The sequence below is a fragment of the Pseudomonas sp. SH10-3B genome (assembly GCF_019891415.1).
Taxonomy (GTDB): Bacteria; Pseudomonadota; Gammaproteobacteria; order Pseudomonadales; family Pseudomonadaceae; genus Aquipseudomonas.
This window is the reverse complement of the sequence record NZ_JAFLXD010000037.1, coordinates 1-55,160: the sequence shown is the minus strand read 5'-3', so window position 1 is coordinate 55,160 and position 55,160 is coordinate 1. Positions and strand designations below refer to the sequence as shown.

The following is a 55,160-nucleotide window of genomic DNA, read 5'->3' as shown; positions in this document are numbered from 1 at the left end:
ATAGAGTACTCGGCTACGAACCGAGCGGTCACAGGTTCGAATCCTGTCGAGTGCACCATTTAAGAGTTAGTTGCAGCAATGCAGGTGGCTCGGCTTCAACCAGTTGTGATCTGGTCTAAAAACACAATCTGCACTCGTAGCTCAGCTGGATAGAGTACTCGGCTACGAACCGAGCGGTCACAGGTTCGAATCCTGTCGAGTGCACCATACAAACAAAAAGCCCGCCTAGTGCGGGCTTTTTGCCGTCTGGGGTTTGTGTGGGTTTTTATCTTTTCTCTTCTCTGATGTGTTTTCCATTCGCGCGGCGGCGTCGCAGTTGATAGGTGCAGCCAATACTCAGCTTTGGCTCGCAAGCGCTTGTTCTTTCCAGTTTTTTGACGTTAAAAACACACGCAAGGTGTATCATTGCGCCCGTCAGCCCCGCCGGGGCTTATGGAATACCTCCATGGACTTACCCAGTAGTTACTCAGTACCCCGTTTTACCAATCATGAATTGACTGATTGATCCTTCCGGCGTGCCCCGCTGCTGGGAGTGGAGTTCGCCTATGACCGAAGTAGAAGTAAAGAAAACACAAGAAAGCCTGCAGGATCGCCTGGCGCAAGTTATCGAGCTGCTGCAGCGCCAGCGTGTGGTCGAAGATTTCACGCACCGCCAGGATGGTCCGAATAACGACCTCGTCGAAAACCTGGTCCACCGGCAAAACCTCGTCGAGTTGCAGCGCAAGCTTGATGACCTGCACTCCGCCGACGTGGCCTACATTCTCGAAGCCTTGCCGCTCGATGATCGACTGACCCTCTGGCAGTTGGTCAAGGCTGATCGCGACGGCGACATCCTGCTCGAAGTATCCGACTCGGTCCGTGAAACCCTGATCGCCGACATGGACGATCACGAACTCCTGGCTGCAGCCAGGGAGATGGACGCCGACGAACTGGCCGACCTCGCCCCTGAGCTGCCCCGTGATGTTGTTCATGAGCTGATGGAGGCCCTCGATGGCCAGCAGCGTGAGCGCGTGCGCTCCGCGTTGTCCTACGATGAGGATCAGGTCGGCGCGCTGATGGACTTTGAGATGGTCACCATCCGCGAAGACGTCAGTCTGGAAGTGGTATTGCGTTACCTGCGCCGGCTCAAAGAGCTGCCGGGTCATACCGACAAACTGTTCGTGGTTGACTACGAAGGCATTCTCAAGGGCGTGCTGCCGATCAAGCGCCTGCTGGTAAACGATCCGGAGAAAAAAGTTGCTGACCTGATGGCCAGCGATACCGTGAGCTTTCACCCTGACGAAGATGCCTACGACGCGGCCCAGGCCTTTGAACGTTATGACTTGATCTCCGCTCCGGTGGTCGACAAGAACGGCAAGCTGATCGGCCGTCTGACCATCGACGAAATCGTCGACCTGATTCGTGAAGAGAGTGAAACCGAAGTCCTCAACATGGCGGGTTTGCGTGAAGAGGAAGATATTTTTGCATCCGTCTGGCGCTCGCTGCATAACCGTTGGGCGTGGTTGGCGGTCAATCTGATTACCGCATTTATCGCTTCCCGTGTGATCGGGCTGTTCGAGGGTTCCATCGAGAAGCTGGTGGCCTTGGCGGCGTTGATGCCGATTGTGGCCGGCATTGGTGGCAACTCGGGTAACCAGACGATCACCATGATCGTGCGGGCCATGGCGCTGGATCAGGTGAGTACCGCCAACTCTTCGCGTCTGCTGCGCAAGGAGCTGGCGGTGGGCCTTATCAACGGCCTGGTGTGGGGTGGGGTGATTGGTGTGGTGGCGTACTTGCTGTACGGCAGCTGGTCCCTTGGGGTGGTCATGACCGCTGCCATGACGCTCAACCTGCTGCTGGCGGCCCTGATGGGGGTGCTGATCCCCATGACCCTGGCACGCCTTGGTCGCGACCCTGCCATGGGCGCCAGTGTGATGATCACGGCCATGACTGACAGTGGTGGCTTCTTCATCTTCCTCGGTCTGGCGACGATCTTCTTGCTTTGACCTCCTCTCTCAAGCCGGCTCCTCCGTAGGAGCTGGCTTGCCAGCGAAAATCGTCAACGATACCGCGCAAAACCCGACTACCCGCGGCGCTCCCAGGTTTCTCGCGAGCAAGCTTGCTCCTACAAACTCCAGGCAAAAAAAAGCCAGCACATGGCTGGCTTCGGCTTTCAGTGGCAGATTCAGTTGGCTTCTGCGGCCGCCTCGACGTCGTGCGCGATAAGCGAGACGAGGGCATTTTGCTGGCGGTGGGAGAGCTGACGAAAACGCTGCAGCAGTTCGCGTTCGTGCAGTGACAGCTCGGGGCTGTCCAGGCGCATGCTCAACTCGTCACCCAGCGCACCTTCCTGAATAAGGCTCTGTTCCAGGCGCGCGATGATTTCGGAGTTCATGCTGCGGTGATGATTGCGAGCCACCTCGGCAATGCGTTCCCGCATTCCGTCTGGCAGACGTACGACGAACTTGTCAGCCGTACGGCTGGAATAAATTGCCTGTTTCAATGGGCGCATATATTTAACCGGTTAGTTCAGGGGAGCGGTTATTGGAATTGGCCGCAAGATGAGTGTTAAGACAAGACTCACGACCAAAGTTCAACCCGAATTGCAAAGAGGCCGCATCATGCCTCAGATTTGCCAGTTCCTTGGCGTCAATTCTGTGACAAATATTGAACTGCCTAAAGGCTTTATGCCAGCACTCATTTGCATTTTTGCGGACTGGTTGGAAAACTTTTCTGCGAAGGGGGACGTCAGGCGATCCTCCCACAGGCACAGGCCGCAGCAGGGTTTAAGGCCGCACATCGTATAGCAAAGTGGCCTTTTGCCCTTATCTTTAAGACTAGTGGCAATCTGCCGATTTACTAGCTCATGCGACGTAAGGTAGGGCGGGAGAGGGGGGATGTGTCAGCGCAGAACCGGGTCGAATTTGATGCGACGCCCTACCACGAGGGTGAGCAGCAGACCGCAGGCGCAAACGCCGCTGGCAATAAGTGCGGTCGTTTGACCGTCTTGCGTGTCGGCACTCAGGCCGTACAGGCCAGTGACAGCGGTCAGGCACAGAAACAGCCAGCCAGATTTGGTCATCAGCGGATCCCTCAGAAAACCCAGTGTTCAGAGGCAGGTGCAGCCTGAGTGCCTTGAGTCAGGCGTACGGGCGCTTGTGCATTCGGTGTCATCACGGCCAGTTGCGGACGTTGTTGCAAGTGGTGAGGGACTGCCTGCTGGCTGATCTGCGCCGGGTCATTGCTGCCAGTCGATTGAAAGTGGAACATCAGCAGTGCAGCCAGGGCTAGGGTGTTGAGGGTTAACAGAATGGCACTGTTCATGGTCATGTTCTCCGCTTAACGCCGTGGCTGGCTGGATGGGTCTTGTCGGAGAAGTATTGCAGGTGTCGTGCCAAACTATTATTCCATTAAAATCAATGGTTTAAGTTTGCTTTAAGGCGTCTGAAGGTTGCAATTTGCAATGCTGGCATTTTGGGGGAGTGCATTTTGCACGATCCTGTCATGTGCCCGTATTTGCGGGGCGAAACCACGGTTGCTCCGGCAAGGATCGGCCTACACTCAAAAAGCCTACGGACGACATGACAAAACCCACCTCGGCCGTTAACATGCACGCCGTCCGTCGCAGTGCCCTTGGCCCGATGGCTGTCATTTGTCCCAGTAGCTCAATTGGATAGAGCATCCCCCTCCTAAGGGGAAGGTTGGCCGTTCGAACCGGCCCTGGGACACCAGATTCAAAGCCCCGCACAGCCTATTCTGTGCGGGGCTTTTTTGTGCGCGCTCGATCTTTTCAAACACCGGGCGAACCTTGGCGCTGATCAAGGTTCACAGCAGGTGCTGCCGGGTATTTTCTGAGGCGGTGTAACTTGAGCCTTACCCGACAGCGTCTGAGCTGTTCAAGCAAAATAATCCCCGGAAACAGCCCATACCGCCTGTCCGGAACCAACCACCCAGGACTATCATGCTGATAGCCCTGTCTCTCACCGCAAGGAGCCGCTCGGAACGCCGATGCGCCAAATCTGGAAATCTTTTCGAGCCCTTTATTTCGCCTCCTTGATGATGCTGATTGGCTCCGGCCTGCTCAGTACTTACCTGGCCTTGCGCCTGGCGGCCGACCATGTCGACAGTCTATGGGTCGGTGCGCTGATGGCAGCCAACTACTTCGGCCTGGTGCTGGGCGGCAAGATCGGGCACCGCCTGATCGCCCGAGTCGGGCATATCCGTGCTTACGCCACGTGTGCGGGGATTGTCGGTGCGGCGGTGCTGGGCCATGGCCTGATCGATTGGCTGCCGGCCTGGATCGTGCTGCGGGTGATCGTGGGCCTGGGCATGATGTGCCAGTACATGGTCATCGAAAGCTGGCTCAATGAGCAGGCAGATGCCAAGCAGCGTGGCGTGGTGTTCAGCGGTTATATGATCGCTTCCTACCTCGGCCTGGTATTAGGCCAGTTGATCCTGGTGATGCATCCCCAGCTTGGTCTTGAGCTGCTGATGCTGGTAGCACTGTGCTTCGCCCTGTGCCTGGTGCCGGTGGCCATGACTCGGCGCATTCACCCGGCGGCCTTGCATCCTGCGCCGATGGAGCCGCGCTTCTTTATCAAGCGCGTGCCGCAGTCGCTGAGCACGGTGTTGGGGGCGGGGTTGATCGTCGGTTCGTTCTACGGTCTGGCGCCGCTTTATGCTTCACAGCAAGGGCTGACCACCGAACAGGTAGGTCTGTTCATGGGTAGCTGCATTTTTGCCGGGCTGCTGGTGCAGTGGCCGTTGGGTTGGTTATCGGATCGCTATGATCGCGCGTTGCTGATCCGCTGCTTCGCCTTGTGCCTGGCGGTAGCTGCGCTGCCGTTGGCGATCATGACCCAAGTGCCGCTGGAAATGCTGTTTGTGGCAGGCTTCTTGTGTTCTCTCGTACAGTTTTGCCTGTATCCATTGGCGGTGGCGTTTTCCAACGACCATGTGGAGGGCGATCGCCGGGTATCGCTGACGGCCATGCTGTTGGTGACCTATGGTGTCGGCGCCAGCATCGGGCCGTTGCTGGCGGGTGTGGTGATGAAGCTGTTCGGCAGCCAGATGCTGTACGCATTTTTCAGCCTGTGCGCGCTGATCCTGGTGTGGCGCATCCGGCCTAAGGCAGTGACCAACCTGCATCAGGTGGAAGACGCCCCTCTGCATCACGTGGCAATGCCCGACAGTATGTCGAGTTCGCCGCTGGTGGCCGCGCTGGACCCGCGTGTCGATGAGCAGGTGGTGCAGGAGCAGATGCAAAATGCCCCCGATCCGGAGCCGCAGGTCGATCCTGTGCCGCCCGTGGATGAGCCAGCCTTCGAAGGGCCACCCGAGCCCTTGGGGCCGGACGAGCATCCTCATGAATTGAGCAGGGCGCGCCCCTGAATGCAAAAACGGGCAGATCCCCAAAGGATCTGCCCGTTTTTTTATCGCGATCTTTAAGGATTAAAAATCGTCGTCCTTGTCGAAGCGTCGCGCTTCACGCTGCAACTGGTACACAAAACGCTCGACCTGGCGCTGTACCAGGCCACTCATGTTGTGAAAGCGCACACCGGCGAAGGTGGTGTTGATCTTGTCTTCGAAGTGCAGGTAACGCAGCTCGACCGAGGTGGTCATGCTGCCAAACGGCAGTGCGGCGATAAATCGGTCGTAGACCTGGCCCAGTTGCAGGCGCTCGGAAATATCACCTTCAAAGCGCAATTTGCAGCCGGTGGCGGAAATATCCAGCAATTTGCCGTTGACCGGCGCCTTGAGTTTTTCGCCACCGAGTTCGATGTTCACCAGTTGCGCCAGCTTCAGTGCGGCGCGGAAGGCGTTGCGGCGCTGATGGTAGACCACCTCGTCCGGCAGGCTGCCGGTGTAGATACGGTGGCCGTCTTTTTCGCTGATGCTCAGGGTGCCTTTGCTTTCCCAGGCGACGCGTACGCCATCATGAAAACCTTCGATGCGAAAGGGTTCGCCGCTTTCGAGGTGGCGCTCGCCATCGCGGGGGATCATTTCGTCCAGCGCCAGCGTGTTGCCTTCGCGGTTGACGTCGACCAGATAACTCTGGAAGCGTTGGCTGCGTTCGTGGAAGGTGATGATCAGCGGATCATGGCTGTCTTGCAGCATCCGCAAGGTGCCGGCGATTTCCAGAGGCGTGGTGAGGACCTTGGGGGGCTGCGGGGCATCTTCCGCATTAAGGGCGTTGAACACGGTTCTTCCATCTCCAGACAAAATACGACTACACGCAAGAACCGGCATTTTGCCAGCATGTGGCGCGCCTTGGATAGGGCACGCGGTAAACCGGTGTCAGGCTTGGCTGCGGGTACTTGGCTTGACCAGGCGCGAGGTGGAGCCCTGGGCGTTATAAAGTGCCGGTGGCTCTCCGCCGTGGAGTATACGCAACTGGTTGGCGGTCGTAGCTTGCTGAAGCTGGATCGACTGACCGTTAAGCAGGTTGGCTTCCTGGCACTGGGCGAGCAATTGATTGAGTTCTTTACTCTGGGCCAGCAATTGATCGCCGACCGAGGAGTGGCTGGCCAACTGCGCCAGGCCGTCGTGGTCTGACGGCAGGCCAAGGCTGATGAGGATCTGGCTGCGTTTTTTGCCGTGCTGTTCCAGCAGGACAATCAACGACTGTTTGCGCGCCAGAATTTCTTCCAGCAGCGGCATATCCCGGCCATAGAGAGCCAGGGATTCTTCTTTAAGCAGCTCGAGCAGCTGTTGCGTCGGCGCTAGATCATCAATGATCAGTTGAAGCAAATGTTCGTCGTGATGCATGGCTGGCCTTGGGTTTTAAGCGTCCAAAAGCCCTGCGCAGGCCTTTGCCTAGCGCTCGGCTTCGAAGTTAAGCAGCTTGCTGGCTACACGGTTGCTGTCGACTTTATAGCTGCCATCGGCGATCGCCTGCTTCAATTCGGCCACGCGGGCTTTATTGACTACCGGTTGATCGCGCAGCGAGTCAGTGACCTTCTGCAACTGTTGAGCCTCATTGCTCAGGTGTACGGATTCCCCGCTTTGGCTGGCACTGGCCTGCTCTGCCTTGACGGGCAGCGCCGGCGCCTTGGCTTCTACGCTGTCCTTGGTGCTGGTGGTGCGCGTAGTGCCTGACGTAGTCGGGGTGTTATTTAAACGGCTGAAATCGATGACCATGATAAAAAACCTCTGGGTATTTGGACGCTTGCCATGTTTTCGGCCATACCCGGACAAACTTTAGGCGCAAATGACAATAAATCTCCGCACGGGACATCTCGTGCACAGTGTAGGAAAACCCAGCGTCCTGTACCAGTGATCTATAAAGCTACCTCGACTTGCCCGGGGGCCGTCACCCGCGCTTTGATCACGCGGTTGGAGTTGAGGTTCTTGACCCGAATCTGTTCGCTCATGCCGCCGTTGGACAGCGCTTCGCCCGGCATTTTCACCTGCAACCCGCCGCTGCTGGCGGAAATCACCACCTGATCACCCTTGCGAATGACCTCCGCCTGCTCCAGGTGTACCAGTGTAATCACCTGGTCGGTGACCACTGGTCGGGTCAGCTTTTGCCCGATGGCCTGGTCGAGGGAGGTCAGGTAGCCCTGGTTGATCATGCTGATGTCGCGTTCGCGCAGTGCCACATCCTCAAAGCCGATAATCCCGGTGCGTTTCAGCGGGCGGGTAACCACCACCACATCACGGAACAATTTGACCTGGGCCGGCACGAACACGGTCCAGGGCGAGGCGCCTTCGCAGCGTACCTTGACGGTCACACGCCCGATGGGTTGGGCCGGACTTTCCAGGGAGGCTGTCAATTCCTTGTCGCACATTGGCATGCGCAGGCGCGGGTCTAATTGGCTGACTTGGATTTCATAACGTCCCGGCGTCTGGGTGGTCGCCAGATAATCTTCTACAGTGAACTCAAGAAAGCCTTGAGTGACGCCGATAAGTAGATCAGGCAAGGTGACGTTATCTGCACGGGCCGTGGTGCCCAGGCTGAAAGCAAGCAGCGCCAACGTTACGCAGAGTGTTCTGCGATACGGTGTGAGGCCAAGGCGTCGGGAAACTGTCGTTTTAATATCCATAGCCATCAAATTAGCAAAGCTCGTGCCGTTTAGTGTTGGGTGCGCGCCGCCCTTGTAGGTATAGCCAAAGGTTTTAGCGTAGGAGTCATGGCATGGCAGGAGTAATGGATTCAGTAAACCAGCGCACACAGCTGGTAGGGCAGAATCGCCTGGAGTTGTTGCTTTTTCGCCTGGATGGCAAACAGCTGTATGGCATCAACGTGTTCAAGGTGCGGGAAGTGCTGCAATGCCCCAAGCTGACGATCATGCCCAAGTCCAGCCCGGTCGTGTGCGGCGTGGCGAATATTCGTGGCGCGACTATCCCGATCCTTGACCTGGCCCTGGCCACCGGTTCGGCTGGCCTGCAGGACCGCGAGAACCCGTTCGTGATCATCACCGAGTACAACACCAAGACCCAGGGTTTCCTGGTGCGCTCGGTGGAGCGCATCGTCAACATGAACTGGGAAGAGATCCATCCGCCGCCCAAGGGCACCGGCCGCGATCACTACCTCACGGCGGTGACGCGGGTCGATAACCAGTTGGTGGAAATCATCGACGTGGAGAAGATCCTCGCCGAAGTCGCACCCACCTCGGAATCGATTTCCGTGGGTGTGGTCGATGCCGAAACGGCGCACAAAGCCGTGTCGCTGCGCGTGCTCACGGTGGATGACTCCTCGGTGGCGCGCAAGCAGGTGACCCGCTGCCTGCAAACCGTCGGTGTCGAGGTGGTGGCGCTCAATGATGGTCGCCAGGCCCTGGATTACCTGCGCAAGCTGGTGGATGAAGGCAAGAAGCCGGAAGAAGAATTCTTGATGATGATCTCTGACATCGAGATGCCGGAAATGGACGGTTACACCCTCACGGCTGAGATACGCAGCGATCCACGCATGCAAAAACTGCATATCATCCTGCATACTTCGTTGTCGGGCGTATTCAATCAGGCGATGGTCAAGAAGGTCGGTGCCGATGACTTCCTGGCCAAATTCCGCCCTGATGACCTGGCATCCCGGGTAGTCGACCGGATCAAGGCAGCAGATCACAGCTAGGGGGCTTTCCCCCTGGCGGTCATACGATTTTAGAGGCGGTATCAGTGTCTACGGGTAATTTGGATTTTGAACAGTTCCGGGTCTTCCTGGAAAAAGCCTGTGGCATATTGCTCGGTGAGAACAAGCAATACCTGGTATCCAGCCGTCTTAACAAACTGATGGAGCAGCAGGGCATCAAGTCCCTGGGCGAGTTGGTTCAACGGATCCAGGGGCAGCCACGCAGTGGCCTCAAGGAAATGGTGGTCGATGCCATGACCACCAACGAAACCCTGTGGTTTCGCGATACTTACCCCTTTGAAGTGCTCAAGAGCAAAGTGCTGCCGGAGGCCATCAAGGCCAGCCCGGGTCAGCGCCTGCGTATCTGGTCGGCCGCCTGCTCCTCGGGGCAGGAACCGTACTCGATTTCCATGGCCATCGATGAGTTCGAGCGGACCAACATGGGCCAGTTGAAGGCCGGTGCGCAGATTGTCGCCACTGACCTGTCCGGCACCATGCTCACCAACTGCAAGACCGGCGAGTACGACAGCCTGGCCCTGGGTCGTGGCCTGTCCCAGGAACGCCTGCAGCGTTACTTCGACCCGAAAGGGGCAGGGCGTTGGGCGGTCAAGGCGCCGATCAAGAGTCGCGTGGAGTTTCGTTCGTTCAACCTGCTCGACAGCTACGCCAGCCTGGGCAAGTTCGACATGGTGTTCTGCCGCAACGTGCTGATCTACTTCTCGGCCGAGGTGAAGAAGGACATCCTGTTGCGCATCCACGGCACCCTCAAGCGTGGCGGTTACCTGTTCCTCGGTGCATCCGAGGCACTCAATGGCCTGCCGGATCATTTCCAGATGGTGCAGTGCAGCCCGGGAATCATCTACCAGGCCAAGTAATAAAGCGTACGCGGTCAAAAAAGTGGGAGGGGGCTTACCCCGATAGCGGTGGTTCAGTTGATGTATCTATCACTGATTCACCGCCATCGGGAGTAAGCCCCCTCCCACTTTTTTTCTGCGGCAAAGGTGTAGAAAGCGGCAACTGCCCATTGCCGCTTTACTGGCGCCACGCGGAAACCCGTTGCCGCTTTTCTGGCATTGTCGCCGGCAAGCTTCTCGCAACCCCTTGATTTACGGGGTTATCAGATATTGGCATGCGCCTTGCTATAACCCTGTTAACGAACAGCAGGTCAGCCTAAAGGTTTCCGCCATGAGCATCAGCTTCGATAAAGCGCTCGGTATCCACGAACAAGCCCTGGGCTTCCGCGCCCAGCGTGCCGAAGTCCTGGCCAACAACATTGCCAACGCCGACACCCCGAACTACAAGGCTCGGGACTTGGACTTCTCCGCCGTGCTCGCCGCACAGCAGGACAAGACCAAGAACGGCACCTTCGCCTTGAACATGACCAACAGCCGTCATATCGAAGCGCAAGGCCTGAGCAGTGGTGACGAGTCGCTGCTGTATCGCACGCCGATGCAGCCGTCGATCGACCAGAACACCGTCGACGCCCAGCTGGAGCAATCGGCCTACGCCGAGAACTCGGTGAACTTCCAGGCCAGCTTCACCCTGCTCAACAGTAAATTCAAAGGGCTGATGTCAGCCCTGCGTGGAGAGTAAGCCATGTCCCTGTCCAGTGTTTTCAATATTGCCGGCAGTGGCATGAGCGCGCAGACCACGCGCTTGAACACCGTCGCCAGTAACATCGCCAACGCCGAGACCGTGTCTTCGAGCATTGACCAGACCTACCGCGCCCGTCACCCGGTGTTCGCCACCATGTTCCAGGCCGGCCAGAACGGCGGCAGCGATTCGCTGTTCCAGGAGCAGGGCGAAGCGGGCAAAGGTGTGCAGGTGCTCGGCGTCGTCGAAGACCAGAGCAACCTCGAAGCCCGTTACGAGCCGAACCATCCAGCCGCGAACGAAAAGGGTTATGTCTACTACCCGAACGTCAACGTGGTTGAGGAAATGGCCGACATGATTTCCGCCAGCCGCTCGTTCCAGACCAACGCGGAAATGATGAACACCGCCAAAACCATGATGCAGAAGGTCCTGACCCTGGGTCAGTGATAAGGGGCACCGAATAATGGCCATTGTTGATACGTCAACCAACACTGCGGTCCAGGACCTGTTCAACAGCAAGGTCAGCACTGCAACGAACAATGTGGCAAGTACTGCCTCCGCCGCCACTGGCAATCAGTCGCTGGGCAAAGATGCATTCCTGCAACTGCTGGTGACTCAGCTGAAAAACCAAAACCCGCTGTCGCCTCAGGACAACGGCGCGTTCGTTGCTCAACTGGCGCAGTTCAGCAGCCTGGAAGGCATCAACACCCTGAACGACTCGGTGAATGCGATCTCCAGTAACTTCAGCTCGTCGCAAGCGCTGCAGGCGTCGTCGCTGGTAGGGCGCTCGATCATCACCCAGACCGACAAGGCCCTGGTGGATACGAGCAAGAGCATGACCGGTTCGGTGGCGGTGACGGCGGCGACGGGTAACGTTTCCATCAAGATCACCGACAAAGACGGCATTGTGGTACGCACCATCGATATGGGTGCCCAGAGCGCGGGTAACTCCGACTTCATCTGGGATGGCAAGAACGACAAGGGTGAAGTGGCCCCCGCGGGCACCTACACCTTCGCGGCCACCACCAAGAATGACAAGGGTGACTCGGTTGCCCTGGCAACTTCGCTGCCGGCAACAGTAACCAGCGTGACGTTGAGCAAGACCGGCGGCGAAATGCTGCTGAACCTTGCCGGTGGCATGGGCAGCGTCAAGCTGTCGCAAATTCAGACTATCGGTACATAGAGCCGGCTAAATACGGCAGAGGGAGAGAAACATGTCTTTTAATATCGGCCTTAGCGGCCTCTATGCGGCCAACAAACAACTGGACGTGACCGGCAACAACATCGCCAACGTCGCGACCACTGGCTTCAAATCGTCCCGTGCGGAATTCGCCGACATCTACGCCGCGTCCAAGCTGGGCACCGGCCAGAACAGCATCGGCAACGGCGTGAACCTGGCGGCTGTGTCCCAGCAGTTCACCCAGGGTGACGTCAACAACAGCGGCGGCGTGCTGGACATGGCGATCCAGGGCGGTGGCTTTTTCGTGCAGAAGGGCAGCGACGGCTCCCTGGAGTACACCCGTAGCGGTGCTTTCCGTGCCGACAAAGATGGCTATATCACCAACAACACCGGCACCTCGCGCCTGCAAGGCTATGCGGCGGATGAAGATGGCAAGATCATCAAGGGCGGCTTGACCGACCTGCAACTGAACCTGTCGTACCTGCCGCCGAAGGCGTCCACCAAAGTCGACTCCACCAGTAACCTGAACTCGTCGGAGCCGGTGATCAACCAGACCACCAAGCCGTTCGACCCAACCGATACCACCACCTTCACCACCCAGTACAGCACCACCTTGTACGACTCCCAGGGCAACTCGCACTCGATGGTGCAGTACATGGTGAAAACTGACGCCAATGAGTGGAACGCCTACACGTTGATCGACGGCCGTAACCTGGATGGCTCCAAGCCGACCACGACGGGCATCACTGCTCCCGTGCCATCCACCATTACCTTCGATGGTGCCGGCAAGCTCAAGGATGTCGTGACAGGCGGGGTGAGCAGCAAGACCCTCACGCTCACCGGTTGGATCCCAGGTTCGGTGACCGACGGCGTTTGGACGCCAAATGAAGCCACTGCAGGGCCTATTGCCGTCAACATGGGCAATATCACCCAGTACAACTCGGCCAGCTACCGTAACCCGCCGACCACCGACGGCTACGCCACTGGCCAGATCACCGGCCTGAAAATCGACGGCAGTGGTGTACTGTTCGCCACGTTCAGCAACCAGCAGAGCAAGGCCATTGGCCAAATCTCCCTGGCCAGCTTCAACAACGAACAGGGCCTGCAGCCTGCAGGTGGGACCAGCTGGAGAGAGACTTTCGCTTCGGGTCAGCCAGGTTACGACACCCCGCAAGCCGGGACCCTGGGTTCGATCGTGGCCAACTCCCTGGAGAACTCCAACGTCAACCTGACCAATGAGCTGGTGGACCTGATCAAGGCCCAGAGCAACTACCAGGCGAACGCCAAGACCATCTCTACCCAGAGCACCATCATGCAGACCATCATTCAGATGACCTGATGCGGTAGCGCTGCACAAGAAGCCCCTCGAAAGAGGGGCTTTTTTTTGGGCGGCAACATGAGGCGTACAGATAACTCGGTCCACGGTGGGGATTGCTCTGCCTGCGATAGCGCTTCGTCAAGCCACTGGGTGGGGCTGATACACCGTTGTCGCAGGCAAACCAGCTCCTGCGGTTGAATGTATTTGGCGAGCAAAAGAAAACCCCCGGCACACCCAGGGGGCATGTCGGGGGTTTCGAGCAGGCGCCTTTCAGCGCCTGCGGCTCAGCTTATTGGCAAGCTTCGCAATCCGGCTCGTCAATCGCACAGGCCTTTGGCACGGGTGCCGGGCCAGCCGGTGCGGCGAGCACCGAGTCATCACCGTGGTTGCCGCTGGACACTGCGTTCAGCTTACCGGTGTTGATGGTCGACTTCTCGGTGCTGGTCGCGGCCAGGGCACGGAGGTAGTAAGTGGTTTTCAGGCCACGGTACCAAGCCATGCGGTAGGTCACGTCGAGCTTCTTGCCCGAAGCGCCGGCGATGTACAGGTTCAACGACTGAGCCTGGTCGATCCACTTCTGGCGGCGGCTGGCGGCGTCAACGATCCACTTGGTGTCCACTTCGAAGGCGGTCGCGTAGAGCTCTTTGAGTTCTTGCGGGATGCGTTCGATCTGCTGCACGGAACCGTCGTAGTACTTCAGGTCGTTGATCATGACCGAGTCCCACAGGCCGCGGGCTTTCAGGTCGCGAACCAGGTACGGGTTGATCACGGTGAATTCGCCCGACAGGTTCGATTTCACATACAGGTTCTGGTAGGTCGGTTCGATCGACTGCGATACGCCGGTGATGTTGGCGATGGTCGCGGTCGGTGCGATGGCCATGATGTTGGAGTTACGAATACCTTTCTGCACACGGGCACGTACCGGCGCCCAGTCCAGGGATTCGTTCAGGTCAACGTCGATGTACTTCTGGCCACGCTGCTCGATCAGGATCTGTTGCGAATCCAGCGGCAGGATGCCCTTGGACCACAGCGAACCCTGGAACGTCTCGTAGGCACCGCGCTCGTCGGCCAGGTCGCAGGAAGCCTGGATCGCGTAGTAGCTGACCGCTTCCATGGACTTGTCGGCGAACTCGACCGCTGCATCCGAACCGTAAGGAATGTGCTGAAGGTACAGCGCGTCCTGGAAGCCCATGATGCCCAGGCCGACCGGACGGTGCTTGAAGTTGGAGTTCTGCGCCTGTGGCACCGAGTAGTAGTTGATGTCGATCACGTTATCGAGCATGCGAACGGCGGTGTTCACGGTGCGTTCCAGCTTGGCGGTGTCCAGCTTGCCGTTGACGATGTGGTTCGGCAGGTTGATCGAGCCCAGGTTGCAAACGGCGATCTCGTCCTTGTTGGTGTTCAAGGTGATCTCGGTGCACAGGTTCGAGCTGTGGACCACGCCCACGTGCTGCTGCGGGCTGCGCAGGTTGCACGGGTCCTTGAAGGTCAGCCATGGGTGGCCGGTTTCGAACAGCATCGACAGCATTTTGCGCCACAGGTCTTTGGCCTGGATGGTCTTGAACAGCTTGACCTTGCCTGGGTACTCGGTGAGGGCTTCGTAGTACTCGTAGCGCTCTTCGAAGGCCTTGCCGGTCAGGTCGTGCAGGTCCGGCACTTCGGATGGCGAGAACAGGGTCCACTTGCCGTCATCGAAGACACGCTTCATGAACAGGTCAGGGATCCAGTTGGCGGTGTTCATGTCGTGGGTACGACGACGGTCATCACCGGTGTTCTTGCGCAGCTCGATGAACTCTTCAATGTCCATGTGCCAAGTTTCCAGGTAAGCACACACAGCGCCTTTGCGCTTGCCGCCCTGGTTGACCGCTACGGCGGTGTCGTTCACGACTTTCAGGAACGGTACGACGCCCTGGGACTTGCCGTTGGTGCCCTTGATGTACGAACCCAGTGCGCGCACTGGCGTCCAGTCGTTGCCCAGGCCGCCGGCGAATTTGGACAGCATGGCGTTGTCGTGGATCGCGTGGTAGATGCCCGACAGGTCATCCGGCACGGTGGTCAGGTAGCAGCTCGACAGCTGTGGACGAAGGGTACCGGCGTTGAACAGGGTCGGGGTGGACGACATGTAGTCGAACGACGACAGCAGGTTGTAGAACTCGATCGCACGGTCTTCTTTGTGCTTCTCTTCGATCGCCAGGCCCATGGCCACGCGCATGAAGAACACTTGCGGCAGTTCGAAGCGGATCCCGTCCTTGTGGATGAAGTAACGGTCGTACAGGGTCTGCAGGCCCAGGTAAGTGAACTGCTGGTCGCGCTCGTGGTTGATCGCCTTGCCGAGTTTTTCCAGGTCGAAGGTGGCCAGGATCGGGTTCAGCAATTCGAATTCGATACCCTTGGCGATGTAGGCCGGCAGGGCCTTGGCGTACAGGTCGGCCATTTCGTGGTGGGTGGCGCTGTCGGCCACGCCCAGGAAGCCCAGGCCTTCGGCACGCAGGGTGTCCATCAGCAGGCGCGCGGTCACGAACGAGTAGTTCGGCTCACGCTCAACCAGGGTACGGGCGGTCATCACCAGGGCAGTGTTGACGTCGGTCAGGGCCACGCCGTCGTACAGGTTCTTCAGGGTTTCGCGCTGGATCAGATCACCGTCGACTTCTTCCAGGCCTTCGCAGGCCTCGGTGATGATGGTGTTCAGGCGGCCCAGGTCCAGCGGTGCAAAGCTGCCGTCGGCCAGGGTGATGCGGATCGATGGGTGCGCTTGTACGGCGGCTTCTTCGGCCGGGGTGCGCACGGCACGTTCCTTGGCGCGCGAATCGCGGTAGATCACGTAGTCACGGGCAACTTTCTGCTCGCCGGCACGCATCAGGGCCAGTTCGACCTGGTCCTGGATTTCTTCGATGTGGATGGTGCCGCCCGATGGCATGCGACGCTTGAAGGTCGCGGTGACTTGTTCGGTCAGGCGGGCAACGGTGTCGTGGATGCGCGACGATGCGGCAGCGGTGCCGCCTTCAACTGCAAGAAACGCTTTGGTGATGGCGACGGTGATTTTGTCGTCGGTGTAAGGAACGACAGTCCCGTTACGCTTGATCACGCGCAATTGGCCAGGTGCAGTGGCGGCCAGATCCATATTCGAATCAGCGGCCTGCGGCACGGAGCCTTGCGGGTTCTCGCGAGTTGTGTCGGTTTGCATGGGGGGTTGTCTCCACATTCTATATTTATTTGGGCACCATCACGGTGCCCACCGTTCCGTCCTGAAGCATTTACAGCAGGCCTGGGCCTGGCATAACAACTTCGGGACAGGAGGAAGGGGGCTGATCGCGCCGCTTCCATGCCGAAGTCTTCGGTTCAAGGCTCTAAAGCCTCTGGCCGTATTTCTGGTGGGTGACAGTTGCCAGGTTCAAGCACTGCAACACCCGTACCGTTTTCCGCTGTTGGAGCTTGAAAACGGCTGCCATCCGCGTACGCGGTTTGGGCTTTCAAAAAATGCTTGGGTTAGACCAAACAGGAGCAAGAAAGGGCTTGAGTTTCTTGTCTGATTTGTGTTGGGTCTTTTCGCTCAAAAACCCTACATGTAGGGTTTTTTTAGCGCCGAGCTACAAGATAATGCGTTTTGGGGGGCTTAGCAACGCACTACCTGTGGATAACGCTGTGGGTAAAATGTGTATGAAACGTGGAACGCCCGTGTAGGCCGCAGTACTGCTGGATCGCGCCGTTTGTCACTGAATATTCCAAGGAAAAAACGGCCAGTCGGGTTTTTGAGGGCGCGAACCCTATCACAAAAAAACGCGATCACCGAATGGATTTCCCGGCTTGTGCGAGAGGGTTTGACCATGGCTACAATCGGCCTTTGTTATGCCCTCAAAACATTACAAATAAGGTGTGGCCTACTCGGCCAACGAATCCCTTTATAACAACGAGGATCACCCGTGGAGCAAGAAGCCTGGCAAATCCTGATCGTCGAGGACGACGAGCGACTCGCCGAGTTGACCCGCGATTACCTGGAAAGCAACGGCCTGCGGGTTTCTGTGGAAGGTGATGGCGCCCTGGCTGCGGCGCGGATCATCGCCGAGCAACCGGACCTGGTGATTCTCGACCTGATGCTGCCTGGCGAAGACGGTCTGAGTATCTGTCGCAAGGTGCGCGAGCGCTACGACGGCGTGATCCTGATGCTCACCGCCCGTACCGACGACATGGACCAGGTGCTGGGCCTGGACATGGGCGCCGACGATTACGTGTGTAAACCCGTGCGCCCGCGCCTGTTGCTGGCGCGCATCCAGGCCCTGTTACGCCGCAGTGAGCCGGCGGAGCCCGCCAGTGTGGAAAACCAGCGCCGCCTGCAATTCGGCCCTCTGGTGGTGGATAACGCCCTGCGCGAAGCCTGGCTGCACGATAACGGTATCGAGTTGACCAGTGCCGAGTTCGACCTGCTGTGGCTGCTGGTGGCGAATGCCGGGCGCATCCTGTCTCGCGAAGAAATCTTTATCGCCCTGCGCGGCATCGGCTATGACGGCCAGGACCGCTCCATTGATGTACGCATCTCACGGATTCGCCCGAAAATCGGCGATGACCCGATCCACCCTCGGCTGATCAAGACCATCCGCAGCAAAGGCTATTTGTTCGTCCCTGAAGCCGCCGCCGATATGCCGCTGTGAACTCGATCTTCCTGCGTATCTATGGCGGCATGTGCGCGGCGCTGATTCTGGTGGCGCTGCTCGGCGTGCTGGCCCTGCACCTGCTCAACGAGGTGCGCAGCGGCCAATACCGTGAGCGCCTGGCCCACGGCACCTTTGCCTTGATGGGCGACAACCTGCAGCCCATGAGCGCCATCGAACGCCAGCGCGCCCTGGCCGTGTGGGAGCGTTTGCTCGGCATCCCCCTGGAATTACGCAGCCTTACCGATGCCCAACTGGACCTCAGCCAGCGCACCCGCCTGCAACGCGGCCAGGTGCTGGTGGAACAAACCGGCCCCCACGCCGCAAGGGTGCTGCGCCTGGTCAGCGATAAGGAACAGTGGGTGCTTACGGGCGAGGTGCAGCAGATCAGCGAGCAACTGGCCCGCGCGACCATTTACCTGCTGGCCGACGAATTGGTGCGCTTCCCCGTGGCCGAGCAGCCGCAACGGCTGGCGGATATAAAGGAGGCCAAGGGCTTTGGTTTCGAAATGCACCTGATGACCCTCGACCAGGCCGATATGGACGACGACCAACGCCGCCGAGTATCGGAGGGCGATACGGTCATGGCCCTGGGCAAGGGCGGCGATTCGATCCGCGTGTTTGCCGGCATGGTCGGAACGCCCTGGGTGCTGGAACTCGGCCCGCTGTATCAGATGAGCCCGTACCCGGCGCAATGGCTGGTCCTGATCGCGTTGATCGGCCTGACCCTGATCGGCCTGATTGTCTATCTATTGGTGCGTCAGCTGGAGCGCCGGCTCCGAGGCCTGGAAGCCGCCGCCACGCGCATCGCCAAAGGCAATCTGGAGGTACGTGTGCCAGCCCGGGGCGCCGATTCGGTGGGGCGCCTGGCGGCGGCCTTTAATGGTATGGCCGAGCACCTGCAGCAACTGTTGGCGATCCAGCGTGAACTGGTGCGCGCGGTGTCCCATGAATTGCGCACACCGGTGGCGCGCCTGCGCTTCGGCCTGGAGATGATCGGCGACGCCGCCACGCCTGAAGCGCGGCGCAAGTACCTGGAAGGCATGGACAGTGATATCCAGGACCTCGACGGCCTGGTGGATGAAATGCTCACCTATGCAAGGCTGGAACAGGGGGCGCCGGCGTTGATTTTCCAGCGGGTCGACCTCGATGCGCTGCTTGATCAAGTGATCGGCGAATTATCGCCACTGCGCCCGCAGGTGACCGTGGCACGGGGTATTTGCCTGTCCTCAACGCATTGGGATGACGCCTGGGTCGATGCCGAGCCGCGTTACTTGCACCGCGCCCTGCAAAACCTGGTGAGCAACGCCATGCGCCACGCCCAGGGCCAGGTGTTGATCAGTTATCAGGTGGGCCAGGTGCGTTGTCGTATTGATGTGGAGGACGACGGGCCCGGTGTGCCGGAAAGCGCCTGGGAGCGTATCTTCACGCCGTTCCTGCGCCTGGACGACAGCCGCACCCGTGCCTCGGGCGGGCATGGCCTGGGGTTGTCGATTGTGCGGCGGATTATCTACTGGCATGGCGGCAGGGCATTGATCAGCAAAAGCAATAATTTGGGCGGCGCGTGTTTCAGCTTGAGTTGGCCCAGGGATCAAGATAAACGCTGATGTCGGTCTATCAAGCGCCGATGGCAATCAGGCTCAACAACTGCCCCTCATTCACCGCAAACTGCGCGGTAAGTTCCTTGCCGTGGCACCACTCGCTGGACAGGTCTGTGAGCAAGCGCAAGCGCACATGCCCGGCCTCTGACCACTCCAGCACCTCGGCATGCTCAAAATAGAAGCGCTTCTGCACGATCGGGTAGAGCGCCTTGAACACGCTCTCCTTGACCGAAAACGTCAGTGTCACCAGCAAGGCGATCTGCTCTCGCGGCACATCAGCCATACGCTGCAGCTCTTGCGCCGTCAGAATTTCCCCAGCCAGACGCTCTGCCCGTTCCAGGCTCAGTACGTTCTCCAGGTCCATCCCCAACCCGCGCCATTGCGCCTTGTGCCCGACAATCGCGGCGGCATGTCCGGTGCTGTGGGTAATGGAACCGCTGATGTGGGCGGGCCACACCGGTGCGCGGTCTTCGCCGATCGCCGGGATGCAACGGGTGTGATCGAGCTGTTGCAGGGCCGCGCGCGCGCACAGGCGACCGGCGAGAAACTCGGCCTGACGCTTGGCCACCGAGCGCTGGATGCTCGCCGGTGGCGGCACGGCGCAGTGCTGGAAGTCGCCGGGGGCCAGCAATGCGGGGTCAAAGCGGGTGCTGAGAAACACCGTGCCCGGCAAGGGTTCGGGCAGCGGCCAATGGGCGTCGAGTGGGGTGCAGCAAGCGGGTAGGGGCGTCATGGGCGGTATTTTGCCGAGTTGAGGAGCAAGAGGATAGCCCGCCGTGGTTCAGGTGAGGTTCAGAGCCTGTTCAGGGGGAGTTCAGGGGCGCCTGCGTAGTCTGGCCTCACAGCCAAACGCGTATGAGGTAGCACCATGACTGCGATCAAAAAGCTGATGTTGGCGTTAACCATGCTCAGTGCCACCGCAGGGGTTCAGGCCTCCGATGGTGCCTTTGCCGCATTCGGTCGTGAGAAAACCAAGAAATCCAGCATCTTGATGCAGCGTGTCAGTATCGAAGACGCGGGCAGTCAGCCCACGCCCTGGGGGCAGTCCCTTGGCTTGGCCGCCCCGCAGCCGAGCTATCGCGCTGGCTATGAACACCTGACCGGCCAGTTCAATGGCATTAAACTGCGCCCGCAAGACCTGCAGGGCCGCTATGATATCCCTCTGTCGGACAGTTGATTTGCTTTGGAGAGCCTTATGAAATTGCTGGTGGTGGAAGATGAGGCGCTGCTGCGTCATCACCTGTTTACCCGCCTGACCGACAGCGGCCACGTAGTCGAGGCCGTGGCCAATGCCGAAGAGGCCCTGTACCAGACCGGTCAATTCAACCATGACCTGGCGATCATCGACCTGGGCCTGCCCGGCATGGGCGGCCTGGACCTGATCCGCCAACTGCGCAGCCAGGCCAAGACCTTTCCGATCCTGATCCTCACCGCGCGTGGCAACTGGCAGGACAAGGTCGAAGGCCTGGCCGCCGGCGCCGACGACTACGTGGTCAAGCCGTTCCAGTTCGAAGAGCTGGAGGCGCGGATGAACGCCTTGCTGCGCCGCTCCAGCGGCTTTACCCAGTCGACCATCGTCGCCGGCCCCTTGCTGCTCGATCTCAACCGCAAGCAAGCGTCTCTCGACGAACAGCCTCTGGCATTGACCGCCTATGAATACCGCATCCTCGAATACCTGATGCGCCATCACCAGCAGGTGGTCGCCAAGGACCGCTTGATGGAGCAGCTCTACCCCGACGACGACGAGCGTGATCCGAATGTCATCGAAGTCCTGGTCGGTCGACTGCGCCGTAAATTGGAAGGCCCGGCCGGGTTCAAGCCGATCGACACCGTGCGCGGCCTGGGTTACCTGTTCAATGAGCGCTGCCGTTGATCCGCTCGCTACGTGTGCGCTTGATGCTCGCGGCTGCCACCCTGGCCGTGCTGTTTATGCTGGGCCTGTTGCCCGCCATGCAGGGCGCGTTCAGCCTGGCACTGCAAGACTCCATTGAGCAGCGCCTGGCGTCGGACGTCACCACGCTGATCTCCGCGGCGCGGGTGGAAAACAATCGCCTGCTGATGCCGGCGCAATTGCCGGATGAGCGTTTCAACCTCGCCGATAGCCGCTTGCTCGGCTATATCTACGACCGTGAAGGCCACCTGGTATGGCGCTCGCGGGCAACCCGCGACGAAAACATCAACTACAAGCCGCGCTATGACGGGCGCGGCAACGAGTTTGCGCGGATTCGCGAGGCCGACGGCCAGGAGTTCTTCGTCTACGACGTCGAGGTCAAGCTGCTCGGCGGCAAGAGCGCGGCGTTCAGTATCGTGGCCCTGCAACCGGTGCGCGAATACCAACTGACCCTCGAAGGCCTGCGCGAAAACCTCTACCTGGGTTTCGGCGCGGCATTGTTGGTGCTGCTGACCTTGCTGTGGTTGGGCCTGACCTGGGGCCTGCAAGCCCTGCGGCGATTGAGCCAGGAGCTTGACCAGATCGAAGGCGGCACCCGTGAAAGCCTCTCCGAACAACACCCGCGCGAATTGCTGCGGCTCACGGGCTCCCTGAACCGCCTGCTGCACAGCGAGCGCGAGCAGCGGGCGCGTTACCGCGACTCCCTCGATGACCTGGCCCACAGCCTGAAAACACCGCTGGCTGTGTTGCAAAGCGTGAGCGAAGACATGGCGCAGCGCCCGGAAGACCGCGATCAGGCCTGGGTGCTGCAATCCCAGATCGAGCGCATGAGCCAGCAGATCAGCTATCAGTTGCAGCGTGCCAGCTTGCGCAAAAGCGGTCTGGTGCGCCATCAGGTACGCCTGGAGCCGGTCCTGCAAAGCCTGTGCGATACGCTGGACAAGGTCTACCGCGACAAGCGCGTCACAGTGGTCCTTGAATTACCGGACGCCTGCGATGTGCCGATCGAGAAGGGCGCCCTGCTCGAATTGCTCGGCAATCTGCTGGAAAACGCCTATCGGCTGTGCCTGAGCGAAGTGCGCATCAGCCTGGTGGAAAATCTTGAGGGCATCGAATTGTGCATCGAAGATGACGGCCCTGGAGTACCGCCAGACCAGCGTGCACGGATTCTGCAACGGGGCGAGCGCTTGGACCGCCAGCACCCGGGGCAGGGGATCGGGTTGGCGGTGGTCAAGGACATCATCGAAAGCTACGGCGCGCGACTGACCCTGGGGGATTCACCGCTGGGTGGCGCGGCGTTCAAGATTCACTTTCCGTCTGTGTGATCTTTGGTGGCTTGGCTGGCCCTATCGGGGGCAAGCCCCCTCCCACCTTTGACTGTGTTCACAAAGTTTGATGTGTGAATAAATTCAAAATGTGGGAGGGGGCTTGCCCCGATGAGGCCCTCACAAACGACGCAGCGCTAACTCTCCTGCGCCCGATACGCCCCAGGCGTCAGCCCTGTCCACTTCTTGAACGCCCGATGAAACGCCGACGGTTCGGAGAACCCCAACTGCTCGGCAATCTCCTGCAACGACAAATCCGCCCGTCCCAGGTGGTAGATGGCGATGTCCCGCCGCAACTCATCCTTGAGTGCCTGAAAGCTGGTGCCTTCCTCGCGCAAATGTCGGCGCAGGGTCTGCGGGCTGACGTGCAGGTGCTGGGCGACGGCTTCCAGGTCGGGCCACGGCGTGCGGTCACGGCTCAACAAGCGTCGCAGTTGGCTGCTCAAACTGTCGCCTTCATCCGGGCGTGACAGCAGGTCGGCGGGGGAACGCTCAAGGAAATGCTTGAGGGTGCGCTCGTCCTGCAACAGCGGCAGGCTCAGGTAGCGGGCGGGAAACACCAGGCTGCTGTTCGGGGCACCGAACACCAGGGTGCAGGGAAACAGCAGGTCATATTCAGCGGCGTGCGCCGGCATCGGGTAGCTGAACGTGGCCTGGTGCAAACGAATGCGCTGGCCGATCAGCCAACTGCCCAGGCGGTGCCAGATCACCAGCAGGCATTCGCTGAGGAAGTGATCCGGGTCCCACAGCTGAGAATCATCCAGGCTCAAGCGGGCCATTTCGCCTTCTCGTGTCAGCTGCCAGCGCGGGCCTTGTGGGAATAGGCTATAAAATAATAGGCCGCGCTCCAGAGCCTTCTCCAGCGTGCGGCAGTGGATCAGCGCATGGCACATCATGGCGAAGGTGCCGCGTTTGCTAGGGCCCTCGGCGAAGCCCAGGTATTCATCGTCCAGAGCCAGCCAGAGCATTTGCAACAGCCGGGTAAATTGCTCGGGCGCAATGCGGGCGCGGGGTTCGCTCAACAGTTCCGGGGTGATGCCCAGCTGTTGCAGCAGGCCCGAATAGTCGTAACCGGCCCGACGCGCACCGCCGAGGGCTGCCCGGGCGTAATGACTGGCGATGGTACGTTCACGCATACGGGGCCCTCGTCCATGGAAGGGCGGATGGTAGTCATCACTTGGCAGGGCGACAAGGCGGATATCCGCCAAATTGTAGGACGGGATTGGACAGTGCGGCGGAAATCCGCCAGCTGACTTGGCACTTTGGAGGGTGCTTTAAAATCCGTAGCCCTGATGTCGTAAGGCCCTCAGGGATTTTCAGCAAAGTGGCACGGCGTTTGCGATAAGGATTACAGCGCAGGCCTGGTCCTACAGGTCTCGCAAACAACAAATCCCTCCAGTGCAGGAGGGTTCGCAATTCAAGTGTCGTGGGCAATGGCGGATATTTGCCACACGGGACGATTGAGGAACTTTGCAATGACGACTCGTCAGCCAATCTACAAATCCCTGTATTTCCAGGTGATCGTTGCAATCGTTATCGGTATTTTGCTCGGTCACTTCTACCCGCAGACCGGTGTGGCGCTCAAGCCACTGGGTGACGGCTTTATCAAGCTGATCAAAATGGTCATTGCCCCGATTATCTTCTGCACCGTAGTCAGCGGCATCGCTGGCATGCAAAGCATGAAATCGGTCGGCAAAACCGGCGGCTACGCGCTGCTGTACTTCGAAATCGTGTCGACCATCGCACTGCTGATCGGCCTGATCGTGGTGAACGTCGTGCAACCGGGCGCCGGCATGCACATCGACGTGGCAACCCTGGACGCCTCCAAAGTCGCTGCCTATGTGACTGCCGGTGCCGACCAGAGCATCGTTGGCTTCCTGCTTAACGTGATCCCGAACACCATCGTCGGCGCCTTCGCCAACGGCGACATCCTGCAGGTGCTGATGTTCTCGGTGATCTTCGGTTTCGCCCTGCATCGCCTGGGTGCCTACGGCAAGCCGGTGCTGGACTTCATTGATCGCTTCGCCCACGTGATGTTCAACATCATCAACATGATCATGAAGCTCGCGCCAATCGGTGCCCTGGGCGCCATGGCGTTCACCATCGGTGCCTACGGTGTAGGTTCCCTGGTGCAGTTGGGCCAGCTGATGATCTGCTTCTACATCACGTGCCTGCTGTTCGTGCTGGTGGTGCTGGGTGGTATCTGCCGCGCTCACGGTTTCAGCGTGCTGAAACTGATCCGCTACATCCGTGAAGAGCTGCTGATCGTTCTGGGTACGTCTTCCTCCGAATCCGCATTGCCACGCATGCTGATCAAGATGGAGCGTCTGGGTGCGAAGAAATCCGTCGTAGGCCTGGTGATTCCGACCGGCTACTCGTTCAACCTCGACGGTACCTCGATCTACCTGACCATGGCTGCCGTGTTCATCGCCCAGGCGACTGACACCCACATGGACATCACCCACCAGATCACCCTGCTGCTGGTGCTGCTGCTGTCCTCCAAAGGCGCTGCCGGCGTGACTGGTAGTGGCTTTATCGTACTGGCTGCCACCTTGTCGGCTGTCGGCCACCTGCCGGTTGCCGGCCTGGCGCTGATCCTGGGTATCGACCGCTTCATGTCCGAAGCCCGCGCACTGACCAACCTGGTCGGTAACGCCGTTGCCACCCTCGTTGTGGCCAAGTGGGTCAAGGAACTGGACACCGATCAACTGCAAAGCGAGTTGGCTTCCGGTGGTCGCGGTATCTCCGACACCCGTGAAGAAGATGACCTGGGCGTGGCCGAAGGCCCTGCACCGGTGATCAAGTAAGCCGCTGATGGCGTGAACCCACGCTGACAGCTATCCGCAAACGCCCCGACTGGTTCGGGGCGTTTGCGTTTGTGTGGGATTACTTTTATGCAATATTTTCACTTAGAGTCATCTACTCGATGAAATTCGCGCCACATGGCAGGTTCCAAACGCAGACTGGCAGGAGGATTTATGGACAGTGTTGATTTGAATGTCCTGCGCAGCGTGCTCGAATCGCGCCGCGCGGGGCAGCAGGTGGTGTTGTATAGCGTGGTCCAGACCTGGGGCAGTGCGCCGCGTCCACCGGGCGCGATGTTGGCCTTGCGTGGCGACGGCGTGGTCATTGGGTCGGTATCCGGCGGTTGCATCGAGGACGACTTGATCGCCCGCTTGCAGGATGGCCGTCTGGCGCATGACGGCCCGCCGGTGCAGTTGGTGACGTACGGCGTGACTCGCGACGAGGCCGCGCGTTTCGGCTTGCCGTGTGGCGGCACGCTGCGCCTCACTGAAGAGCGCGTGGACGATTGGGCCTGGGTCGCGGAGTTGCTCGCACGCTGTGAGGCCCATGAAATTGTCGCGCGCGAACTGGACCTTGCCACGGGTCACGTGAGCCTGAGCGCGGCGAGTAAGACTGATGTCGTCACATTTGATGGTGAGCGCCTGCGGGCCATCTACGGCCCGCGTTGGCGCCTGTTATTGATCGGCGCCGGGCAGTTGTCACGCTACGTGGCGGAGATGGCGCGCTTGCTGGATTTCGAAGTGCTGATCTGCGACCCGCGCCAAGAGTTTGTCTACGGCTGGGAGGCGCAGCACGGTCGCTTCGTGCCGGGCATGCCTGATGAGGCGGTGCTGAACATCCAGACCGACGAGCGTACGGCAATTGTCTGCCTGACCCATGATCCGCGCCTCGACGATATGGCCTTGCTGACGGCACTGAACTCCAGTGCCTTCTACATTGGCGCGCTGGGTTCGCGGGTCAATAGCCAGAAGCGTCGCGAGGATCTGGCGGCGCTGGGCTTATCGGCACAGGCCATTGCGCGTTTGCATGGGCCGATTGGTTTGCATATCGGTAGCCATACGCCGGCGGAGATCGCCTTGTCGTTGATGGCGGAAATTGTCGCGATCAAGAACGGCGTGGCGCCGATGCAGAAAAAGCCCCTGCCGGTGGTTGCTGAGTAATGGTGACGGCGATTGTTTTGGCGGCGGGGCAGGGCAGCCGGTTCCGAGCCGAGGCGGGGGCTGACCAGGATAAATTGCTCGCCGATTGCGTGGGTCATGATGGCGTGACGCGTCCGGTGATCGAGCAGGTATTGGTGAATTTGCCGGATCGCCTGGTGGCGCGCTGGCTGGTGACCTCGCCGGATCGCACGGAGGTCATTCGGTTGGCCGAAGCGTATGGCTGCCAGGTCTTGCTGCTGCAGTCAGCCGGCATGGGTGAAAGCATCGCCGCAGCCGTAGCCGCCAGCGGCACGGCGGATGGCTGGTTGGTGGTGCTGGGGGATATGCCGTTTATACGGCCCTCCAGTATTGAGCGTGTGATAGAGGGCCTGGAAGGCATCAATGTGCTGGCGCACGCTGGACAATATGGACATCCGGTTGCCTTTGCGCGTTCGTTTGGGCCGGCATTAATGGCGCTTAGCGGTGACCGTGGGGCAAAGCCGCTGTTTGCGTATGCCGTTGTAAGAGAGGTGCAGGTGGATGATCCTGGCGTGTTATGGGACGTGGATATACCCAGACAGCTGAGGTATGAGGATGCAAGTGCGGGTACAACTGTTGGCGACTGCTCTGACCTCGCATTGCGATAACTCTGATGTCCGAAATTTACGGCTGTTTATTAAATGAGGTCGCTGTAGCAGTTCCGCTACGGTTCCTTAACGAAAATCAGAGTAGCGCTAATGCCTAGAATTCAACCTTATGTCCCTACCCCTCCTGTTGTGCAGTCTTCTCCTGTCTCCGGCGTGACAGATCAGCCGAAAGCCGAGGTGAAAGCTGATGTGAAGCCTCAGGAGTCCAATTCAGGAAAAAATAGGCCAGTATTCTCGAACGCTGCCGGGCAACAGCGGCTTGAGAACGCGGCAAATCGTTACGATAAGATGGCGGGCGGTATGGGCTGGTGAAGACATTGCACAAGTGATGGATCGGTTTTTCCGCTTGAATAAAAAAGCCCCGCCTGATCACTCAGGCGGGGCTTTTTAGTGGCTGAAGGAATCAGGCGAACGGTTTAGGTTCGTGCTCTTCTTCCAGGGCCTTGTGCTCAACAACGGTTTCAGTAACCGGAGCTGGCGCTTCGACAGCTTCGACCACGGCCGGTGCAGCAGCTGCTGCAGCAGCGGCGGCCTCGGCTTCCTTGCGACGACGACGCACTTCACGTGGGTCGTTCGGCGCACGGCCGTTTTCGGTCAGGGCGCTGGCCGGTGTGGCTTCAACCACCGGGGCGGCAACTTCGGCAACCACAGGCGCTTCAACCGCTGGCGCAGGTTCAACCACCGGAGCAGCCTCAACCACTGGTGCTGGCTCTGCAACCACGACTTCGGCAACCGGTGCTGGCGCTTCTTCTACCACGGGGGCAGGGGCTGGCGCTTCAACCGGGGCGGCCGGTTCGGCAGTCCACTGGAAGGCGGTCTGTTCTTCGCGAACTTCACGCACCACCGGGGCAGCTTCTTCGATCGCCGGGGCTTGAGCAGCGGCTTCAACCACTGGTTCAGGCTCAGCCACCGGAGCGGGTTCTACCGCAATCACTTCGGTTTCTGGCTGGGCGTCGCGGGTCGGTGCCACTTCCACTTCCGGAACCACTGGGGCTTCGATAGGAGAGGTTGCTTCAACGACCGGTGCTTCAACCACAGGGGTCTCGGCAACTGGCGCTTCTACAGCTGCGGTTTCTTCAACAGCGGCAGTCGCGCGTTCAGCCTGTTCATGCGCCTGGGCTTCAGCCGGTGCGCTGATCACCGAGCTGGCAACCGCAGCGGTAACGGCCAGGCCGGCAGCCAGTTCGGCACCCGTTGGCTCGTTGTTCGTGCCTTCTGCGTTCTCGCCGGTCTCTTCCGAGCCTTCGATCACGTTGCCGTTGGCATCACGCTGACGCTCACGACGGTTGCTGCGACGACGCTGGCCACGGGAGCGGCGGCGTGGACGATCGCCTTCGGCGTTGTCCTGGCCGTCTTCCTGCAGTTGCTCTTCGCCGGTCAGCACTTCTTCTTCGCTGGTGGCAGCGGCTTGCTCGGTACGTGGTTGACGCTCTTCACGCGGAGGGCGCGGCTGGCGCTCTTCACGTGGCGCACGCTCTTCACGTGGCTGGCGAGCTGGACGCTCCTCAGCGGTGGCGGCTGCAGCGCCAGCAACAGCTGGGGTGGCATCCAGTGGCTCGCGCAGTTCACGCACACGTTCTTCACGCTCGCCGCGCGGCTTGCGATCTTCACGCGGAGCGCGTGGGGTACGTGGTGTGCGCTCTTCACGCGGTGCACGTTCTTCACGGGCTACGGCCGGGGTTTCTTCACGGGTTTCGCGAGGTGCACGCTCTTCACGAGGGGCGCGCTCTTCGCGCGGCGCACGTTCTTCACGTGGCTTGCGCTCTTCGTCACGACGACCGTTACGGTTGCGGCTCTGCTGGCGACCGTTGCGACGTTCTTCGTTGCGCGCTGGGCGTTCGGTTGCAGGCTTTTCAACCACAACCGGTGCCGCAGGCTCTTCCTTGGTGGCGAACAGGCTGACCAGCGACTTCACCAGGCCCTTGAACAGGCTTGGCTCAGGCAGGGCGGCCGGCGCAGCAACCGGGGCAGCGGCTTCAACCGGCACCGGTGCGTTGGCACGGGCAGGCGCGGTCTTCACGGCAGCTTCCTGGCGCACCAGGGTGCGGGTCGCGGCGGCTGGCTGGACTTCTTCCACTTCGGCAGCGGCAGCAGCGATTTCGTAGCTGGATTGGCCGCTGTGGGCTTCCGGGCTGTCGTCACGCAGGCGCTGTACTTCGAAGTGCGGCGTTTCGAGGTGATCGTTCGGCAGGATCACGATACGGGCACGGGTGCGCAGTTCGATCTTGGTGATCGAGTTGCGTTTTTCGTTGAGCAGGAAAGCGGCAACCGGGATCGGCACTTGTGCGCGGACTTCGGCGGTGCGGTCTTTCAGGGCTTCTTCTTCGATCAGGCGCAGGATCGCCAGGGACAGCGATTCAACGTCACGGATGATGCCGGTGCCGTTGCAACGCGGGCAGACGATGCCGCTGCTCTCGCCCAGGGATGGACGCAGGCGCTGACGGGACATTTCCAGCAGGCCGAAGCGCGAGATGCGGCCGACCTGTACGCGGGCACGGTCAGCTTCCAGGCATTCGCGGACTTTCTCTTCCACGGCGCGCTGGTTCTTGGCGGGGGTCATATCGATGAAGTCGATCACGATCAGGCCGCCGATGTCACGCAGGCGCAGTTGGCGGGCGATTTCTTCAGCCGCTTCCAGGTTGGTCTGCAGGGCGGTTTCTTCGATGTCGCTACCCTTCGTGGCGCGCGCCGAGTTGATGTCGATGGACACCAGGGCTTCGGTCGGGTCGATCACGATGGAGCCACCGGAAGGCAGTTCGACGACACGCTGGAAAGCGGTCTCGATCTGGCTTTCGATCTGGAAACGGTTGAACAGCGGCACGCTGTCTTCGTACAGCTTGATCTTGCTGGCGTACTGCGGCATCACCTGGCGGATGAAGGTCAGGGCTTCGTCCTGGGCTTCAACGCTGTCAATCAGCACTTCGCCGATGTCCTGGCGCAGGTAATCGCGGATGGCGCGGATGATCACGTTGCTTTCCTGGTAGATCAGGAACGGCGCGGAACGATCCAGGGACGCTTCTTTGATGGCGGTCCACAGTTGCAGCAGGTAGTCGAGGTCCCACTGCATTTCTTCGCTGCTGCGGCCCAGGCCGGCAGTACGCACGATCAGGCCCATGTCGGCTGGTGCGATCAGGCCGTTCAGCGCTTCACGCAGTTCGTTGCGCTCTTCGCCTTCGATGCGACGGGAGATGCCGCCGGCACGTGGGTTGTTCGGCATCAGCACGAGGTAGCGGCCGGCCAGGCTGATGAAGGTGGTCAGGGCGGCGCCCTTGTTGCCACGTTCTTCTTTTTCGACCTGAACGATGACTTCCTGGCCTTCGCTCAGGACGTCCTTGATGTTCACGCGGCCTTCTGGGGCTTTCTTGAAGTATTCGCGGGAGATTTCTTTGAGGGGCAGGAAGCCGTGGCGCTCGGAGCCGAAATCGACAAAGGCAGCCTCAAGGCTTGGTTCGATGCGAGTAATACGGCCTTTATAGATGTTGGCCTTCTTTTGCTCGCGTGCACCGGATTCGATGTCCAGGTCGTAGAGGCGTTGGCCATCTACCAGTGCAACACGCAACTCTTCGGGTTGAGTTGCGTTAATCAGCATTCTTTTCATGTTGTACCGTCGGTTTCCGGGCTGCCGGAAACGGCGTTCGGCACACACGACTTCTCACGGTCGGTGTCAGGTGCGTCAAGAGTGGTTGGCCACTCCAGTGTCCAGCAAAATCGGCCAATTGGGCCGGTATCGCGACGGACGCGTCCTGCTTGTTAGCGGTGGTGACAAAGGCACCACTTCAACAAAAGCTAAGGTCAGGAGGAGGAATCAACCGGCGACTGTGGACGAGATGAAGCGTCTAAATATAAGCCTAGTGCTACACGGTCCGACGGTTGTGCATCTCCACCCTACACGTATCCCTGATAATTCGGGTGCTGCCGCGCGCAGAATCCGCAGCGGGTTGGCATTTACCGTGTTCTCCAATGGGGAGTCCACGCTCATGGCTAAACAAGACTGAGTGTGGGCGACTGCGCTCTCACTCAGCTCTTAACAGGCGTTGTTTCCGAAGCATTCGCCGTGGTCCGGCTCAAGACTGACTGCACTTTGTGAACTGGCCGTAAATATCGGCGCAGAACGCGAGTATTCACTCTGCTTTCTGCACTCGCTTCAGGCCTCATGTCACCTGCGCTTGTTACAATCTCAAGCCTTCCAGGGTGGTGAACGCCCCGTAGGACGGCCTCGCGTCCTGATGAATTGCGATGGTCAGGGCCGGCAGTTTGCCGCTAGTCCTCTGTCCAGGCCGCTTTTGGCGGCGTTCGCGACTATAGCAGCAATGATTAAGTGCTTCAATTCCATAAAAAATTGTTATCATCGCCGCCATGACGACTACCGCCCCCCAGACCCCCAGCGTCCAGCTGCTTGAGGTCTCGCCGGAATATGCCGGCCAACGCATCGATAATTTTCTCCTGGCCAGGCTCAAAGGCGTGCCCAAGACCTTGATCTACCGCATTTTGCGTAAAGGCGAAGTGCGCGTGAACAAGGGGCGCATCAAGCCTGAGTACAAGCTGCAGGCGGGCGATATTGTCCGTGTGCCACCGGTGCGCGTGCCTGAGCGCGACGAGCCTGTGCCTCTGGCTCAAGGCCTGCTGCAGCGCCTTGAAGCATCGATTGTCTTCGAAGACAACAAGCTGATCGTGATCAACAAGCCCTGCGGTATTGCGGTTCACGGTGGCAGCGGCCTGAATTTCGGCGTGATCGAAGCCTTCCGTCAGTTGCGCCCGGATTGCAAGGAGCTGGAGCTGGTCCACCGCTTAGACCGCGACACCTCTGGCCTGTTGATGATCGCCAAGAAGCGCAGCATGTTGCGCCACCTGCACACCGCCCTGCGCGGCGATGGCGTGGACAAGCGCTACATGGCGCTGGTGCGCGGCAACTGGGCCAGTTCGATCAAGAGCGTTCGCGCGCCGTTGCAGAAGAGCAACCTGCGCTCCGGCGAGCGCATGGTCGAAGTGGACGAAGAGGGCAAAGAAGCCCTGACCCTGTTCAAGGTGCTGCGTCGCTTCGGCGACTTCGCCACCATGGTCGAGGCCAAACCCGTTACTGGGCGTACCCACCAGATTCGCGTGCACACCTTGCATGCGGGCCACTGCATTGCTGGCGATACCAAGTACGGCGATGAGGGTTTTTCCAAGGAAATCCGCGACCTTGGCGGCAAGCGCCTGTTCCTGCACGCCTACATGCTCACCGTGCCGCTGCCTGACGGCGGCGAGCTGAAGCTGCAGGCGCCGGTCGATGAGATGTGGGCCAAGACCGTGGAGCGTTTGAGTGTCGCACCTTGACTACAAGCTGCTGATTTTTGATTGGGACGGCACCCTGTGTAATTCCATTGGTCGGATTGTCGAGTCGATGCACGCCGCTTCCAAGCGTTCGGGCTTTGAGTTGTGCACTGACCTGGCGGTCAAGGGCATTATCGGTCTGGGCTTGCCTGAGGCGATCCGTACCCTGTACCCCCAGATCAGTGACGCTGAGCTGGTGACATTCCGCGACCATTATGCTGATCACTACATCGCGCTGGAGGCTACGCCTTCACCGCTGTTCGACGGTGTGGCGCAGTCGCTGGAGGCCTTTCGCGCCCAGGGCTATCACCTGGCCGTGGCCACCGGCAAGGCCCGTCGCGGGTTGGACCGGGTGCTCAAGGCGCATGGCTTTGAAGATTCTTTTGATATCACTCGCGCTGCGGATGAAACCGCCAGCAAACCTCACCCTCTGATGCTGGAGCAGATCATTGCTCATTGCGGCGTCTCGCCGCGACAGGCGCTGATGGTGGGCGATGCTTCCTTCGACCTGATGATGGCGCGCAACGCCGGCATGGACAGCGTGGCGGTCAGCTATGGCGCCCAGTCCGCCGAGGCTTTGCAGCACTACGAACCTCGGGTCACGATTGATCATTTTTCTGAATTGCAGGCCTGGCTCAATCGGGCCCAATAAGTCTTTGCTGGGGTTGATGGTATGAGTGACGAGTGGAAAGCGCCTGAAAAGGCTGAAAACGGTGATGAAAAGAGCTGGAAGCTGCTGGAGAAGACGCTCCTGGCCGGTGTCCAGGAACAGCGTCGAGCACGGCGCTGGGGGATTTTCTTCAAGTTGCTGACCTTTACTTACCTGTTGCTCATGCTGGCGCTGTTCAGCCCGCTGATGGATATGGAAAAGAGCGCAACCCGTGGCGCCAATTACACCGCGTTGATCGAAGTGCGTGGGGTGATCGCCGACAAGGAGCCCGCCAGCGCCGACAATATCGTCAGCAGCCTGCGTGCTGCGTTTGAAGATCCCAAGGTCAAGGGCGTGATCCTGCGCATCAACAGCCCAGGCGGCAGCCCGGTGCAGTCGGGCTATGTGTATGACGAGATTCGCCGTCTGCGTGGCCTGCACCCGGAAACCAAGCTGTACGCGGTGATTTCCGACCTGGGTGCCTCCGGTGCCTATTACATTGCCAGTGCCGCTGACCAGATCTACGCCGACAAGGCCAGCCTGGTGGGCTCCATCGGTGTGACGGCGGCCGGATACGGGTTTGTTGGCACTATGGAGAAGCTGGGTGTTGAACGCCGCACCTACACCTCGGGCGAGCATAAGTCGTTCCTTGATCCGTTCCAGCCGCAAAAGGCCGATGAAACCCAGTTCTGGCAGGGTGTGCTCGATACGACCCATCGCCAGTTCATCGCCAGCGTGAAGCAGGGGCGTGGGGATCGCCTGAAGGATAAAGAGCATCCGGAGTTGTTCTCCGGGTTGGTGTGGTCGGGCGAGCAAGCATTGCCGCTGGGGCTGATCGATGGTTTGGGCAGTGCCAGCCTGGTGGCGCGGGACGTGATCGGCGAGAAAGAGCTGGTGGACTTCACTGTTGAAGAATCGCCGTTTGATCGTTTCTCCAAGAAGCTTGGTGCCAGCGTGGCTGAGAAGCTGGCGCTGTATATGGGCTTCCAGGGTCCGACGCTGCGCTGATAGCTAAAGTCTGTCGTAGATCAAAATGTGGGAGGGGCGGTGCGACGATTCGACTTGCCCCTCCCGCATTTGGTTTTGCAGTGCTCTTAAGGGATTTGCACGCCTTCGCTGAGCAGCATGTCGACCAAACGAATCAGCGGTAAGCCGACGAGGCTGGTCGCGTCCGGCCCTTCGGTGCTCTGAAACAAACTCACGCCTAACCCTTCAGCCTTGAAGCTGCCCGCGCAGTCATACGGCTGCTCGATCCGCAGGTAGCGCTCGATGCGCGCTGCATCCAGCTCGCGCATGTGCACGGTAAAGGGCACGCAGTCGACCTGGCAGTGCCCCGTCTCGCTGTTAAGCAGGGCCAGGCCAGTGAGGAAGCTCACGCGCTTGCCGCTGGCGGCCAGCAGTTGCTCACGAGCATTCTCGAACGTATGGGGTTTGCCGATGATCCGGCCTTCCAGGGCAGCTACCTGGTCGGAGCCGATGATCAGGTGGCCTGGGTGGCTGGCGGCGAGGGCGCGGGCTTTCTGTTCGGCCAGGCGTTTGACCAGATCCACGGCGGACTCATTGGCTGCGTGGCTTTCGTCGATATCCGGCGAGCTGCAGATGAACGGCAGGTGCAGGCGGCTGAGCAATTCCCGGCGGTAAACCGAGCTGGAAGCGAGTAATAAAGGCAGCATATACGTCTCCTCAAGGCAGCCGCCGATTCTAGCGGGGCGACCGGCTGACGCACAGGGCTGAATTTCCTTTGACATGGCTGGGTGCATCCCTATAATGCTGCGCCTATGTTGAATGACCCGATTCCACCTCACGTTGACCCGCGCAAATTGGCTGATCGTGGCACTTCCCTTCAAGGTGAGTTGCTGCTGGCCGATTTGGAGAGACTCTGCGACCCGCTTTCCGACACTGTCGGTACGGTGCAGGCCAAATTCGTTTTTGAACGAGATGAACGTAAATCTGTGGTAATTCACAGCTTTATCGACACCGAAGTCAAAATGGTTTGCCAGCGTTGTCTTGAGCTGGTCACCCTGCCGATTCACAGCGAGTGCAGTTATGCTGTGGTAAAGGAGGGTGCGAATACCCAGTCGTTGCCGAAAGGTTATGACGTGCTGGAACTGGGCGAAGATCCTTTGGATCTGCATGCACTGATCGAGGAGGAGCTTCTGCTCGCCTTGCCCATTGTGCCTGCTCATCATCCGGAAGAATGCCAGCAGCCGGCGGGTCTCGATGACGAGTCCGAACCGAGCGAGGACGAGGTAACGCGGTCCAACCCGTTCAGTGTATTGGCGCAGTTAAAGCGTGACCCAAACGTTTAGGAGTTAATCAATTATGGCTGTTCAGCAGAACAAAAAATCCCGCTCTGCCCGTGACATGCGTCGTTCGCACGATGCCCTGACGGCAAGCACTCTGTCTGTAGAAAAAACCACCGGTGAAATTCACCTGCGTCACCACGTATCGCCAGAAGGCGTATACCGTGGCCGTAAAGTGATCGACAAGGGCGCTGACGAGTAATCACTTGTCTGCTCAAGTCATCGCGATTGACGCAATGGGCGGGGACTTCGGTCCCCGCAGCATTGTTCAGGCCTGCATTGCCAGCCTGTCTGCTACCCCCTCGCTGCACCTGACCCTCGTCGGTCAACCCTCCCTCCTTGAAGAACTGATTGCCAGCCATCCGGCGGTGGATCGTGCGCGCCTGAGCGTTACGCCCGCCAGCGAAACCATCAGCATGGATGAAAAGCCGGCAGTTGCCCTGCGCGGCAAGCCTGACTCTTCAATGCGCGTGGCCCTGGAGTTGTTGCGGGACGGCAAGGTGCAAGCCTGTGTCAGCGCCGGCAACACCGGGGCATTGATGGCGTTGTCGCGGCATGTGCTCAAGACGCTGCCGGGGATTGATCGGCCGGCGATGGTTGCGGCGATTCCGACGCAGAAAGGCTATTGCCAGCTGCTGGACCTTGGCGCGAATGTGGATTGCAGTGCCGAGCATTTGTTCCAGTTCGCCGTGATGGGCTCGGTGGCCGCCGAGGCGCTGGGCGTGGCTCGACCGCGGGTGGCCTTGCTGAATATCGGCACCGAAGACATCAAGGGCAACCAGCAGGTCAAGTTGGCTGCCACCCTGCTGCAGGGCGCACGCGGCTTGAATTACATCGGCTTTGTCGAGGGTGATGGCTTGTACCGTGGCGAAGCGGACGTGGTGGTGTGCGACGGGTTTGTCGGCAATATCCTGCTTAAATCCAGCGAAGGCCTGGCGACCATGATCGCCACGCGCATCGAGGCGTTGTTCAGGCAGAATTTCGCATCGCGACTGGTGGGTGCCCTGGCGCTGCCGTTGATGCGTCGCTTGCAGGCCGATCTGGCCCCGGCGCGGCATAATGGCGCGAGTTTCCTGGGGTTGCAGGGCATTGTGGTCAAAAGCCACGGTTCCGCCGGTGTGGAGGGCTTCCAGAGCGCGATTGCGCGGGCGTTGATCGAAATCCAGGAAAACCTGCCGCAACGCTTGCACGGCCGTCTTGAAGACCTGTTGCCTTAGGCGAATTGGCCAGGGAATGCTTAAATGTGACCGGCCAGTTCAATTGACCATCCAATCTGTCAGTTTCGTACGCTCCCACCGAGGAGCGACCATTTCCGACGACCAGATCATTAGGGGCTTGTTACATGTCTACATCCCTCGCATTCGTCTTTCCAGGGCAGGGTTCGCAGTCCCTCGGCATGTTGGCCGAGCTGGGCGCGCAATACCCGCTGATCCTGGACACGTTCAAGGAAGCTTCCGAGGCCCTGGGTTACGACCTGTGGGCGCTGACCCAGCAAGGGCCGGAAGAGCTGCTCAATCAAACCGATAAAACCCAGCCGGCCATCCTGACCGCTTCGGTCGCCCTGTGGCGCTTGTGGCTGGCGGAAGGCGGCGCGCGCCCGGCTTTCGTGGCCGGTCATAGCCTGGGCGAATACAGCGCCCTGGTGGCGGCGGGCAGCCTGACCCTTGCTGAAGCGGTCAAGCTGGTCGAGCGTCGTGGCCAACTGATGCAGGAAGCGGTTCCGGCCGGGCAGGGTGGCATGGCCGCTATCCTGGGGCTGGACGATGCCGTGGTGATCGAAGCCTGCGCCGAGGCGGCCCAGGGCGAAGTGGTCAGCGCGGTAAACTTCAACTCCCCTGGTCAGGTGGTGATCGCCGGTGCCAAGGCGGCCGTCGAGCGTGCCATCGAAGGCTGCAAGGCGCGGGGTGCCAAGCGTGCATTGCCGTTGCCGGTGAGCGTGCCGTCGCACTGCGAGCTGATGCGCCCGGCTGCCGAGCGTTTTGCCGAGTCCATCGCTGCCATCAACTGGCAGGCGCCACAGATTCCGCTGGTGCAGAACGTCAGCGCGGCCGTGGCCGCCGACCTCGACACCCTCAAACGCGACCTGCTGGAGCAACTCTACAAGCCTGTGCGCTGGGTCGAGTCGGTCCAGACCCTGGCCGCCAATGGCGCCACCGAACTGGTCGAGTGCGGCCCGGGCAAAGTCCTGGCTGGCCTGAACAAGCGCTGCGCCGACGGCGTGTCGACTGCCAACCTCAATACCCCGGATGCCTTCGCTGCCGCTCGTGCGGCGCTGGCCTGATCCCCGAACTTAGGAGAAGCCTGCATGAGTCTGCAAGGTAAAGTTGCACTGGTTACCGGCGCGAGCCGTGGCATTGGCCAGGCGATCGCCCTGGAGCTGGGCCGTCAGGGCGCCGTTGTAATCGGCACTGCCACTTCCGCTTCGGGCGCCGAGCGTATCGCCGCGACCCTGAAGGAAAACGGCGTTCAAGGCACCGGCCTTGAGCTGAACGTGACCAGCGATGAGTCCGTGGCTGCCGTGCTGGCCGAGATCACCGCGCAGTTTGGCGCGCCGGCAATTCTGGTGAACAACGCCGGTATCACCCGCGACAACCTGATGATGCGCATGAAAGACGACGAATGGTACGACGTGGTCGATACCAACCTGAACAGTCTGTTTCGCCTGTCCAAGGGTGTTTTGCGTGGCATGACCAAGGCCCGTTGGGGGCGAATTATCAATATTGGCTCCGTAGTGGGTGCCATGGGCAACGCAGGCCAAGTAAACTATGCAGCCGCGAAGGCCGGTCTGGAAGGTTTCAGCCGTGCACTGGCGCGTGAAGTCGGCTCGCGGTCGATTACGGTCAACTCGGTGGCCCCAGGGTTCATCGACACCGATATGACCCGCGAACTGCCGGAAGCACAGCGTGAAGCGTTGCTGACGCAGATTCCGCTGGGCCGTCTGGGCCAGGCTCAAGAGATCGCGAATGTGGTCACTTTCCTGGCATCTGACGGTGCGGCATACGTGACTGGGGCTACAATCCCGGTGAACGGCGGGATGTACATGAGTTAAATTGTGACGGATCGCTTCAAAAAAATGTCATACGAGCTGTCTAAAATCCGTTATAAAGCTGCAACTTAATTTATAGGCAGGTGGCGTACCGGGTACAGGGTGAAGCTTTCAGTTGAAAAGCTGAAATGGCTTTCTATACACTTACCCACTGGCCAGCTGCCTGAATTTGTCCATTAGGAGTTAAACAAGGTATGAGCACCATCGAAGAGCGCGTCAAGAAAATCGTTGCCGAGCAACTGGGTGTTAAAGAAGAAGAAGTGGTCAACACTGCTTCCTTCGTAGAAGACCTGGGTGCCGATTCCCTTGACACCGTTGAGCTGGTGATGGCTCTGGAAGAGGAATTCGAGACCGAAATCCCGGACGAAGAAGCTGAAAAAATCACTACTGTTCAAGCTGCTATCGACTACGTTACTAACCACCAGGCGTAATCGTTTGTAGTCGTCGCTTGCTGTTAGGGAAAAACCGCACTGCTGTAACGGCGTGCGGTTTTTTCTTTAGCGCTGATGAAAAGTGAGCTCTGAAGCAAAGTGTCGTCATTAGAAAAAGGAGAGTGCTGTGTCGCGTAGACGCGTCGTAGTCACCGGTATGGGTATGTTATCGCCACTGGGTACGGATGTGCCGAGCAGTTGGCAGGGCATTCTGGCTGGCCGCAGTGGTATTGGTCTGATCGAACACACGGACCTTTCTGCCTATTCCACCCGTTTTGGCGGCTCGGTAAAGGGGTTCAATGTCGAGGAATATCTCTCGATCAAAGAGTCCCGCAAACTCGACCTGTTCATTCAATACGGCCTGGCAGCCGGTTTTCAGGCAGTGCGTAACGCCGGCCTGGAAGTTACCGACGCTAACCGTGAGCGCATCGGCGTGGCCATGGGGTCGGGTATTGGCGGTCTGACCAATATCGAAGAAACCAGCCGCACGCTGCATGATTCCGGCCCTCGTCGAATTTCACCGTTCTTCGTGCCTGGCTCGATCATCAATATGATTTCCGGTTTCCTGTCCATCCACTTGGGTGCGCAGGGGCCTAACTACGCGATTGCCACGGCGTGCACCACGGGCACCCACTGCATCGGCATGGCGGCACGTAACATCGCCTATGACGAAGCTGACGTGATGATCGCCGGTGGCGCTGAAATGGCCGCCTGCGGCCTGGGTATGGGCGGCTTCGGCGCGTCCCGTGCACTGTCGACCCGCAATGACGAGCCGACCCGTGCCAGCCGTCCGTGGGACAAGGGCCGTGACGGCTTTGTACTGGCCGACGGTGCCGGTGCGCTGGTGCTTGAAGAGTTGGAGCACGCCAAGGCGCGTGGTGCCACCATCTATGCCGAGTTGATCGGTTTTGGCATGAGCGGCGACGCCTATCACATGACATCGCCACCGTCCGACGGTGCCGGCGCTGCGCGTTGCATCACCAACGCCCTGCGCGATGCCAAGGTCAATGCGGACCAGGTGCAGTACATCAACGCCCATGGCACCTCGACCCCGACGGGCGACCTGGCGGAAGCCGAAGCCATCAAGTCGGTGTTCGGCGAGCACGCCTACAAGCTGGCGGTCAGCTCCACCAAGTCCATGACCGGCCACCTGTTGGGTGCGGCGGGCGCGGTCGAAGCGATCTTCAGTGTCATGGCCATCAAGGACCAGGTCGCTCCGCCGACCATCAACCTCGATGAGCCGGACGAAGGCTGCGACCTGAACTTTGTGCCGCATGAGCCGCAAGAGATGCCGATCGACGTTGCGATCTCCAACTCGTTCGGTTTTGGTGGTACCAACGGTTCCCTGGTGTTCCGCCGGTTCGCCGAGTGATGCACAGCTGGGTCGACGGTCAGCCAGCGGACAGCGTGCCCCTGAAAGATCGCGGCCTGGCGTACGGTGATGGCCTGTTCGAGACCATCGCCGTCAAGGCCGGGCAGCCCGTGCTGCTTGACCGTCACCTGCAGCGCCTGGATGAGGGCTGCAGGCGCCTCGCTTTCGTTACGGATACACACTTGGTCCGTAGTGAAGTGCAGGCCTATGCCGCCGCTCTCGGCGACGGTGTGCTCAAGTTGATCCTCACGCGCGGCGACAGTCTGCGCGGCTATGGCATCAACCCTGACGCACCTGTGCGCCGTATCTTGCAGGGTAGTCCGCCTGCGACCTATCCCCAGGCCCATGCAACCGACGGTGTTCGTCTGTTTGCGTGTGCCACCCGCTTGGCCGAGCAGCCGCTGCTGGCTGGTCTCAAGCACCTCAATCGCCTGGAGCAGGTGATCGCCCGTGCTGAATGGCAGGATGCCGAACATGCCGAAGGTTTGATGCTGGATATGTCCGGGCGTGTCATCGAAGGTGTCTTCAGCAATCTGTTCCTGGTGCGTAATGGCTTGTTACTAACCGCCGATCTGAATCGTTGCGGCGTTGCGGGCGTCATGCGCGCTGAGATTCTGGCCCAGGCGCATGCTCTGGACATCCCGGTGGCCGTGGCTGACATCAGCCTGGAGCAATTGCAGGAGGCTGACGAAGTCTTTGTGTGCAACAGCGTTTATGGCATTTGGCCGGTGCGTGGCTGCGCTGCGATGAGCTGGTCGGTTGGGCCGCTCACCCGTAAACTGCAGGGCATTGTTCGCGCGCTATTGGATATTTGAGTTGATACGAAAACTGGTTGTACTGCTGCTGATCGGTCTGTTCTCGGCGGCTTTGCTGTTGGGCTTTTGCGCCTGGAAATATGACGCTGCCCTCAAGCAGCCGTTGAATCTGACCCAGGAGCAATTGCTCGATGTGCCGGCAGGGGCGACCCCCACCGGGACCTTCAATCGCCTCGAAGCCGACGGCGTGCTCGACGGCGCCTTCTGGCTGCGCTTGTACTGGCGCTTCAACCTCGACGGCCAGCCGCTGCACAGCGGTGAATACCGCATGACCCCAGGCATGACCGCCGAAGGCCTGATCGGCCTGTGGCAACGGGGCGAAGTGGTGCAATACAGCCTCACGCTGGTAGAAGGCTGGAATTTCCGTCAGGTGCGTTCGGCCCTGGCCAAGCATGAAAAGATCGTGCAGACCCTGTCGGGCCTCAGTGACAGCGAAGTGATGGACAAGCTCGGCCACTCCGGCGTGTTCCCCGAAGGTCGGTTCTTCCCGGATACCTACCGCTTCGTGCGTGGCATGACCGATGTCGAGTTCCTGAAGAAAGCCTACAACCGCCTGGATGACGTGCTCGCCCAGGAGTGGAGCAAACGCGCTGCCGACGCGCCTTATACCGATCCCTATCAAGCGTTGATCATGGCCTCCCTGGTGGAGAAAGAGACCGGTGTGCCCGAAGAACGTGGGCAGATCGCCGGGGTGTTCGTACGTCGCCTGAAAATCGGCATGCTGCTGCAGACCGACCCCACCGTGATCTACGGCCTGGGTGAGCGCTACAACGGCAAGTTGACCCGCGCGCACCTCAAGGAAGCCAACCCCTACAACACCTATATGATTACCGGCCTGCCGCCGACGCCAATCGCCATGGTCGGCCGCGAGGCCATCCATGCCGCATTGAACCCGGTGCCGGGTAGCAGCCTGTATTTCGTCGCCCGTGGCGACGGTAGCCATGTTTTCTCTGATGACCTGGGTGCGCATAATGCCGCGGTGCGCGAATTCCAACTCAAGCGCCGCGCCGATTACCGCTCAAGCCCGGCACCGCTGGCAAAACCGCCGGAAGACCTGACGCCGCCTGCTGATGCACCCGCCGAGCCCGCGCCGGACGCCGCCGCGCCGCAAAGCCCGCAATAACTCTGACTAAGGACTGCCTGTGACTGGCTTGTTTATTACCCTGGAAGGCCCCGAAGGCGCCGGCAAAAGCACCAACCGCGATTACCTGGCCGAGCGTCTGCGCGCTGAAGGTGTCGAGGTGGTGTTGACCCGTGAGCCCGGCGGGACACCGCTGGCCGAGCGCATCCGTGAAGTGTTGCTGGCCCCAGGCGAAGAACAGATGGATCCGGACACCGAGCTGCTGCTGGTGTTCGCTGCCCGTGCCCAGCACTTGGCCGAGGTGATTCGCCCGGCCCTGGCCCGTGGTGCCGTGGTGATTTGCGACCGTTTCACCGATTCCACTTATGCCTACCAAGGTGGTGGCCGAGGCTTGTCCCTGGCGCGCATCGCTACCCTGGAAACCTTTGTGCAGGGTGATTTACGTCCTGACCTGACCCTGCTGTTCGACCTGCCGGTGGCAGTGGGCATGGCGCGTGCCAGCGCCCGTGGGCGTCTCGACCGTTTCGAGCTGGAAGGCCAGGTTTTTTTCGATGCTGTGCGCAGCGCGTTTCTCAAGCGCGCCCAGGCTGAACCGGCGCGCTACCACCTGCTGGACGCGGCCCAGCCGTTGACGCAGGTGCAGCAGGCCATCGACGCCCTGTTACCCAAGCTGTTGGAGCGCGCCCGTGGCTGAAGCTTACCCATGGCAGGACAGTCTTTGGCAACAGTTGGCCGGTCGTGCCCAGCACGCCCACGCCTATCTGCTGCACGGCCCCATCGGGATTGGTAAGCGCGATCTCGCCGAACGCCTGATGGCCAGCTTGTTGTGCCAGCGCCCGGTCAATCTCGAAGCTTGCGGCGCGTGCAAATCCTGCCTGTTGCTCAAGGCCGGCAGCCACCCGGACAACTATCTGCTCGAACCCGAGGAAGCCGACAAGGCGATCAAGGTCGACCAAGTGCGTGACCTTGTCAGCTTCGTGGTGCAGACCGCGCAGATGGGCGGGCGCAAGGTGGTACTGATCGAGCCGGTGGAGGCGATGAACATCAACGCCGCCAACGCCTTGCTCAAGAGCCTGGAGGAGCCCTCCGGCGACACGGTGCTGTTGCTGGTGAGCCACCAGTCCAGCCGCTTGTTGCCGACCATTCGCAGCCGTTGCGTGCAGCAGGCCTGCCCGTTGCCGAGCGAGGCTATGAGCCTGCAATGGCTGGCGCAGGCGCTGCCCGATTGTTCCGCAGAAGAACGGGTCGAGCTGTTGACCCTGGCGGCCGGTTCCCCGCTGGCGGCCGTCAAGCTGCAAGCCCAGGGCGTGCGTGAGCAGCGAGCCCTGGTGGTGGACGGGGTGAAAAAACTGCTCAAGCAAGAGCTGTCCGCCACCCAGTTGGCTGAAAGCGCCTGGAAGGACATTCCCTTGCTGCTGCTGTTCGATTGGTTCTGCGACTGGTCGAGCCTGATCCTGCGCTACCAGTTGACCCAGGACGAAAACGGCCTCGGCCTGCCGGATATGCGCAAGGTGGTGCAATACCTCGCGCAGAAAAGCGCGCAGGACAAGGTGCTGAATATTCAGGACTGGATCCTCGCCCAGCGCCAGAAAGTGCTCGGCAAGGCCAACCTCAACCGCGTGCTGTTGCTCGAAGCGCTGCTGGTGCAGTGGGTCGGCTTGCTCGGCCGGCGTTAATTTCAGTGGCCGACGGTGTATCGTTGGCCAGACACTTTCCGTGACTTAAGTCGTAATTTCCTATGCTTGTAGATTCCCATTGCCACCTTGATCGCCTCGACCTTGCCCAACATGGCGGCTCCCTCGATGCTGCCCTCGACGCTGCACGCCAGCGTGGGGTCGGGCACTTCCTGTGTATTGGCGTGAGCGCCGAAAATGCTGCCGACGTCAAAGCCCTGGCCGAGCGTTATGCCGATGTGGATTGCTCGGTGGGTATCCACCCGCTGGACCTCAAGCCCGGCGAAGCGCCGGCCCTCGACTGGCTGCTGGGCGAACTCAATCACCCGCGTGTGGTAGCCATTGGCGAAACCGGCCTGGACTACCATTACGAGCCGGAAGCCGCCGAGTTGCAGCAGGCCTCGTTTCGCCTGCATCTGCAGGCCGCCCAGCAAACCGGCAAACCGGTGATTGTCCACACCCGTGGCGCCCGTGCCGACACCCTGGCCCTGTTGCGCGAAGCCGCCTTACCCCAGGCTGGCGTGCTGCATTGCTTTACCGAAGATTGGGACATGGCCAAGGCGGCGCTTGACCTGGGTTTCTATATTTCCCTGTCAGGCATTGTCACGTTCCGCAATGCCGATGCCTTGCGCGACGTCGCGCGCCAAGTGCCGGCCGATCGCCTGCTGGTGGAAACCGACTCGCCATACCTGGCGCCCATTCCCCATCGTGGCAAACCGAACCTGCCTGAGTATGTGCGGGACGTAGCGGATTACCTGGCCATGCTGCGCGGTGAGTCCTATGAGCGCTTTGCCGAGCAAACCACCGAGAACTTCAAGCGCCTGTTCCCGCTGGCCCATGTAGCCGCGCGACGCGACTAAATCGCAGGCAAAAAAAACCCGGGTTCTGGGGGGTGAATCCGGGTTAAGACCATTAGGAGTAAAACAAGGGCACACAGTCCGTCGGTACCCAGGTCGGCGCTTCACTTGGGGGAGATGTCACGCCGACAGTTCAAGTATTGATCAGTATCTGATTCAGTCCAGTCGCGACTGATCGTTTTTTAAACAGATTTGGAATACCCGCGCTTCGCTTGAGTTCTCATTGGGCACGTGTACGGGTGTAGTTGTTGCGTATTATTTCTGACTGCGATCCATGAAATCGTTGGCGTGCTGAAAGTAAAGTGCGTCACGGGTTCACATAGGCGTTGCCCAACGACCGTTCAGTCGGGATAATCCCTCGCACTGGGTAAATCGTATCGCCATGTATTCGTGGCCCTGCGCAACCCTCCCTATTCCGACCTTTGCAGACCTCTTCCTCATGCACAAAGAACCCCGTAAGGTCCGTGAGTTTCGCCGCCGTGAGCAGGAAATTCTCGACACCGCACTCAAGTTGTTCCTCGAACAAGGCGAAGACAGCGTCACCGTCGAGATGATCGCGGATGCCGTGGGTATCGGTAAAGGCACGATCTACAAACACTTCAAGTCCAAGGCCGAGATCTACCTGCGCCTTATGCTCGACTATGAGCGCGACCTGAACGAGTTGCTGCATTCGGCCGATGTCGACAAGGACAAGGAAGCCCTGTCCCGGGCCTACTTCGAGTTCCGCATGCGTGACCCGCAGCGTTACCGCTTGTTTGACCGCCTGGAAGAGAAGGTGGTCAAGGGCCATCAAGTGCCGGAGATGGTCGAGGAACTGCACAAGATCCGCGCCTCGAACTTCGAGCGCCTGACCCTGCTGATCAAGGGCCGCATCAGCGAAGGCAAGCTTGAAGACGTACCGCCGTATTTCCACTACTGCGCCGCCTGGGCCTTGGTGCACGGCGCCGTGGCGCTCTACCACTCGCCGTTCTGGAGCAACGTGCTGGAAGACCAGGAAGGATTTTTCCAGTTCCTGATGGACATCGGCGTGCGCATGGGCAACAAGCGCAAGCACAGCGCAGAGCTGCCACAGGCCCCAGTCGAAACGCCCGCCAGCTGATTATTTACTGCCAGGCGCATTACCCCAGGAATATACTCAGGCAAGGATCTTGCTAAAAGCTGATTTATCAGTCAGCTTTTAGCGCGCCCGAATCATCCTCTGCCGGAGTGATCCATGATCGTTGATCGTCAAGGCAGGCGTTTTCGCAATTTGCGGATCAGCCTGACCTCAGCCTGCAATTACGCGTGTACCTACTGCGTGCCAAACGGCAAGCGGCTGGTGGCTGCCCAGGACGAACTCTCGGCCGAGGCAATGGCCCGTGGTGTGGCCTATCTGATCGAGGCGGCGGGCATCGACCGCTTGCGCATCACCGGCGGCGAACCGCTGGTCAGTCCCAAGCTGGAAGCTTTCATGGGCGCAGTCGGCGGCATGGGCCTGAGCGATATCAGCCTGACCACCAACGGCCAATTGCTGGCGCGCAAACTGCCGCTGCTGGTGGACGCCGGCATTCGGCGTATCAACGTCTCCCTCGACACCCTGGACGCCGACGCCTTCCGCAGCATCGCCCGTGGTGGTGACCTGGCCACCGTGCTCGACGGCATGGACCAGGCCCGCGCTGCCGGAATCAAGATCAAGGTCAATATGGTGCCGTTGCGCGGCCAGAACCTCGACCAGGTGATGCCGCTGCTCGACTACTGCCTGGAGCGTGGCTACGAGCTGCGCTTTATTGAATTGATGCGCATGGGCCACCTTGCAAAAGACTCCAACGCGTTCCTGCAGCAGTTCGTCAGCCTGCAACAATTGCTCGGCCTGATCGGCGAACACCACGAATACCTGCAGGCCAACGCCCCCGTGGATGCCACGGCGGTGCGCTACGAAGTGCCGGGCAAAGGCTTCTTTGGCGTGATCGCCAACGAAAGCGTACCGTTCTGCCGCACCTGTTCACGGCTGCGGTTGTCGTCGACCGGCTGGCTGCATGGCTGCCTGTCGTCGAGCAACCGTCACTACGTCGGCGACCTGTTGGACAAACCTCGTCACCAAGCGCTGCCGGCGCTGCAAGGCCTGCTGATGAAGGCCCTGGGTGACAAGCAGGAAGTGGCGTTCTCCGGCGGCGCGACGATCATGAAGATCATCGGCGGTTAACCCTTTCCCAAGATTAAACATCATTCAATAGGGGAGGGGGCTTGCTCCCTCCCACATTTAGGTCTGCGTTGTTTCCAAATGGCGCGGATTCTGCATCTCGTGCCCATTCGCCGGTTTTCCGTCACCGGCTTCTGGAGGATTAGGATGCGTAGTCTGGTTTTGTTGCTGGCGTCTCTGGCGTTGGGTGGCTGCATGACCGTCAGCGATATGGCCGAAGGCACCCGCTATCAGATGAGCGACGCCGGGTTGCTTGACCACAGCGATACCCGTCGTACCGCCTCGGTTCGTATACAGCCGGACTCCTTTGTGTTTATCGCCCAAGGCGTCTTCGTACCGCCGGGCAGTGCCTACCCGCGACCGAATGTGGTGGCCGAGGAAGCCTTCAACGGTTTCGTCGAATACTTTCCCATGGTGCGCCGCGCTCGTCAGCCGGAAGGCCTGGAACAGGCGATGGCCGAAGCCCGTGCGGCGGGTGCCCACTACCTGTTGTACTGCCGTTTCGCCAAGGCAGATGACCGTATTGGCAACGCCGACGAATGGGCTGATCAAGAGGCGCTGGACCGGCTTGGCCTGGACAACGGCGTTATCCAGATCATGTTGATCGAGACCAGCACCCAGTATTTGATTGATACTGCACGTATTCGCAGTCGTGGCGGTTTACTGACGTTCCACGACAACAAGCCAGAAGATCTGATTGCCCGCCCTTTGGCGCAGTACGCCCGAGGCCTGCTGGGCATGAGCGATCAGTAAGACCGAGGAGAACGCCATGACCGATTCCGCCAAGGCCAACGATCTGTTGGCTCAACTGCCCAAGGGCAAGGGGCCGGCGCCGGTGCACATGTGGAACCCGGATTTCTGCGGCAACATCGATATGCGCATCGCCCGCGACGGTACCTGGTTTTACCAGGGCACGCCGATCGGGCGTAAGCCAATGGTCAAGTTGTTCTCCAACATCATCCGCCGCGATGGCGATGATTACTTTCTGGTCACTCCCGTGGAAAAAGTCGGCATCAGCGTCGATGACGCGCCGTTTGTCGCGGTAACCCTGGAAGTCGAAGGGGAGGGCGAAGGTCAGGTACTGCGCTTCATGACCAACGTCGACGAGCCCATCGAAGCCGATATCGAACACCCATTGCGGGTGGTAATCGACCCCGTCACCCAGGAGCCGTCGCCCTATCTGCGCGTGCGTACCAACCTCGAGGCCCTGGTGCATCGCAACGTTTTCTACCAATTGGTGGAGTTGGCGGTGAGCCGGCCGATCAATGGTCAGAACTGGCTGGGTGTATGGAGCCGCGGCGAGTTTTTCCGCATCGGCCTGGAGCCGTGAGTCTGGTTTTTTTCATCTCCCTGAAATAATTCGCTTGCTGCAAACGGGCGCTTTCGGTTATCAATTTGTACATGATTAGACATGTTCGATTTGATAAGAAAAAACGCGTCGTCGACGAGCTCATCCGCCGTATCGAGGGTGGGGTGATGGCCGACGGTTTCCTGCTGCCGGGCGAGCATCAACTGGCCGAAGAGTTTGCGGTCAGTCGCGGCACGCTACGTGAAGCCCTCGCCGAGCTCAAACGCCGCAACTACATCGCCACCCAGAGCGGTGTCGGCTCCATTGTTACGTTTGACGGCATGGTGCTCGATCAAAACAGTGGCTGGGCCCAAGCCTTGGCGGATACCGGCGCATTGGTCACCACCGATATCCTGCGCCTGGAAGCCGTGACACGCCCCAATCTGTTCAGCCGCTTCGGCAGCGACCAGTTTATTGCCCTCGACCGCCGCCGACGCACCACCGATGGCACGGCGGTCTCCCTTGAACGTTCGCTGATGCCGGCTTCGGGTGGCCTGGAAAGCTTGCCCCGGGTTGGCCTGATCGACAATTCCCTGACCATTACCCTGGCGGCCTACGGCTATGTCGGCGCCGAAGGTGACCAATGGATCGGCGCCGAGCCCCTTAGTGATGAAGACGCCGAGCTGCTTGGCCGACCGGCCGGGAGCGTGTTTCTCAAGGCGTCACGCACCACTTACGACCGCCGCGAGCGCTTTATGGAGTACGTCGAAAGTTTGCTCGACCCTCTGCACTTTCGCCTGCACCTGCAGTTTGGATCTTCGAAATGACCCCGAATACCCGCGCGCTCGGCGCGTTCTACGGCCTGGCCCTGGGCGACGCCCTGGGCATGCCCACCCAGTCCCTGAGCCGTGAGCAAGTGCAACAGCGCTTCGGTGCCATTACCGGCCTGGAAGATGCCGACGCCGACCAACCCATCGCGCCCAACATGCCGGCCGGCTCCATCACTGATGACACTGAGCAGGCCATCCTGGTGGCTGAATTGCTGGTCGAAGGCCAAGGCAGGATCGCGCCGACTGTCCTCGCCCAGCGCCTGATCGACTGGGAAGCGGTGATGCGCGCCAAGGGCTCCCAGGACCTGCTCGGTCCGTCTACCAAGCGGGCCATCGACATGATCCTCGCCGGCCACACGCCGGAAGAATCCGGGCGCTACGGCACCACCAACGGTGCAGCCATGCGCATTACGCCGGTGGGCATCGCCGCCGACGTCAGCGACCTGACCGCGTTTGTCCAAGCGGTTATCCAGGCCTGCCAGGTCACTCACAACACCACGCTGGGCATCTCCAGCGCTGCGGCGGTGGCGGCGGTGGTATCGGCCGGCATCAACGGTGTGGATCTGGGGGAAGCGCTGAATATCGGCACTCAGGTCGCCCAGCAGGCGGAAAACCACGGTCATTGGATCGCCGGTGGGCGGATTTCCACCCGCATCAGTTGGGCGCGAACCCTGAGCGTCGGCAGCGGCGACAAAGCCCTGTTCGCTGACCTGCTGTATGAATTGATCGGCACCTCCGTTGCCTCCCAGGAGTCGGTGGTGGTGTCGTTTGCGCTCGCCCAGCAAGTCGCGGTGGGTGACATGAACGCGTTCGAAGCGCTGTGCCTGGCAGCCAGTCTGGGCGGCGATACCGACACGATTGCGGCGATGCTCGGCGCGATGCTTGGTGCCTGCCTCGGTATGCAGTGCTGGCCTGAGGCGATGATCGATCAAGTCAAAGCCGTCAATGGCTTGGACCTGCAGCCCTTGGTCCAGAGCCTGCTGGCCTTGCGACAAGCGCGGTAGGCGCCGAGTCAGGATGATCGTTTAACGCTTTGATTCCCTGCCACAACCACAACAATACAGGCACCAGGAGCCCCTCCTCATGAGCAGCACCTCTTCCGGTCAAAGCGCCGGACAATTGGAAACCCGCGGTATCGAACCGGTCCCTGAAGGCGAGTGCAACGGCCATCCGCTGCAACTGTTCTGGGTGTGGTTCGCCGCCAATATCAGCATCCTCGGCTTGCCGCTCGGCGCGACCCTCGTGGCGTTTCGCGGCCTGGCCATCTGGCAAGCGGTCATCGTCGCGATCCTTGGCGCCGCCGGCTCTTTCGCGGTGGTGGGCATCATCTCCATCGCCGGCCGGCGTGGTCGTGCACCCAGCCTGACGCTGTCCCGCGCCATCTTCGGCGTGCGCGGCAATATCGGCCCGACACTGGTGTCGTTGATGTCGCGCCTGGGTTGGGAAACCGTTAACACCACCACCGCGGCCTTCGTGCTGCTGTCGTTGTGTTCGATTCTGTTCGGCTCTGCGGTCGAGGCGAAAAGCGCACCGGTCCTCACCCTGATTTTCATCGGCATTTTCGTGCTGCTGACCTTGGCAGTTTCGGGGCTGGGTCACGCCACCTTGCTGGTGATCCAGAAGTGGGCCACCTACGTGTTCGGCGCGTTGAATATCCTGGTGGGCGGTTTCCTCTGCGCCACCATCGACTGGAGCGCGGTGTTCAATGCCACCCCGGCTCCCCTGAGCGCGATGATCATCGGTGTTGGCACCATGGCCGCCGGTACCGGTATCGGCTGGGCCAACGCCGGTGCCGACATGTCACGCTACCAGCACCGCAGCGTCACGGCCGTGCGCCTGGTGGCGTCGGCCGCATTTGGCGCGGGGATTCCGCTGGTATTGCTGATCACCCTCGGTGGCCTGTTGTCGGTGGGCAACAACGACCTGGCCTCGGCCACTGACCCGATCATTGCGATCCGCGACATGCTGCCGACCTGGATGGCGGTGCCATACCTGATCACCGCGTTTGGCGGGCTGTTGCTGTCGAACAACCTGTCGGTGTATTCGGCCGGCCTGACCACCTTGACCCTCGGCCTGAAGGTCAAGCGCGTGCATGCGGTGATCGTCGACATCGTGGCGATCTTCGCCGGTTCCATCTACTTCATGCTGATCGCCGACAGCTTCTACGGCCCGTTCATCACCTTCATCTCGTTGCTGGCGGTGCCGATCACCGCGTGGGTGGGGATCTTCGTGGTCGACCTGATCCATCGTCACTACTACAGCCCCGAAGACCTGCTGGACGTAAGCCCAAGCAGCGCCTACTGGTATCGCGGCGGCGTTGAATGGCGTGCATTCGGCGCCTGGGCCGTGGCCATCGTGCTCGGTTTCAGCTTCACCACCATCGGCACCACCGCCGAGAACATCTGGTTCGCCGGGCCGTTGTCCGACTCCTGGCTCGGCCACAACGGCCTGGGCTGGATCGTCACCTTCCTGGTTGCCGGCGGAATGTATGCGCTACTGGGCGGCGCGGCTGACCGTCGTCCGGCGTTAGTAGAGAGCTCCAATGTCTAGATTGCTGCACACCGGCCAGGTCATCGTCGACCTGGTCATGGCCCTCGACACCTTGCCCGCGACCGGCGGCGACGTGCTGGCCAAGTCCGCCAGCTTCGAAGCTGGCGGAGGCTTCAATGTGATGGCAGCGGCGCGGCGCAATGGCTTGCCGGTGGTCTATCTGGGCCGTCACGGCACTGGCCGCTTCGGCGATCTGGCCCGCGCGGCGATGCAGGCCGAGGGCATTGAAATGGCCCTGGCAGCCAGCGACGGCAAGGACACCGGCCTGTGTGTGTCCCTGACCGAGGCCACCACCGAGCGCACCTTTATTTCCCATATCGGCGCCGAGGGTGAACTGAGTGCCGAGGACCTGGCCAATGTTGTGCCTCATCCGGATGACTATGTGTATGTCAGTGGCTACAGCCTGCTCCTGGAGGGCAAGGCCCAGCCGCTGATCGACTGGCTGCTGGCACTGTCACGGCAAATCGTGGTGGTGTTCGACCCCGGCCCGTTGGTCAAGGCGCCGGATTCGGCCTTGATGCGTGCGCTGTTGCCACGTATCGATATCTGGACCAGCAATGGCCCTGAAGCCTTGGCGTTCACCGGCGCGGCGACTATCGCTGCCGCATTGCCCGCGCTTAATCAGTACCTGCCCGCCGAGACGCTGCTGGTGGTGCGCGACGGACCGAATGGTTGCTGGGTGGGGCGTGCAGGTCAGATCGAGCATGTGCCCGGCTTCAAGGTGCAGGCGGTGGACAGCAATGGCGCGGGGGATGCGCATGCAGGAGTGTTTATTGCGGGGTTGGCGGTGGGTTTGAAACCAGCGGCGGCAGCACGGCGGGCGAATGCAGCGGCAGCCTTGGCGGTGACGCGTTGGGGGCCGGCAACTTCCCCAGGCAGCGCCGAAGTCGACGCATTACTCACCGAGTAACCGCGAAAAAAAATGTGGGAGGGGGCCCCTCCCACATTGGGTTTTGCATGAGGGCTACTGGCGCGTCTCACCTTCGAGCTTGCGCGCTTCATCCACACCTGACGCCGTCAACTTGATCGGCAGATTCAGCGAGTACTCACCGGCATCGTCGGTGGTGACATGCCCATCCTTGATGAGCCCGCGGTCCTGCAAGAATGCCAAGACACTGGCAACCTCTTTTTCGCCGCGGTAGTTATCCAGCACTTCCTTGCCCAAGCCTTGCGGGTGGGCGTGCAGCAGGCGGGTGAGGACTTCTTTTTCAAGGTTTCTATCGACGTTCATGCAGACCTCTTCACTGGGAAATGGTTGGGTGTTCGTCTTTCAATCATGGGATCAAGGTGCAGGTTGTTTTGGCGCGCCCGGCAGGTTCGAGTCGTCGCCTTTATTGATCTTTGGCTCGTTGACCGATGGCCCCATTTTGCCGTTGCCCACGGCTGGCGGGCTCTGGCGACCGGTGTCCTGGCCTTTGGTATGCGGGTCGGCGCCATTGGTGTTGTCGATGACTGCGCCGCCGTTGGTGTCCAAACCCGTCCCCATGGACTTTTGCGACTCAGAGGTCGCTGGGTTGGTCGGCCCGGTAGAGGAGGTGGCAGCCACGGCACTCAGCGATGCGGCGGACAGCAGGCCAGTGAGGGCGAGGGCGGCAAACTTGGAATTCTTCATGAGGGTGTCTCCATATGATTAATGTCCTTACCCTCTATTGGTCAGTCGTCTTTTAATGATCGTGCCTGGGTGGCGACGAACGGTGCTGTATCACCTGTAAGATTTTGTGTGTGGACTGCCTGGCTACCGAGAAATTGCACTGCAATCAGTCATCAAAGCGCCTTAGTATGTGTGCTTTGAAATTGCCCAAGGCTCGCCCATGACCATCGAGATTCGCCCCGCCGTGCCCAGCGATGCTGCGCAGATCCTGACATTCATCACTGAACTCGCCGAGTACGAAAAAGCCCGGCACGAAGTGATCGCCAGCGTGGTGGACATCGAGCGCAGCCTGTTCAGCGAGGGCGCCACCGCCCATGGCCTGATCTGCTCGCGGGATGGCTTGCCGATTGGGTTTGCGGTGTTCTTTTTCAGCTATTCCACGTGGCTGGGCAGCAACTGCCTGTACCTGGAAGACCTCTACATCAACCCCGAGCAACGTGGCGGCGGCGCGGGCAAGAAGCTGTTGCGCCACCTGGCCAAGATTGCCTTCGATAACGGTTGCGGGCGCTTTGAATGGAGCGTGCTGGATTGGAACGAGCCGGCGATTGCCTTCTACAAATCCATCGGCGCCCAGCCGCAGGAGGAGTGGGTGCGCTATCGCATGGAAGGCGATGCGCTGCGGGACTTCGCCCTCGGCTGAAGCCACCTTCTTGAACGCACTGTAGATCCAATGTGGGAGGGGGCTTGCTCCCGATTACGGTGTGTCAGCCACTGCTGCTGTGACTGATGTATTGCAATCGGGAGCAAGCCCCCTCCCACATTATTTTTTTGCTTTTGCTCACTATATGGGATGCAAATTTATATATTGAGATATTTCAAATGATGGGTTTATAGTCGTCCGCATCAGCACTCACTACCAAAAATAAAACAGGTGAAGCGATGCAACCCCAACCGTTGTCATTACCCGCCGTGCCCGAGCCAACCTACGGCGAGCGCCTGAAGAACAAGGTGGTGATCATCACCGGCGCCGCCCAGGGCATTGGTGAGGCGATCGTCGCGTGTTTCCAGGCCCAGCAGGCGCGTCTGGTTATTGGGGATATCCAGGGCGAAAAGGTCGAGAAAGTCGCTGCCCACTGGCGCGAACGCGGCGCCGAGATCTACGCCCAACCCGTCGATATCACGTCCAAGGATCAATGGCAGGCGCTGGTCAATGTGGCGATCGAGCGTTTTGGCCGCGTGGATGTGCTGGTCAACTGTGCCGGGGTCAATGTGTTTCGCGACCCGTTGGAGATGAGCGACGAAGACTGGCGCCGCTGCTTCGCCATCGACCTCGACGGCGCCTGGTACGGCTGCCGCACGGTGCTGCCACACATGATCGAGCAGGGCATCGGCAACATCATCAATATCGCCTCCACCCATTCCAGCCACATCATTCCCGGCTGCTTTCCCTACCCGGTCGCCAAGCACGGCCTGCTCGGCCTTACCCGCGCCCTTGGTATCGAATACGCGCCCAAGGGCATACGTGTAAATGCCATCGCCCCGGGCTATATCGAAACCCAGCTCAACGTCGATTACTGGAACGGTTTCCCCGACCCCCACGCCGAGCGCCAGCGCGCGTTCGACCTGCACCCGCCCAAGCGCATCGGCCAGCCCATCGAAGTGGCGATGACTGCGCTGTTCCTGGCGACCGACGAGGCGCCGTTTATCAATGCCACCTGCCTGATGATCGATGGCGGGCGGTCGGTGATGTACCACGACTAGAACTTGCCACTCCCAATAACAACAAGAGGTGCCGTTCATGAAAAAAGCAATACGCGTACTGGCAGCTGCCGCCGTGCTCAGCGGCCTCAGTACTTTCGCATTTGCCGAGGAAGTGAAAATCGGCTTCCTGGTCAAACAGGCCGAGGAACCGTGGTTCCAGACCGAATGGGCCTTTGCCGAAAAAGCCGGCAAGGAACATGGCTTTACCGTGATCAAGATCGCCGTGC

At 60.1% G+C, this 55,160-nt stretch carries 56 protein-coding genes, 3 tRNA genes and 1 pseudogene (1 of these 60 running past the window's edge); 46 read left to right on the top strand and 14 right to left on the bottom strand.

All coding sequences use genetic code 11. The features are described from left to right. From J1G35_RS23290 to mgtE, 3 genes are all read left to right on the top strand, one after another. Positions 1-58, top strand: a tRNA-Arg gene (locus tag J1G35_RS23290) (it extends 19 nt beyond the left edge of the window). 72 nt (positions 59-130) lie between these two features. Next, positions 131-207, top strand: a tRNA-Arg gene (locus tag J1G35_RS23285). 338 nt (positions 208-545) lie between these two features. Continuing rightward, positions 546-1,988 carry a magnesium transporter gene (gene mgtE / locus J1G35_RS23280; RefSeq protein ID WP_053140068.1) on the top strand — a complete coding sequence of 481 codons (1,443 nt, stop codon included), beginning with the start codon at positions 546-548 and terminating at the stop codon, positions 1,986-1,988. A gap of 179 nt (positions 1,989-2,167) precedes the next feature. Here the strand turns inward: mgtE and J1G35_RS23275 are convergent, their stop codons facing one another. Beyond that, a complete protein-coding gene (locus J1G35_RS23275; protein WP_003175643.1) occupies positions 2,168-2,494 on the bottom strand; it encodes an Arc family DNA-binding protein in 327 nt (108 codons plus the stop codon). A 109-nt stretch (positions 2,495-2,603) separates the two neighbouring features. Here J1G35_RS23275 and J1G35_RS31040 point away from each other — a divergent pair, with 109 nt between their 5' ends. Beyond that, the gene (locus J1G35_RS31040) at positions 2,604-2,789 is read left to right on the top strand and encodes a hypothetical protein (RefSeq protein ID WP_262417380.1); all 186 of its coding nucleotides are present in this window, start codon (positions 2,604-2,606) and stop codon (positions 2,787-2,789) included. Between the two features lie 95 nt (positions 2,790-2,884). Here J1G35_RS31040 and J1G35_RS23270 read toward each other — a convergent pair whose 3' ends face one another. Next, positions 2,885-3,064 (bottom strand): PA3371 family protein, encoded by a 180-nt coding sequence (locus tag J1G35_RS23270; RefSeq protein ID WP_053140069.1) that lies wholly within the window; start codon positions 3,062-3,064, stop codon positions 2,885-2,887. Between the two features lie 11 nt (positions 3,065-3,075). After that, complete coding sequence (locus J1G35_RS23265; RefSeq protein ID WP_053140072.1) at positions 3,076-3,306, bottom strand: hypothetical protein; 231 nt, start codon at positions 3,304-3,306, stop codon at positions 3,076-3,078. Positions 3,307-3,636: 330 nt separating this feature from the next. Between J1G35_RS23265 and J1G35_RS23260 the strand changes: the two genes are divergently transcribed. Next, positions 3,637-3,713 (top strand) — tRNA-Arg (locus J1G35_RS23260). 277 nt (positions 3,714-3,990) lie between these two features. Next, positions 3,991-5,373, top strand: coding sequence for an MFS transporter (locus J1G35_RS23255; protein WP_223016120.1), 1,383 nt, complete (start codon positions 3,991-3,993; stop codon positions 5,371-5,373). 60 nt (positions 5,374-5,433) lie between these two features. Here the strand turns inward: J1G35_RS23255 and J1G35_RS23250 are convergent, their stop codons facing one another. The 4 genes from J1G35_RS23250 to flgA all read right to left on the bottom strand — a co-directional run bounded on the left by J1G35_RS23250 (position 5,434) and on the right by flgA (position 8,027). Then, on the bottom strand, positions 5,434-6,183 hold the full coding sequence (locus J1G35_RS23250; protein ID WP_053140076.1) for a flagellar brake protein: 750 nt from the start codon (positions 6,181-6,183) through the stop codon (positions 5,434-5,436). Positions 6,184-6,279: 96 nt separating this feature from the next. Then, positions 6,280-6,750, bottom strand: coding sequence for a flagellar protein FlgN (locus J1G35_RS23245; RefSeq protein WP_053140078.1), 471 nt, complete (start codon positions 6,748-6,750; stop codon positions 6,280-6,282). A 48-nt stretch (positions 6,751-6,798) separates the two neighbouring features. Then, complete coding sequence (gene flgM, locus J1G35_RS23240; RefSeq protein WP_053140080.1) at positions 6,799-7,122, bottom strand: flagellar biosynthesis anti-sigma factor FlgM; 324 nt, start codon at positions 7,120-7,122, stop codon at positions 6,799-6,801. A 140-nt stretch (positions 7,123-7,262) separates the two neighbouring features. Beyond that, the gene (gene flgA, locus J1G35_RS23235; RefSeq protein ID WP_223016119.1) at positions 7,263-8,027 is read right to left on the bottom strand and encodes a flagellar basal body P-ring formation chaperone FlgA; all 765 of its coding nucleotides are present in this window, start codon (positions 8,025-8,027) and stop codon (positions 7,263-7,265) included. 92 nt (positions 8,028-8,119) lie between these two features. On the opposite strand from flgA, the gene J1G35_RS23230 reads away from it, so the two are divergent. The 6 genes from J1G35_RS23230 to flgE all read left to right on the top strand — a co-directional run bounded on the left by J1G35_RS23230 (position 8,120) and on the right by flgE (position 13,161). Beyond that, entirely contained in the window at positions 8,120-9,052 is a 933-nt protein-coding gene (locus tag J1G35_RS23230) for a chemotaxis protein CheV (RefSeq protein WP_032886773.1), read from the top strand. A 44-nt stretch (positions 9,053-9,096) separates the two neighbouring features. Then, positions 9,097-9,924, top strand: a complete 828-nt coding sequence (cheR, locus tag J1G35_RS23225; RefSeq protein WP_053140084.1) for a protein-glutamate O-methyltransferase CheR — start codon at positions 9,097-9,099, stop codon at positions 9,922-9,924. 310 nt (positions 9,925-10,234) lie between these two features. Beyond that, positions 10,235-10,642, top strand: a complete 408-nt coding sequence (gene flgB / locus J1G35_RS23220; RefSeq protein WP_003175633.1) for a flagellar basal body rod protein FlgB — start codon at positions 10,235-10,237, stop codon at positions 10,640-10,642. Between the two features lie 3 nt (positions 10,643-10,645). Further along, complete coding sequence (gene flgC, locus J1G35_RS23215) at positions 10,646-11,089, top strand: flagellar basal body rod protein FlgC (protein WP_223016118.1); 444 nt, start codon at positions 10,646-10,648, stop codon at positions 11,087-11,089. Positions 11,090-11,105: 16 nt separating this feature from the next. Beyond that, a complete protein-coding gene (gene flgD, locus J1G35_RS23210; protein ID WP_053140088.1) occupies positions 11,106-11,825 on the top strand; it encodes a flagellar hook assembly protein FlgD in 720 nt (239 codons plus the stop codon). Positions 11,826-11,856: 31 nt separating this feature from the next. Further along, entirely contained in the window at positions 11,857-13,161 is a 1,305-nt protein-coding gene (gene flgE / locus J1G35_RS23205; RefSeq protein WP_053140090.1) for a flagellar hook protein FlgE, read from the top strand. Positions 13,162-13,429: 268 nt separating this feature from the next. On the opposite strand, the gene J1G35_RS23200 is transcribed toward flgE, so the two are convergent. Further along, complete coding sequence (locus J1G35_RS23200) at positions 13,430-16,324, bottom strand: ribonucleoside-diphosphate reductase subunit alpha (protein WP_053140092.1); 2,895 nt, start codon at positions 16,322-16,324, stop codon at positions 13,430-13,432. Positions 16,325-17,060: 736 nt separating this feature from the next. Here J1G35_RS23200 and J1G35_RS23195 point away from each other — a divergent pair. Then, positions 17,061-17,786, top strand: a complete 726-nt coding sequence (locus J1G35_RS23195) for a response regulator (protein ID WP_223016117.1) — start codon at positions 17,061-17,063, stop codon at positions 17,784-17,786. After that, complete coding sequence (locus J1G35_RS23190; protein WP_223016116.1) at positions 17,783-19,393, top strand: ATP-binding protein; 1,611 nt, start codon at positions 17,783-17,785, stop codon at positions 19,391-19,393. The genes J1G35_RS23195 and J1G35_RS23190 overlap by 4 nt, the downstream gene beginning before the upstream one ends. 10 nt (positions 19,394-19,403) lie before the next feature. Here the strand turns inward: J1G35_RS23190 and J1G35_RS23185 are convergent, their stop codons facing one another. Then, entirely contained in the window at positions 19,404-20,120 is a 717-nt protein-coding gene (locus J1G35_RS23185) for a 4'-phosphopantetheinyl transferase superfamily protein (RefSeq protein ID WP_223016115.1), read from the bottom strand. Between the two features lie 135 nt (positions 20,121-20,255). On the opposite strand from J1G35_RS23185, the gene J1G35_RS23180 reads away from it, so the two are divergent. The 3 genes from J1G35_RS23180 to J1G35_RS23170 are packed head-to-tail and all read left to right on the top strand — an operon-like array spanning position 20,256 to position 22,603. Then, positions 20,256-20,564: a hypothetical protein gene (locus J1G35_RS23180; protein ID WP_053140100.1), complete on the top strand. Its 309-nt coding sequence runs from the start codon at positions 20,256-20,258 to the stop codon at positions 20,562-20,564. An 18-nt stretch (positions 20,565-20,582) separates the two neighbouring features. Beyond that, a complete protein-coding gene (locus J1G35_RS23175) occupies positions 20,583-21,260 on the top strand; it encodes a response regulator (protein ID WP_017138377.1) in 678 nt (225 codons plus the stop codon). After that, positions 21,257-22,603 carry an ATP-binding protein gene (locus J1G35_RS23170; protein ID WP_053140102.1) on the top strand — a complete coding sequence of 449 codons (1,347 nt, stop codon included), beginning with the start codon at positions 21,257-21,259 and terminating at the stop codon, positions 22,601-22,603. The genes J1G35_RS23175 and J1G35_RS23170 overlap by 4 nt, the downstream gene beginning before the upstream one ends. Positions 22,604-22,740: 137 nt before the next feature. Here the strand turns inward: J1G35_RS23170 and J1G35_RS23165 are convergent, their stop codons facing one another. After that, positions 22,741-23,739 (bottom strand): AraC family transcriptional regulator, encoded by a 999-nt coding sequence (locus J1G35_RS23165; RefSeq protein WP_223016114.1) that lies wholly within the window; start codon positions 23,737-23,739, stop codon positions 22,741-22,743. 339 nt (positions 23,740-24,078) lie between these two features. On the opposite strand from J1G35_RS23165, the gene J1G35_RS23160 reads away from it, so the two are divergent. From J1G35_RS23160 to J1G35_RS23150, 3 genes are all read left to right on the top strand, one after another. Continuing rightward, a complete protein-coding gene (locus tag J1G35_RS23160) occupies positions 24,079-25,410 on the top strand; it encodes a dicarboxylate/amino acid:cation symporter (RefSeq protein WP_053140106.1) in 1,332 nt (443 codons plus the stop codon). A 171-nt stretch (positions 25,411-25,581) separates the two neighbouring features. Further along, positions 25,582-26,568, top strand: a complete 987-nt coding sequence (locus J1G35_RS23155) for an XdhC family protein (protein WP_223016113.1) — start codon at positions 25,582-25,584, stop codon at positions 26,566-26,568. Further along, on the top strand, positions 26,568-27,194 hold the full coding sequence (locus tag J1G35_RS23150) for a nucleotidyltransferase family protein (RefSeq protein ID WP_223016112.1): 627 nt from the start codon (positions 26,568-26,570) through the stop codon (positions 27,192-27,194). Before J1G35_RS23155 ends, J1G35_RS23150 begins: the two co-directional genes overlap by 1 nt. 403 nt (positions 27,195-27,597) lie before the next feature. Here the strand turns inward: J1G35_RS23150 and rne are convergent, their stop codons facing one another. Then, positions 27,598-30,783, bottom strand: a complete 3,186-nt coding sequence (gene rne / locus J1G35_RS23145) for a ribonuclease E (protein ID WP_223016111.1) — start codon at positions 30,781-30,783, stop codon at positions 27,598-27,600. 767 nt (positions 30,784-31,550) lie between these two features. Between rne and rluC the strand changes: the two genes are divergently transcribed. From rluC to J1G35_RS23130, 3 genes are read left to right on the top strand one after another with little or no spacing between them, the layout of a single operon-like run. Then, positions 31,551-32,510, top strand: a complete 960-nt coding sequence (gene rluC, locus J1G35_RS23140) for a 23S rRNA pseudouridine(955/2504/2580) synthase RluC (protein ID WP_053140114.1) — start codon at positions 31,551-31,553, stop codon at positions 32,508-32,510. After that, entirely contained in the window at positions 32,497-33,159 is a 663-nt protein-coding gene (locus J1G35_RS23135) for an HAD-IA family hydrolase (protein WP_053140117.1), read from the top strand. The genes rluC and J1G35_RS23135 overlap by 14 nt, the downstream gene beginning before the upstream one ends. Before the next feature lie 21 nt (positions 33,160-33,180). Next, the gene (locus tag J1G35_RS23130) at positions 33,181-34,164 is read left to right on the top strand and encodes a S49 family peptidase (RefSeq protein WP_223016110.1); all 984 of its coding nucleotides are present in this window, start codon (positions 33,181-33,183) and stop codon (positions 34,162-34,164) included. Positions 34,165-34,250: 86 nt separating this feature from the next. On the opposite strand, the gene J1G35_RS23125 is transcribed toward J1G35_RS23130, so the two are convergent. Next, on the bottom strand, positions 34,251-34,829 hold the full coding sequence (locus J1G35_RS23125) for a nucleoside triphosphate pyrophosphatase (protein ID WP_223016109.1): 579 nt from the start codon (positions 34,827-34,829) through the stop codon (positions 34,251-34,253). Between the two features lie 105 nt (positions 34,830-34,934). Here J1G35_RS23125 and J1G35_RS23120 point away from each other — a divergent pair, with 105 nt between their 5' ends. The 20 genes from J1G35_RS23120 (at position 34,935) to J1G35_RS23025 (ending at position 52,491) form a co-directional block, all read left to right on the top strand. Then, positions 34,935-35,465 (top strand): YceD family protein, encoded by a 531-nt coding sequence (locus J1G35_RS23120; protein WP_027607804.1) that lies wholly within the window; start codon positions 34,935-34,937, stop codon positions 35,463-35,465. Positions 35,466-35,478: 13 nt separating this feature from the next. Beyond that, positions 35,479-35,661 carry a 50S ribosomal protein L32 gene (rpmF, locus tag J1G35_RS23115; protein ID WP_008152339.1) on the top strand — a complete coding sequence of 61 codons (183 nt, stop codon included), beginning with the start codon at positions 35,479-35,481 and terminating at the stop codon, positions 35,659-35,661. A gap of 4 nt (positions 35,662-35,665) precedes the next feature. Then, entirely contained in the window at positions 35,666-36,676 is a 1,011-nt protein-coding gene (plsX, locus tag J1G35_RS23110; RefSeq protein WP_262417378.1) for a phosphate acyltransferase PlsX, read from the top strand. A 125-nt stretch (positions 36,677-36,801) separates the two neighbouring features. Beyond that, complete coding sequence (gene fabD / locus J1G35_RS23105) at positions 36,802-37,740, top strand: ACP S-malonyltransferase (protein ID WP_223016108.1); 939 nt, start codon at positions 36,802-36,804, stop codon at positions 37,738-37,740. Between the two features lie 24 nt (positions 37,741-37,764). Then, complete coding sequence (gene fabG, locus J1G35_RS23100; RefSeq protein ID WP_015885432.1) at positions 37,765-38,508, top strand: 3-oxoacyl-ACP reductase FabG; 744 nt, start codon at positions 37,765-37,767, stop codon at positions 38,506-38,508. Positions 38,509-38,699: 191 nt separating this feature from the next. Continuing rightward, positions 38,700-38,936, top strand: a complete 237-nt coding sequence (gene acpP, locus J1G35_RS23095; RefSeq protein ID WP_003442511.1) for an acyl carrier protein — start codon at positions 38,700-38,702, stop codon at positions 38,934-38,936. A gap of 127 nt (positions 38,937-39,063) precedes the next feature. Further along, a complete protein-coding gene (gene fabF / locus J1G35_RS23090) occupies positions 39,064-40,308 on the top strand; it encodes a beta-ketoacyl-ACP synthase II (protein ID WP_053140134.1) in 1,245 nt (414 codons plus the stop codon). Then, positions 40,308-41,123, top strand: a complete 816-nt coding sequence (gene pabC / locus J1G35_RS23085) for an aminodeoxychorismate lyase (RefSeq protein WP_223016107.1) — start codon at positions 40,308-40,310, stop codon at positions 41,121-41,123. Before fabF ends, pabC begins: the two co-directional genes overlap by 1 nt. A gap of 1 nt (position 41,124) precedes the next feature. Beyond that, entirely contained in the window at positions 41,125-42,246 is a 1,122-nt protein-coding gene (mltG, locus tag J1G35_RS23080) for an endolytic transglycosylase MltG (protein ID WP_223016106.1), read from the top strand. Between the two features lie 19 nt (positions 42,247-42,265). Further along, entirely contained in the window at positions 42,266-42,898 is a 633-nt protein-coding gene (gene tmk / locus J1G35_RS23075; RefSeq protein ID WP_053140143.1) for a dTMP kinase, read from the top strand. Continuing rightward, positions 42,891-43,880, top strand: a complete 990-nt coding sequence (locus tag J1G35_RS23070; RefSeq protein WP_223016105.1) for a DNA polymerase III subunit delta' — start codon at positions 42,891-42,893, stop codon at positions 43,878-43,880. The genes tmk and J1G35_RS23070 overlap by 8 nt, the downstream gene beginning before the upstream one ends. Before the next feature lie 62 nt (positions 43,881-43,942). After that, positions 43,943-44,737, top strand: coding sequence for a TatD family hydrolase (locus tag J1G35_RS23065; protein ID WP_053140151.1), 795 nt, complete (start codon positions 43,943-43,945; stop codon positions 44,735-44,737). Positions 44,738-45,173: 436 nt separating this feature from the next. Beyond that, positions 45,174-45,833: a TetR/AcrR family transcriptional regulator gene (locus J1G35_RS23060; RefSeq protein WP_053140154.1), complete on the top strand. Its 660-nt coding sequence runs from the start codon at positions 45,174-45,176 to the stop codon at positions 45,831-45,833. A 114-nt stretch (positions 45,834-45,947) separates the two neighbouring features. Then, complete coding sequence (locus tag J1G35_RS23055) at positions 45,948-46,916, top strand: radical SAM protein (protein WP_053140157.1); 969 nt, start codon at positions 45,948-45,950, stop codon at positions 46,914-46,916. A gap of 144 nt (positions 46,917-47,060) precedes the next feature. Then, entirely contained in the window at positions 47,061-47,666 is a 606-nt protein-coding gene (locus J1G35_RS23050) for a DUF4823 domain-containing protein (protein WP_053140160.1), read from the top strand. A gap of 16 nt (positions 47,667-47,682) precedes the next feature. Then, positions 47,683-48,243, top strand: a complete 561-nt coding sequence (locus J1G35_RS23045) for a DUF1285 domain-containing protein (protein ID WP_223016104.1) — start codon at positions 47,683-47,685, stop codon at positions 48,241-48,243. A 71-nt stretch (positions 48,244-48,314) separates the two neighbouring features. Then, a complete protein-coding gene (locus tag J1G35_RS23040; protein ID WP_223016103.1) occupies positions 48,315-49,028 on the top strand; it encodes a GntR family transcriptional regulator in 714 nt (237 codons plus the stop codon). Then, positions 49,025-50,035 carry an ADP-ribosylglycohydrolase family protein gene (locus tag J1G35_RS23035; RefSeq protein ID WP_053140169.1) on the top strand — a complete coding sequence of 337 codons (1,011 nt, stop codon included), beginning with the start codon at positions 49,025-49,027 and terminating at the stop codon, positions 50,033-50,035. The genes J1G35_RS23040 and J1G35_RS23035 overlap by 4 nt, the downstream gene beginning before the upstream one ends. A 79-nt stretch (positions 50,036-50,114) precedes the next feature. After that, complete coding sequence (locus tag J1G35_RS23030) at positions 50,115-51,581, top strand: cytosine permease (protein ID WP_053140172.1); 1,467 nt, start codon at positions 50,115-50,117, stop codon at positions 51,579-51,581. Continuing rightward, positions 51,574-52,491 carry a PfkB family carbohydrate kinase gene (locus J1G35_RS23025; RefSeq protein ID WP_223016102.1) on the top strand — a complete coding sequence of 306 codons (918 nt, stop codon included), beginning with the start codon at positions 51,574-51,576 and terminating at the stop codon, positions 52,489-52,491. Before J1G35_RS23030 ends, J1G35_RS23025 begins: the two co-directional genes overlap by 8 nt. A gap of 54 nt (positions 52,492-52,545) precedes the next feature. On the opposite strand, the gene J1G35_RS23020 is transcribed toward J1G35_RS23025, so the two are convergent. Together J1G35_RS23020 and J1G35_RS23015 are read right to left on the bottom strand one after the other, a co-directional pair. Beyond that, positions 52,546-52,812: a hypothetical protein gene (locus J1G35_RS23020; protein ID WP_053140178.1), complete on the bottom strand. Its 267-nt coding sequence runs from the start codon at positions 52,810-52,812 to the stop codon at positions 52,546-52,548. A 51-nt stretch (positions 52,813-52,863) separates the two neighbouring features. Continuing rightward, the gene (locus tag J1G35_RS23015) at positions 52,864-53,193 is read right to left on the bottom strand and encodes a hypothetical protein (RefSeq protein ID WP_053140181.1); all 330 of its coding nucleotides are present in this window, start codon (positions 53,191-53,193) and stop codon (positions 52,864-52,866) included. 199 nt (positions 53,194-53,392) lie between these two features. On the opposite strand from J1G35_RS23015, the gene J1G35_RS23010 reads away from it, so the two are divergent. From J1G35_RS23010 to J1G35_RS23000, 3 genes and pseudogenes are all read left to right on the top strand, one after another. Beyond that, the gene (locus tag J1G35_RS23010) at positions 53,393-53,872 is read left to right on the top strand and encodes a GNAT family N-acetyltransferase (protein ID WP_053140184.1); all 480 of its coding nucleotides are present in this window, start codon (positions 53,393-53,395) and stop codon (positions 53,870-53,872) included. A 239-nt stretch (positions 53,873-54,111) separates the two neighbouring features. Further along, on the top strand, positions 54,112-54,933 hold the full coding sequence (locus tag J1G35_RS23005; protein WP_223016101.1) for an SDR family oxidoreductase: 822 nt from the start codon (positions 54,112-54,114) through the stop codon (positions 54,931-54,933). Positions 54,934-54,970: 37 nt separating this feature from the next. Then, positions 54,971-55,160 (top strand): annotated as a pseudogene (locus J1G35_RS23000) (arabinose ABC transporter substrate-binding protein); the annotation flags it as partial.

What these genes read in the sequence shown, in the direction of transcription:
- J1G35_RS23015 (WP_053140181.1), bottom strand. Translation starts at nt 53,193, where the DNA reads ATGAAGAATTCCAAGTTTGCCGCCCTCGCCCTCACTGGCCTGCTGTCC.
- flgE (WP_053140090.1), top strand. Translation starts at nt 11,857, where the DNA reads ATGTCTTTTAATATCGGCCTTAGCGGCCTCTATGCGGCCAACAAACAA.
- J1G35_RS23045 (WP_223016104.1), top strand. Translation starts at nt 47,683, where the DNA reads ATGACCGATTCCGCCAAGGCCAACGATCTGTTGGCTCAACTGCCCAAG.
- flgC (WP_223016118.1), top strand. Translation starts at nt 10,646, where the DNA reads ATGTCCCTGTCCAGTGTTTTCAATATTGCCGGCAGTGGCATGAGCGCG.
- J1G35_RS23270 (WP_053140069.1), bottom strand. Translation starts at nt 3,064, where the DNA reads ATGACCAAATCTGGCTGGCTGTTTCTGTGCCTGACCGCTGTCACTGGC.
- J1G35_RS23035 (WP_053140169.1), top strand. Translation starts at nt 49,025, where the DNA reads ATGACCCCGAATACCCGCGCGCTCGGCGCGTTCTACGGCCTGGCCCTG.
- J1G35_RS23175 (WP_017138377.1), top strand. Translation starts at nt 20,583, where the DNA reads ATGAAATTGCTGGTGGTGGAAGATGAGGCGCTGCTGCGTCATCACCTG.
- J1G35_RS23060 (WP_053140154.1), top strand. Translation starts at nt 45,174, where the DNA reads ATGCACAAAGAACCCCGTAAGGTCCGTGAGTTTCGCCGCCGTGAGCAG.
- J1G35_RS23155 (WP_223016113.1), top strand. Translation starts at nt 25,582, where the DNA reads ATGGACAGTGTTGATTTGAATGTCCTGCGCAGCGTGCTCGAATCGCGC.
- J1G35_RS23065 (WP_053140151.1), top strand. Translation starts at nt 43,943, where the DNA reads ATGCTTGTAGATTCCCATTGCCACCTTGATCGCCTCGACCTTGCCCAA.
- J1G35_RS23120 (WP_027607804.1), top strand. Translation starts at nt 34,935, where the DNA reads ATGTTGAATGACCCGATTCCACCTCACGTTGACCCGCGCAAATTGGCT.
- J1G35_RS23150 (WP_223016112.1), top strand. Translation starts at nt 26,568, where the DNA reads ATGGTGACGGCGATTGTTTTGGCGGCGGGGCAGGGCAGCCGGTTCCGA.
- J1G35_RS23185 (WP_223016115.1), bottom strand. Translation starts at nt 20,120, where the DNA reads ATGACGCCCCTACCCGCTTGCTGCACCCCACTCGACGCCCATTGGCCG.
- J1G35_RS23010 (WP_053140184.1), top strand. Translation starts at nt 53,393, where the DNA reads ATGACCATCGAGATTCGCCCCGCCGTGCCCAGCGATGCTGCGCAGATC.
- J1G35_RS23165 (WP_223016114.1), bottom strand. Translation starts at nt 23,739, where the DNA reads ATGCGTGAACGTACCATCGCCAGTCATTACGCCCGGGCAGCCCTCGGC.
- J1G35_RS23130 (WP_223016110.1), top strand. Translation starts at nt 33,181, where the DNA reads ATGAGTGACGAGTGGAAAGCGCCTGAAAAGGCTGAAAACGGTGATGAA.
- J1G35_RS23160 (WP_053140106.1), top strand. Translation starts at nt 24,079, where the DNA reads ATGACGACTCGTCAGCCAATCTACAAATCCCTGTATTTCCAGGTGATC.
- mgtE (WP_053140068.1), top strand. Translation starts at nt 546, where the DNA reads ATGACCGAAGTAGAAGTAAAGAAAACACAAGAAAGCCTGCAGGATCGC.
- rpmF (WP_008152339.1), top strand. Translation starts at nt 35,479, where the DNA reads ATGGCTGTTCAGCAGAACAAAAAATCCCGCTCTGCCCGTGACATGCGT.
- J1G35_RS23025 (WP_223016102.1), top strand. Translation starts at nt 51,574, where the DNA reads ATGTCTAGATTGCTGCACACCGGCCAGGTCATCGTCGACCTGGTCATG.
- J1G35_RS23005 (WP_223016101.1), top strand. Translation starts at nt 54,112, where the DNA reads ATGCAACCCCAACCGTTGTCATTACCCGCCGTGCCCGAGCCAACCTAC.
- J1G35_RS23180 (WP_053140100.1), top strand. Translation starts at nt 20,256, where the DNA reads ATGACTGCGATCAAAAAGCTGATGTTGGCGTTAACCATGCTCAGTGCC.
- flgA (WP_223016119.1), bottom strand. Translation starts at nt 8,027, where the DNA reads ATGGATATTAAAACGACAGTTTCCCGACGCCTTGGCCTCACACCGTAT.
- J1G35_RS23200 (WP_053140092.1), bottom strand. Translation starts at nt 16,324, where the DNA reads ATGCAAACCGACACAACTCGCGAGAACCCGCAAGGCTCCGTGCCGCAG.
- fabG (WP_015885432.1), top strand. Translation starts at nt 37,765, where the DNA reads ATGAGTCTGCAAGGTAAAGTTGCACTGGTTACCGGCGCGAGCCGTGGC.
- J1G35_RS23030 (WP_053140172.1), top strand. Translation starts at nt 50,115, where the DNA reads ATGAGCAGCACCTCTTCCGGTCAAAGCGCCGGACAATTGGAAACCCGC.
- J1G35_RS23265 (WP_053140072.1), bottom strand. Translation starts at nt 3,306, where the DNA reads ATGAACAGTGCCATTCTGTTAACCCTCAACACCCTAGCCCTGGCTGCA.
- flgB (WP_003175633.1), top strand. Translation starts at nt 10,235, where the DNA reads ATGAGCATCAGCTTCGATAAAGCGCTCGGTATCCACGAACAAGCCCTG.
- flgM (WP_053140080.1), bottom strand. Translation starts at nt 7,122, where the DNA reads ATGGTCATCGATTTCAGCCGTTTAAATAACACCCCGACTACGTCAGGC.
- pabC (WP_223016107.1), top strand. Translation starts at nt 40,308, where the DNA reads ATGCACAGCTGGGTCGACGGTCAGCCAGCGGACAGCGTGCCCCTGAAA.
- J1G35_RS23040 (WP_223016103.1), top strand. Translation starts at nt 48,315, where the DNA reads ATGATTAGACATGTTCGATTTGATAAGAAAAAACGCGTCGTCGACGAG.
- J1G35_RS23275 (WP_003175643.1), bottom strand. Translation starts at nt 2,494, where the DNA reads ATGCGCCCATTGAAACAGGCAATTTATTCCAGCCGTACGGCTGACAAG.
- flgD (WP_053140088.1), top strand. Translation starts at nt 11,106, where the DNA reads ATGGCCATTGTTGATACGTCAACCAACACTGCGGTCCAGGACCTGTTC.
- J1G35_RS23230 (WP_032886773.1), top strand. Translation starts at nt 8,120, where the DNA reads ATGGCAGGAGTAATGGATTCAGTAAACCAGCGCACACAGCTGGTAGGG.
- fabD (WP_223016108.1), top strand. Translation starts at nt 36,802, where the DNA reads ATGTCTACATCCCTCGCATTCGTCTTTCCAGGGCAGGGTTCGCAGTCC.
- J1G35_RS23055 (WP_053140157.1), top strand. Translation starts at nt 45,948, where the DNA reads ATGATCGTTGATCGTCAAGGCAGGCGTTTTCGCAATTTGCGGATCAGC.
- J1G35_RS23020 (WP_053140178.1), bottom strand. Translation starts at nt 52,812, where the DNA reads ATGAACGTCGATAGAAACCTTGAAAAAGAAGTCCTCACCCGCCTGCTG.
- J1G35_RS23255 (WP_223016120.1), top strand. Translation starts at nt 3,991, where the DNA reads ATGCGCCAAATCTGGAAATCTTTTCGAGCCCTTTATTTCGCCTCCTTG.
- J1G35_RS23050 (WP_053140160.1), top strand. Translation starts at nt 47,061, where the DNA reads ATGCGTAGTCTGGTTTTGTTGCTGGCGTCTCTGGCGTTGGGTGGCTGC.
- acpP (WP_003442511.1), top strand. Translation starts at nt 38,700, where the DNA reads ATGAGCACCATCGAAGAGCGCGTCAAGAAAATCGTTGCCGAGCAACTG.
- rne (WP_223016111.1), bottom strand. Translation starts at nt 30,783, where the DNA reads ATGCTGATTAACGCAACTCAACCCGAAGAGTTGCGTGTTGCACTGGTA.
- J1G35_RS23125 (WP_223016109.1), bottom strand. Translation starts at nt 34,829, where the DNA reads ATGCTGCCTTTATTACTCGCTTCCAGCTCGGTTTACCGCCGGGAATTG.
- J1G35_RS31040 (WP_262417380.1), top strand. Translation starts at nt 2,604, where the DNA reads ATGCCTCAGATTTGCCAGTTCCTTGGCGTCAATTCTGTGACAAATATT.
- J1G35_RS23245 (WP_053140078.1), bottom strand. Translation starts at nt 6,750, where the DNA reads ATGCATCACGACGAACATTTGCTTCAACTGATCATTGATGATCTAGCG.
- rluC (WP_053140114.1), top strand. Translation starts at nt 31,551, where the DNA reads ATGACGACTACCGCCCCCCAGACCCCCAGCGTCCAGCTGCTTGAGGTC.